Annotated in this window: 51 protein-coding genes and 1 pseudogene (1 of these 52 running past the window's edge); 14 read left to right on the top strand and 38 right to left on the bottom strand. The window is 73.8% G+C overall.

The window, feature by feature from the left end; translation table 11 throughout:
* From LG634_RS27295 to LG634_RS27285, 3 genes are all read left to right on the top strand, one after another.
* Window positions 1-880, top strand: partial view of an aminotransferase-like domain-containing protein gene (locus LG634_RS27295; RefSeq protein WP_226737344.1) — the 3' portion only. 314 nt of this gene lie to the left of the window's left edge; only the last 880 of its 1,194 coding nucleotides appear in the window; its start codon lies off the left edge, out of view; the stop codon is at window positions 878-880.
* Window positions 881-1,039: 159 nt separating this feature from the next.
* On the top strand, window positions 1,040-1,855 hold the full coding sequence (locus tag LG634_RS27290; RefSeq protein ID WP_226737342.1) for an alpha/beta fold hydrolase: 816 nt from the start codon (window positions 1,040-1,042) through the stop codon (window positions 1,853-1,855).
* Window positions 1,856-1,966: 111 nt separating this feature from the next.
* Window positions 1,967-2,209 (top strand): hypothetical protein, encoded by a 243-nt coding sequence (locus tag LG634_RS27285; protein WP_226737340.1) that lies wholly within the window; start codon window positions 1,967-1,969, stop codon window positions 2,207-2,209.
* Window positions 2,210-2,240: 31 nt separating this feature from the next.
* Here the strand turns inward: LG634_RS27285 and LG634_RS27280 are convergent, their stop codons facing one another.
* From LG634_RS27280 to LG634_RS27260, 5 genes are all read right to left on the bottom strand, one after another.
* Complete coding sequence (locus LG634_RS27280) at window positions 2,241-2,597, bottom strand: helix-turn-helix domain-containing protein (RefSeq protein WP_226737338.1); 357 nt, start codon at window positions 2,595-2,597, stop codon at window positions 2,241-2,243.
* Window positions 2,594-2,950: a type II toxin-antitoxin system RelE/ParE family toxin gene (locus LG634_RS27275; protein ID WP_226737356.1), complete on the bottom strand. Its 357-nt coding sequence runs from the start codon at window positions 2,948-2,950 to the stop codon at window positions 2,594-2,596. The genes LG634_RS27280 and LG634_RS27275 overlap by 4 nt, the downstream gene beginning before the upstream one ends.
* Before the next feature lie 58 nt (window positions 2,951-3,008).
* Window positions 3,009-3,890 (bottom strand): helix-turn-helix domain-containing protein, encoded by an 882-nt coding sequence (locus LG634_RS27270; RefSeq protein ID WP_226737336.1) that lies wholly within the window; start codon window positions 3,888-3,890, stop codon window positions 3,009-3,011.
* Window positions 3,891-4,140: 250 nt separating this feature from the next.
* On the bottom strand, window positions 4,141-4,554 hold the full coding sequence (locus LG634_RS27265) for a hypothetical protein (protein ID WP_226737334.1): 414 nt from the start codon (window positions 4,552-4,554) through the stop codon (window positions 4,141-4,143).
* Window positions 4,555-4,574: 20 nt separating this feature from the next.
* Window positions 4,575-4,952: an ATP-binding protein gene (locus LG634_RS27260; protein ID WP_226737354.1), complete on the bottom strand. Its 378-nt coding sequence runs from the start codon at window positions 4,950-4,952 to the stop codon at window positions 4,575-4,577.
* A 182-nt stretch (window positions 4,953-5,134) separates the two neighbouring features.
* Here LG634_RS27260 and LG634_RS27255 point away from each other — a divergent pair, with 182 nt between their 5' ends.
* Entirely contained in the window at window positions 5,135-6,004 is an 870-nt protein-coding gene (locus LG634_RS27255; RefSeq protein ID WP_226737332.1) for a helix-turn-helix domain-containing protein, read from the top strand.
* The gene (locus LG634_RS27250) at window positions 6,001-6,246 is read left to right on the top strand and encodes a DUF397 domain-containing protein (RefSeq protein ID WP_226737331.1); all 246 of its coding nucleotides are present in this window, start codon (window positions 6,001-6,003) and stop codon (window positions 6,244-6,246) included. The genes LG634_RS27255 and LG634_RS27250 overlap by 4 nt, the downstream gene beginning before the upstream one ends.
* 88 nt (window positions 6,247-6,334) lie before the next feature.
* On the opposite strand, the gene LG634_RS27245 is transcribed toward LG634_RS27250, so the two are convergent.
* Window positions 6,335-7,087: a sporulation protein gene (locus LG634_RS27245; RefSeq protein ID WP_226737329.1), complete on the bottom strand. Its 753-nt coding sequence runs from the start codon at window positions 7,085-7,087 to the stop codon at window positions 6,335-6,337.
* 148 nt (window positions 7,088-7,235) lie between these two features.
* On the opposite strand from LG634_RS27245, the gene LG634_RS27240 reads away from it, so the two are divergent.
* From LG634_RS27240 to LG634_RS27225, 4 genes are all read left to right on the top strand, one after another.
* Entirely contained in the window at window positions 7,236-8,018 is a 783-nt protein-coding gene (locus LG634_RS27240; RefSeq protein WP_226737327.1) for an SDR family oxidoreductase, read from the top strand.
* Between the two features lie 70 nt (window positions 8,019-8,088).
* The gene (locus LG634_RS27235; RefSeq protein ID WP_226737325.1) at window positions 8,089-10,674 is read left to right on the top strand and encodes a bifunctional FO biosynthesis protein CofGH; all 2,586 of its coding nucleotides are present in this window, start codon (window positions 8,089-8,091) and stop codon (window positions 10,672-10,674) included.
* A gap of 198 nt (window positions 10,675-10,872) precedes the next feature.
* On the top strand, window positions 10,873-12,021 hold the full coding sequence (locus tag LG634_RS27230; protein WP_226737323.1) for an ADP-ribosylglycohydrolase family protein: 1,149 nt from the start codon (window positions 10,873-10,875) through the stop codon (window positions 12,019-12,021).
* A gap of 550 nt (window positions 12,022-12,571) precedes the next feature.
* Window positions 12,572-13,426, top strand: coding sequence for a discoidin domain-containing protein (locus LG634_RS27225; protein WP_226737321.1), 855 nt, complete (start codon window positions 12,572-12,574; stop codon window positions 13,424-13,426).
* A gap of 373 nt (window positions 13,427-13,799) precedes the next feature.
* On the opposite strand, the gene LG634_RS27220 is transcribed toward LG634_RS27225, so the two are convergent.
* On the bottom strand, window positions 13,800-15,455 hold the full coding sequence (locus LG634_RS27220; RefSeq protein ID WP_226737320.1) for an AfsR/SARP family transcriptional regulator: 1,656 nt from the start codon (window positions 15,453-15,455) through the stop codon (window positions 13,800-13,802).
* A 199-nt stretch (window positions 15,456-15,654) separates the two neighbouring features.
* On the opposite strand from LG634_RS27220, the gene LG634_RS27215 reads away from it, so the two are divergent.
* On the top strand, window positions 15,655-16,515 hold the full coding sequence (locus LG634_RS27215; RefSeq protein WP_226737318.1) for a TIGR03619 family F420-dependent LLM class oxidoreductase: 861 nt from the start codon (window positions 15,655-15,657) through the stop codon (window positions 16,513-16,515).
* A gap of 112 nt (window positions 16,516-16,627) precedes the next feature.
* Here LG634_RS27215 and LG634_RS27210 read toward each other — a convergent pair whose 3' ends face one another.
* The 20 genes from LG634_RS27210 to LG634_RS38330 form a co-directional block, all read right to left on the bottom strand.
* Entirely contained in the window at window positions 16,628-17,164 is a 537-nt protein-coding gene (locus tag LG634_RS27210; RefSeq protein ID WP_226737316.1) for a phage tail protein, read from the bottom strand.
* Window positions 17,161-19,143 (bottom strand): putative baseplate assembly protein, encoded by a 1,983-nt coding sequence (locus LG634_RS27205; RefSeq protein WP_226737314.1) that lies wholly within the window; start codon window positions 19,141-19,143, stop codon window positions 17,161-17,163. The genes LG634_RS27210 and LG634_RS27205 overlap by 4 nt, the downstream gene beginning before the upstream one ends.
* Window positions 19,143-19,565, bottom strand: coding sequence for a GPW/gp25 family protein (locus tag LG634_RS27200; protein ID WP_226737352.1), 423 nt, complete (start codon window positions 19,563-19,565; stop codon window positions 19,143-19,145). Before LG634_RS27200 ends, LG634_RS27205 begins: the two co-directional genes overlap by 1 nt.
* Before the next feature lie 5 nt (window positions 19,566-19,570).
* A complete protein-coding gene (locus LG634_RS27195) occupies window positions 19,571-19,852 on the bottom strand; it encodes a PAAR domain-containing protein (RefSeq protein ID WP_226737312.1) in 282 nt (93 codons plus the stop codon).
* A gap of 75 nt (window positions 19,853-19,927) precedes the next feature.
* Complete coding sequence (locus tag LG634_RS27190) at window positions 19,928-21,790, bottom strand: VgrG-related protein (protein ID WP_226737310.1); 1,863 nt, start codon at window positions 21,788-21,790, stop codon at window positions 19,928-19,930.
* Entirely contained in the window at window positions 21,780-22,559 is a 780-nt protein-coding gene (locus LG634_RS27185; RefSeq protein ID WP_226737308.1) for a CIS tube protein, read from the bottom strand. Before LG634_RS27185 ends, LG634_RS27190 begins: the two co-directional genes overlap by 11 nt.
* A 3-nt stretch (window positions 22,560-22,562) precedes the next feature.
* On the bottom strand, window positions 22,563-23,006 hold the full coding sequence (locus tag LG634_RS27180; RefSeq protein WP_226737350.1) for a phage tail protein: 444 nt from the start codon (window positions 23,004-23,006) through the stop codon (window positions 22,563-22,565).
* Window positions 23,007-23,035: 29 nt separating this feature from the next.
* On the bottom strand, window positions 23,036-23,581 hold the full coding sequence (locus LG634_RS27175) for a hypothetical protein (protein WP_226737358.1): 546 nt from the start codon (window positions 23,579-23,581) through the stop codon (window positions 23,036-23,038).
* Window positions 23,582-26,651: 3,070 nt separating this feature from the next.
* Window positions 26,652-26,819: a DUF6760 family protein gene (locus LG634_RS27165; RefSeq protein WP_226737307.1), complete on the bottom strand. Its 168-nt coding sequence runs from the start codon at window positions 26,817-26,819 to the stop codon at window positions 26,652-26,654.
* Window positions 26,816-27,292 (bottom strand): hypothetical protein, encoded by a 477-nt coding sequence (locus LG634_RS27160; protein WP_226737305.1) that lies wholly within the window; start codon window positions 27,290-27,292, stop codon window positions 26,816-26,818. Before LG634_RS27160 ends, LG634_RS27165 begins: the two co-directional genes overlap by 4 nt.
* 16 nt (window positions 27,293-27,308) lie before the next feature.
* On the bottom strand, window positions 27,309-27,752 hold the full coding sequence (locus tag LG634_RS27155) for a phage tail protein (RefSeq protein ID WP_226737304.1): 444 nt from the start codon (window positions 27,750-27,752) through the stop codon (window positions 27,309-27,311).
* A gap of 48 nt (window positions 27,753-27,800) precedes the next feature.
* The gene (locus LG634_RS27150; RefSeq protein ID WP_226737302.1) at window positions 27,801-29,378 is read right to left on the bottom strand and encodes a phage tail sheath family protein; all 1,578 of its coding nucleotides are present in this window, start codon (window positions 29,376-29,378) and stop codon (window positions 27,801-27,803) included.
* Window positions 29,379-29,529: 151 nt separating this feature from the next.
* The gene (locus tag LG634_RS27145; RefSeq protein WP_226737300.1) at window positions 29,530-29,967 is read right to left on the bottom strand and encodes a type II toxin-antitoxin system VapC family toxin; all 438 of its coding nucleotides are present in this window, start codon (window positions 29,965-29,967) and stop codon (window positions 29,530-29,532) included.
* Entirely contained in the window at window positions 29,964-30,233 is a 270-nt protein-coding gene (locus tag LG634_RS27140) for a hypothetical protein (RefSeq protein ID WP_226737299.1), read from the bottom strand. Before LG634_RS27140 ends, LG634_RS27145 begins: the two co-directional genes overlap by 4 nt.
* 113 nt (window positions 30,234-30,346) lie before the next feature.
* A complete protein-coding gene (locus LG634_RS27135) occupies window positions 30,347-31,240 on the bottom strand; it encodes a squalene/phytoene synthase family protein (RefSeq protein ID WP_226737297.1) in 894 nt (297 codons plus the stop codon).
* Between the two features lie 200 nt (window positions 31,241-31,440).
* On the bottom strand, window positions 31,441-34,833 hold the full coding sequence (locus tag LG634_RS27130) for a phage tail protein (RefSeq protein ID WP_226737295.1): 3,393 nt from the start codon (window positions 34,831-34,833) through the stop codon (window positions 31,441-31,443).
* Window positions 34,834-35,364: 531 nt separating this feature from the next.
* Window positions 35,365-36,063, bottom strand: a complete 699-nt coding sequence (locus LG634_RS27125) for an eCIS core domain-containing protein (RefSeq protein ID WP_226737293.1) — start codon at window positions 36,061-36,063, stop codon at window positions 35,365-35,367.
* Window positions 36,064-36,580: 517 nt separating this feature from the next.
* Complete coding sequence (locus tag LG634_RS27120; RefSeq protein ID WP_226737291.1) at window positions 36,581-38,605, bottom strand: ATP-binding protein; 2,025 nt, start codon at window positions 38,603-38,605, stop codon at window positions 36,581-36,583.
* The gene (locus LG634_RS27115; RefSeq protein WP_226737289.1) at window positions 38,605-39,261 is read right to left on the bottom strand and encodes a Pvc16 family protein; all 657 of its coding nucleotides are present in this window, start codon (window positions 39,259-39,261) and stop codon (window positions 38,605-38,607) included. The genes LG634_RS27120 and LG634_RS27115 overlap by 1 nt, the downstream gene beginning before the upstream one ends.
* A 6-nt stretch (window positions 39,262-39,267) precedes the next feature.
* A complete protein-coding gene (locus tag LG634_RS38330; protein ID WP_226737287.1) occupies window positions 39,268-43,215 on the bottom strand; it encodes a CARDB domain-containing protein in 3,948 nt (1,315 codons plus the stop codon).
* A 362-nt stretch (window positions 43,216-43,577) separates the two neighbouring features.
* Here LG634_RS38330 and LG634_RS27105 point away from each other — a divergent pair, with 362 nt between their 5' ends.
* Window positions 43,578-44,246, top strand: a complete 669-nt coding sequence (locus LG634_RS27105) for a DUF4097 family beta strand repeat-containing protein (RefSeq protein ID WP_226737284.1) — start codon at window positions 43,578-43,580, stop codon at window positions 44,244-44,246.
* Window positions 44,247-44,295: 49 nt separating this feature from the next.
* Here the strand turns inward: LG634_RS27105 and LG634_RS27100 are convergent, their stop codons facing one another.
* Window positions 44,296-44,955 (bottom strand): response regulator transcription factor, encoded by a 660-nt coding sequence (locus LG634_RS27100; protein ID WP_226737283.1) that lies wholly within the window; start codon window positions 44,953-44,955, stop codon window positions 44,296-44,298.
* 172 nt (window positions 44,956-45,127) lie between these two features.
* On the opposite strand from LG634_RS27100, the gene LG634_RS27095 reads away from it, so the two are divergent.
* A complete protein-coding gene (locus LG634_RS27095) occupies window positions 45,128-46,435 on the top strand; it encodes a COG1470 family protein (protein ID WP_226737281.1) in 1,308 nt (435 codons plus the stop codon).
* Here LG634_RS27095 and LG634_RS27090 read toward each other — a convergent pair.
* Entirely contained in the window at window positions 46,416-46,868 is a 453-nt protein-coding gene (locus tag LG634_RS27090) for an ATP-binding protein (protein WP_226737280.1), read from the bottom strand. The genes LG634_RS27095 and LG634_RS27090 overlap by 20 nt on opposite strands.
* A gap of 129 nt (window positions 46,869-46,997) precedes the next feature.
* Between LG634_RS27090 and LG634_RS27085 the strand changes: the two genes are divergently transcribed.
* Both LG634_RS27085 and LG634_RS27080 read left to right on the top strand, forming a co-directional pair.
* Window positions 46,998-47,834 carry a helix-turn-helix domain-containing protein gene (locus LG634_RS27085; RefSeq protein WP_226737278.1) on the top strand — a complete coding sequence of 279 codons (837 nt, stop codon included), beginning with the start codon at window positions 46,998-47,000 and terminating at the stop codon, window positions 47,832-47,834.
* On the top strand, window positions 47,831-48,076 hold the full coding sequence (locus LG634_RS27080) for a DUF397 domain-containing protein (RefSeq protein ID WP_226737276.1): 246 nt from the start codon (window positions 47,831-47,833) through the stop codon (window positions 48,074-48,076). Before LG634_RS27085 ends, LG634_RS27080 begins: the two co-directional genes overlap by 4 nt.
* 27 nt (window positions 48,077-48,103) lie before the next feature.
* Here LG634_RS27080 and LG634_RS27075 read toward each other — a convergent pair whose 3' ends face one another.
* The 9 genes and pseudogenes from LG634_RS27075 to LG634_RS27035 all read right to left on the bottom strand — a co-directional run bounded on the left by LG634_RS27075 (window position 48,104) and on the right by LG634_RS27035 (window position 56,846).
* On the bottom strand, window positions 48,104-48,559 hold the full coding sequence (locus tag LG634_RS27075) for a hypothetical protein (RefSeq protein WP_226737274.1): 456 nt from the start codon (window positions 48,557-48,559) through the stop codon (window positions 48,104-48,106).
* 114 nt (window positions 48,560-48,673) lie between these two features.
* Complete coding sequence (locus LG634_RS27070; protein WP_226737272.1) at window positions 48,674-48,952, bottom strand: type II toxin-antitoxin system RelE family toxin; 279 nt, start codon at window positions 48,950-48,952, stop codon at window positions 48,674-48,676.
* Between the two features lie 5 nt (window positions 48,953-48,957).
* A pseudogene (locus LG634_RS27065) lies at window positions 48,958-49,080 on the bottom strand (prevent-host-death family protein); the annotation flags it as partial.
* A 319-nt stretch (window positions 49,081-49,399) separates the two neighbouring features.
* Window positions 49,400-50,311 (bottom strand): FG-GAP repeat domain-containing protein, encoded by a 912-nt coding sequence (locus LG634_RS27060; RefSeq protein WP_226737270.1) that lies wholly within the window; start codon window positions 50,309-50,311, stop codon window positions 49,400-49,402.
* 133 nt (window positions 50,312-50,444) lie between these two features.
* Window positions 50,445-51,248 (bottom strand): bestrophin-like domain, encoded by an 804-nt coding sequence (locus LG634_RS27055; protein WP_226737268.1) that lies wholly within the window; start codon window positions 51,246-51,248, stop codon window positions 50,445-50,447.
* A 39-nt stretch (window positions 51,249-51,287) separates the two neighbouring features.
* On the bottom strand, window positions 51,288-51,581 hold the full coding sequence (locus LG634_RS27050) for a hypothetical protein (protein WP_226737266.1): 294 nt from the start codon (window positions 51,579-51,581) through the stop codon (window positions 51,288-51,290).
* Between the two features lie 175 nt (window positions 51,582-51,756).
* A complete protein-coding gene (locus LG634_RS27045) occupies window positions 51,757-53,319 on the bottom strand; it encodes an APC family permease (RefSeq protein ID WP_226737264.1) in 1,563 nt (520 codons plus the stop codon).
* A 309-nt stretch (window positions 53,320-53,628) separates the two neighbouring features.
* Window positions 53,629-55,107 (bottom strand): aldehyde dehydrogenase family protein, encoded by a 1,479-nt coding sequence (locus tag LG634_RS27040; RefSeq protein ID WP_226737262.1) that lies wholly within the window; start codon window positions 55,105-55,107, stop codon window positions 53,629-53,631.
* Complete coding sequence (locus LG634_RS27035; RefSeq protein ID WP_226737260.1) at window positions 55,104-56,846, bottom strand: N-acyl-D-amino-acid deacylase family protein; 1,743 nt, start codon at window positions 56,844-56,846, stop codon at window positions 55,104-55,106. The genes LG634_RS27040 and LG634_RS27035 overlap by 4 nt, the downstream gene beginning before the upstream one ends.
* Window positions 56,847-56,996 lie beyond the last annotated feature (150 nt).

Below are 56,996 nucleotides of genomic sequence, written 5' to 3'. Positions count from 1 at the left end.
GCAGCAGGCCCTGACGCTGATCACCGCCACCCTGGTCGAGCCCGGTGACGTGGTCCTCGTCGAGAACCCGACCTATCTGGCCGCCCTCCAGTGCTTCGGGCTGGCCGGGGCGCGGGTGGTCGCCGTGCCCTGCGACGAGGACGGGCTGATACCGGAGGCGTTGGAGGAGCTGGTGCGGCGGGAGCGGCCCAAGATGCTCTACACCGTCCCCACCTTCCAGAACCCGACCGGCCGCACCCTGCCGGCCGCCCGCCGGGCCGCCGTCGCGGAGATCGCCGGCCGGCTCGGGCTGTGGCTGGTCGAGGACGACCCGTACGGCGAACTCCGGTACGAGGGCGCCGAGGTGCCGTGGCTGGCCGCGCACCCGGGGGCGGCGGACCGTACGGCGCTGCTCGGGAGCTTCTCCAAGATCATGGCGCCGGGGCTGCGGCTGGGCTGGCTGCGCGCCCCGGCGGCGCTGCGGCGGGCCGCGGTGGTGGCCAAGCAGGCCGCGGACCTGCACACGTCGACGGTGGACCAGCTGGCGGCGGCCCGCTACCTCGCGGCGAACGACCTGGACGTGCACGTGGACCGGATCCGCACGGCCTACCGGGACCGGCGGGACGCCCTGCTGGCCGGGCTCGGTGACGCGCTGCCGGCCGGTTCGGCATGGAACCGGCCCGAGGGTGGCATGTTCGTGTGGGCCCGGCTGCCGGCCGGCCACGACGCCACCGCGCTGCTGAAGGAGGCCATCGCGCAGGACGTCGCGTTCGTGCCGGGCACCCCGTTCTTCACGGGCGAACCGGACCCGCGCACGCTGCGCCTGTCGTTCACCACGCACACCCCGGAGGAGATCACGGAGGGGCTGCGACGCCTGTCCGTCGGTCTTTCTTCCGCCTGATTTCGGTCCGGCCGCCGTCCGGCCGATGAATTCCGCGCCCGCCGCACGTCCACCTCCGGGATGGTTCCCGGAGGTCCGGGGGTTCCGGCAGGCACGTGCGGCGCGGTGGAACGGCCACGGCGGCGACGGCAGCAACGGCAGAAGGCGAGGCGCACGGCGATGGCGACGGCGAGAGCGGGTTACGCCCGGGTCCCGGGGACGGGGCTGTCGGTCTACTACGAGGAGCACGGCGCAGGCGCCCCGCTGGTGCTGCTGCACGGCGGGTTCGGCTCGGGCGCGTCGTATGCCGCGCTGCTGCCGGCGCTGACCGTGCACCGCCGGGTGATCCTCGTGGATCTGATGGGCCACGGCCGGACCGCGGACGTGCCGGACCGGCCGCTGCGGGCGGAGCTGCTGGCGGACGACGTGGCGGCGCTGCTGCGGCATCTGGATGCGGGGCCGGCGGATCTGCTGGGGTATTCGACGGGTGCGTGGGTGGCGCTGCGGACCGCGATCCAGCATCCGGAGCTGGTGCGGAGGCTGGTGCTGGTGTCGGGGCTGTTCAGCCGGGACGGGCTGCACGCGGGGACCCGTACCCGGATGGACGGGATGTCGGAGCGGGACGCGGACGCGATGCGGGGGACGCCGGAGCACGCGGTGTACGAGCGGCTGGCGCCGCGGCCGGAGGACTGGCCGGTGCTGGTGCGGAAGACGACGGAGCTGGTGCAGCGGGACTTCGACTGGGCGTCGGAGGTCCCGTCGGTGACGGCGCCGACGCTGCTGGTGTTCGGGGACGCGGACTGTGTGCGGCCGGGGCACGCCGTGGACTTCTTCGCCCTGCTGGGCGGTGGGCTGCTCGACCCCGGACCGGGTCCGGCGCCGGCCGCGCCGGAGGGCCCGCGGAGCCGGCTGGCGATCCTTCCGGGGGCGACCCACTACGACATCCTGACCTCGGCTTCGCTACCGCCGGCGGTCATTCCGTTCCTGTATTTCTGACGCCCTGATCCTTTTGCGGTGGTGTGCGCTCCGGTCGTACGCCACCGGTTCTCCAGCGCGGCGCGTGAGCCTCCCCGTACCCGAGCACCACGACCAGCGGAGGGGAACGCCATGCGTACGCGTCATGCACTGATCGGTCTGGCCCTGGGGGGCGCACTCGTCCTGGCAGGTACCACCGCGACGGCCCACGCGGCGGTCGCACAGGAGTCCGCGCCGGAGGCCGCGGCCGAGCGGCGGCCCGTCGGCATGTACGCCACCGAGCAGGCTTGCCGTGCGGCCGGTGACGCCTGGGGCGTCCCGTACGCGTGCGCCTTCTGGTGGCCGAGCTACGCGTGGGTCCTGATGGTCGACTGACGGGCGGCCGATCGGGGCGCTGCGGACCGGGTCACGCGGCCGACGTGTGGCCGCCGTCGGGGTGGCGATCGCCGTGCGGGGTGAAAACGAAGGCCGAGGTGTCGCCGTGCAGGTCGATGGTGAGCGCAGCCTCCAGGGCTTTGGCAAGGCGGGTGAGCACGGCGAGCGTCGGGGTTGAGTCCCCGCCTTCGATCTGCGAGATCTGCGGCTGTGTCATGCCGGCGCGCCGCGCGAGCTCGGACTGCGAGAGCCGCAACGCGGTACGCCGGTCGTACACGGCCTGCCCGAGCACGAATGCGTGTCCGGCCTCCACGTAGGCCTGCGACTCCACCACCGATTCCCCGGCCAGCTTCCTGGCCTGGCGGGTCTTCCACTGCGTGTGGTTCACGGCGCCTCCTGATCGATCCGGTCGTAGCTGTGCTCAGCGAGCCCATGCGTCTCTTCACAAGCCGCCTGGGCTCGCCGCGCCCGCTCCACCTCGGCCTGTTCGTGCTGCCTGGTCTTGCGGAACACGGTCAGCAGCACGATCCGCCGCCCGGGCGCCAGCCAGTAGGCGATCCGGACGGCGCTTCCGTCCAGGATGAAGCGAAGCTCACGAACCTTGCCGCCGAGGTGGCGGCTGTAGGGCTCCGCCAGCGTCGTCGGTTGGGCCGCCAGCATGTCGGCAGCCCGCTCCACTTTGTCGTACTGCCGGTCCGGCAGTTGCTCCAGCCATTGCCGGACCTCTGGTTCGATCTCGATCGGCCAAGGTCGACCACATCAGGATTATACAGAAATCCATATGGATCGATCGGGTGGTTCATGCGGCTGCCGGGGTCTTGGAGCGGGCGCAGGCCGGGCAGAGGCCGCGGGTGGGGGCCCGGTGGGCGTGGTCGCAGCGGTCGCAGTTCTGGAGCGGGTGGACGACCTGGTCGGGGGCGGGGACCGGGGAGGGCAGGTGGTGGACGGGGATCGGGGCGGGGAGGAGGGCCTTCAGGCGGTGGGCGAGGAAGGCGGCCGGGTACCAGACGTCGTCCGGGAGGTCGGCGGAGAGGGTTCGGAGGATCGCTTCGGGCTGGGCGCCGCGGACGAGCCATTCCTCCATCAGCGGGGCGAGGCGTCTGACGTCGCGCTCGGCGAGGAGCAGGCGGGGGTTGCGCTGCCGGAGGGACGCGAGGAGGCGGTGTGCTTCGCGGGTGAGCCAGGCGGTGGGCTCGGCGGGGGTGGAGGGCGGCTCTGCGGGTGGGGTGGGCTCCGCGGGCGGGGGCGGGCCGGGCGCCGGGGCCGGGGCGTCGGCCGGAGGGTCCGGCGGCGGCTCGACCGGATACGCGTCCGGGTCCCGGGGGTCCGGCGGCGGGGGTGGGGGGTCGGTGGGGTCCGGGTCGGGATCGGGGTCCGGGCGCGGGTCCGGTGGGGGTGGGTCCGGTGGGGGTGGGTGGTGCGGGGTGCTGCCCGGGTGGTTGTACGAGTACGTGCGGGTGACCACGTGGCCGTTGGGGAGGCGTTCGCGGGTGCGGGCGAGGTAGCCGTGGGCTTCCAGTTCGCGCAGGCAGCCGGCGATGCGGTGTTCGCCTTCCGGGAAGCGGGTGTTGAGGTCCTTGATGCCGATCGGGGTGCCGGTCGGGAGGGACTGGATGTACAGCGCCAGACCGCGGGCGGTGAGCGACAGCTCGGCGTGCTGGGCGAGGTGGTTGCCCACCACGGTGAAGTGGCTGTCGTGGCGCCGGTTGACGTGGATGACGCCGGATCGGGGAGTCCGCGCGGGAAGCCGGATCCCTTCGCGCGCGGGAGCGCTAGGGTGCGAGGAGGCCATCGGAAGTCGGGTGCTTCTTCCTGTGTGGTCAGGCCCTCGCCCGGGGTGTCAACCCGGCGGGGGCCGTCTCATGTCTGAGGTTTGCCGCGGCGAGCATATGCCCGATGCCGACCCCAATTTCCAGTTCCGCCAGGAGAGTTCACCCGTGCGAGCGATGGTCCGGCTGCGGGAGGAAGGAGGGGATTGGTGGGGTTCCTTTCCCCCGGTTCTTTGGTCTTTGGATATCGGGCCCCCTGACCCCGCGAGCCACCGGATCGCGGGTGTCCGCGCCCCGGTCACGGCCCGTCGGACCGCACCTGCTCCTGGTCCCCTCGTCGGAGGCCGCGTCGACCTCGTCGATCTGCCAGGTGACCTCGTTGAAGGCGTGCGCGCGGTCCATCATCTCGCGGTAGGTGGACCGGCGCCGGTCGCGCTGCTCGCGCAGGGCCTCCGCCCTCGTGGTCGTACGGGCCTGGGCCAGCGCCGCGCGGGAGGTGGCCCGCGCGGTGAGGTAACTGGCTCCGAGCGCGGTCAGTGCAGTGAGAACGCCGACCCACAGTCCGCCATTCGCCATGCCGAGGAGTCTGTCATCGCTCAGTCTCCGCCGTCATGGGCGCCGGGAGGGAGGGCGAGTTCGGCCCAGACGGTCTTGCGGGGGGCGGGGCCGGGGGTGACGCCCCAGCGCGTGGAGAGGGCGTTGACGATGGCGAGGCCGCGGCCGCTGGTGGCGGTCGGTTCGCGGAGGGCCGGGAGGTCGGTGCCGCGGGGGTCGGAGACCTCGATGCGGAGGGTCGCGCCGTGCACGGACACGGCGAGGTGGAAGTCGCGGCCCGGCACGCGGCCGTGGGTGACCGCGTTCGCGGTGAGTTCGGCGATGACGTGTTCGCCGGCCGTCTGCGGCAGCCCCCACGAGCGGATCTCCTCGACGGCGAAGAGCCGCGCGAGGCGGGCGCTGCGCGGCGTGGCCGACATCCGGAGGGTGAACTGACGTACGGGCGCCTGGGTTTGTTCAATCACCTGACCGAGCCTGACCGCCGCTCCCTACGCTGCACAGCGACAACGCCGGTGCGTACGGACACTGTCCGGAGCTTGTCCACTGCTGTCCGGGCTGTCCGGACCGGGCCTCGGGTACCCGGCGGGTTGGAGGTGGGCAGATGAGCATGGACCCCAACAGGAACGACGACAGCACGGACGAGCCGGGCTGGGAGGTGGATCCGGAAGACGAACAGGGCGCGGCGGTGGTGGCCGCGGTGGGGCGGCAGTTGAAGGCGTGGCGGGAGGGCGCGGGCCTGCGGGCGGCCGATTTCGCCAAGGCGATCGGGTACGGGGAAGACCTGGTCTACAAGGTCGAGGCGGGCAAGCGGATCCCGCGGCCGGAGTACCTGGACAGGGCGGACGGCGTCCTGAACGCGGGCGGGAAGATCCGGGCGATGCAGGAGGACGTGGGGCAGGTCCGGTATCCGAAGCAGGTCCGCAACTTGGCGAAGCTTGAGTCCCAGGCAGTGGAGTTGCTGGCGTACGGAAACCACAACATCCACGGCTTGCTCCAAACAGAGACGTACGCGCGCGCCCTGCTGGAGACCTGGCGACCCGCCTATGGGGAGAGCGAAATCGAGCGCTTGCTCGCTGCACGGATGGCCCGCCAGACCATCTTCAACCGCGCACCATTGCCGACCCTCAGTTTCGTCCTTGAAGAGGCGATTCTCCGGCGGCCGATCGGGGGCAAAATGGTGTTGCGCCGACAGCTCGAACACATCCTGGAGGTCGCGCGCCTTCGTGGCGTGGATGTGCAGGTGATGCTGACCAACACGGAAGACCACGCCGGAATGGGAGGCCTGATCCAGGTGCTGAAGTTCGGAGACGGCTCGGGCGTCGGGCGTACGGACGGCAGGTTCGGCGGCCGTCCCGTATCCGACCCCAGGCAACTGCGGGTTCTTGAGCTGCGGTATGGCATCATCCGGGCCCAGGCTCTCCCGCCACGGGAGTCGCTGGCCTTCATCGAGCAAGTGCTGGGAGAGACATGATCCACACACCCGAGCTGGAGTGGTTCAAGAGCAGCTACAGCGACAGCAGCGACGGCCACGACTGCGTAGAAGTGGCCTGGCGCAAGAGCAGCCACAGCGACGGCAGCGAGGGCGACTCCTGCGTAGAGGTAGCCACCACCCCCGCCACCATCCACGTCCGCGACTCCAAGGTGCAGGCCGGCGCGCAGCTGACCTTCGGGCCGGCCGCATGGGCCGGTTTCATCGCGCACACCTCCGCGTGAAGCTGCCGGTGACGGCGGCGCGTTGCCCCCTGTTGCTGCCGACCGGCAGGACAGGGGGCTCTCGGCACCGACGTCGGCGGTCCGGGCGCTAGACCCGCCAGAAGGACCGGACGTGCTCGTCCAGGGCCTTCGTCAGGTCGGCCTGGGAGAGGTCCGCGTACGCGACGGCGAGGGGCGGGTAGCCGCCGGGGTGGGTGTCGAGGGAGTCCGCGCGGGCGACGCAGACCGTTTCGAGTTCGCCGAGGCCGCGCTGCCAGGACTCCGGGAAGTGGAAGTCGATCTCCTGCCAGTACGGCTCGGTCTGGCGGGACTCCATGCGCGGGGCGCGGCTGAGCAGGCCGAGCTTGATCTCCGACTCGTGGAGGCGGAAGCCGAGGTCCCGGTACGCCCGGAAGACGGCGTCCTGGGCGGGCAGCGGGTGGACCTCGACCGGGTCGAAGTCGCCGCGGTCCACGGAGTTGTCGATGGCCAGTTCGGTGCGGACGGCGGCCTTGGAGCCCTTGAGGGGGCTGCCGAGGGCGTGCGTGACCGGCATCTCCCAGGGGAGGGCGATCGCGACCTCGCGGGTGACGGTCTCGCCCGCGGCCAGCCGGAAGCCGTCGACGTCGACCGTGACCACCGGGTACGGGTTGTTCCACGCGGTGGAGCCGTCGACCTCGCGGTCCTCGGCGCGGACGACCACGTCCAGCCGCAGCCGCTCGACGGTGACGTCGGCCCCGCCGCCCCGCACGGTGACGGTGCAGCGCAGGGTCTCGCCGGGGCGGACCACCGGGGTGTCGACCACGGTCTCCACGGACGGTGCGCCGACGCCGATCGCGCTGAGGAACTTCCGGAACGCCATGTTGTGCCCCCTACCCCTCTCGGCCGGCTCCCCCGCCGGCCGCACTGCCCGCCACCCTAGATCCTCCGCACGCCTCTTCCCCTCCCTCCTCCACCCCTTTAATCTGACGCACCGTCAGCCATCAGGGGAGACACGGAAGGCGAGCCGCATGATGCTGCAAGGGAAGACCGTCGTCGTGTCCGGGGTCGGGGCCGGGCTCGGGCACCAGGTGGCCGCCGCCGTCGTACGGGAGGGCGGGAACGCCGTCCTGGGGGCGCGGACCGAGGCGAACCTCGCCAAGACCGCCGCCGAGATCGACCCCGACGGCCGGCACACCGCCTACCGGACCACCGACATCGCCGACGAGGAGCAGTGCGCGGCGCTGGCCGCGCTCGCCGTGGAACGGTTCGGCGCGCTGGACGCCGTCGTGCACGTGGCGGCCTGGGACTCGTACTTCGGCGGGCTTGAGGACGCCGACTTCGGGACCTGGGCGCAGATCCTCGACGTGAACCTGCTGGGCACGCTGCGGATGACCCGCGCCTGCCTGCCCGCGCTCAAACGGCAGGGCGGCGCCGTCGTGATCATCGGCACGCAGTCCGCGATCGCCGCTCCGAACGAGGTGCAGCAGGCCGCGTACGCCGCCTCCAAGGGGGCGCTGACCTCCGCCATGTACTCGATGGCGCGGGAGCTGGGCCCGCACCGGATCCGGGTGAACACGGTGCTGCCCGGCTGGATGTGGGGGCCGCCCGTGCAGGCCTTCGTCACCTTCACCGCGCACGCCGAGGGGGTGCCGGAGGACGAGGTGCGGGCCCGGCTGTCGGCCCGGATGGCGCTGCCGGACCTGGCGACCGACGGCGACGTGGCGAACGCCGCCGCGTTCTTCGCCTCGGACCGGGCGCGGGCCGTCACCGGGCAGCAGCTGCTCGTGAACGCGGGCGAGCTGATGCGGTGACCGGCCAGAGAGCCGAAGAGGTGACCGGTAATCCTCTCGTGGCCATTTCAGCTGATCGTATGCTCCAGGCATGACCACGACCCCTGTGCAGCCGCCCACCGCCAATGCCATGCGACGGGCGCTGAAAAGGGCCCGCGACGGTGTCGCCCTCGACGTGACCGAGGCCGCGGTCCTCCTCCAGGCGCGCGGCGAGGACCTGACGGACCTCGCCGCCTCCGCCGCCCGGATCCGCGACGCCGGCCTCGCCGCCGCCGGGCGGCCCGGCGTCATCACGTACTCGAAGAGCGTCTTCATCCCGCTCACCCGGCTGTGCCGGGACAAGTGCCACTACTGCACCTTCGTGACCGTGCCGGGGAAGCTGCGGCGCGCCGGACACGGCATGTTCATGTCTCCGGACGAGGTCCTCGACGTGGCCCGCCGGGGCGCGGCCCTCGGCTGCAAGGAAGCGCTGATCACACTCGGGGACAAGCCCGAGGACCGCTGGCCGGAGGCCCGCGAGTGGCTGGACGCGCACGGCTACGACGACACCCTCGCGTACGTGCGGGCGATGGCAATCCGGATCCTGGAGGAGACCGGGCTCCTCCCCCACCTGAATCCGGGCGTGCTGTCCTGGTCGGACTTCCAGCGGCTGAAGCCGGTCGCGCCGAGCATGGGCATGATGCTGGAGACCACCGCGACCCGGCTGTGGTCCGAGCCGGGCGGCCCGCACCACGGGTCCCCCGACAAGGAGCCGGCCGTACGGCTGCGGGTGCTGGAGGACGCCGGGCGGTCGTCGGTGCCGTTCACGTCGGGGCTGCTGATCGGGATCGGCGAGACGTACGAGGAGCGGGCCGAGTCGCTGTTCGCGCTGCGCCGGATATCGCGGTCGTACCACGGCATCCAGGAGCTGATCATCCAGAACTTCCGCGCCAAGCCGGACACGGCGATGCGCGGGATGCCGGACGCGGAGATCGACGACCTGGTCGCGACGGTCGCGGTGGCCCGGCACATCATGGGCCCGGCCGCCTGCCTCCAGGCGCCGCCGAACCTGGTCGACGGCGAGTACGGGCGGCTGCTCGGCGCCGGCATCGACGACTGGGGCGGGGTGTCGCCCCTGACCCCCGACCACGTGAACCCGGAGCGGCCGTGGCCGCAGATCGACCTGCTGGCCGAGCGGTCCGCCGAGGCCGGCTTCGCGCTGCGCGAGCGGCTGTGCGTGTACCCGGAGTTCGTGCAGCGCGGCGAACCGTGGCTGGACCCGCGGCTGCTGCCGCACGTACGGGCGCTCGCCGACCCGGACACCGGGCTGGCGCTGGCGGACGCACCGGTGGTGGGGCGGCCGTGGCAGGAGCCGGACGAGGCCTTCACGGCGAGCGCGTCGGGCCGTACCGACCTGCACCGGACCATCGACACCGAGGGCCGCACGGGCGACCGGCGGGCCGACTACGACGAGGTGTACGGCGACTGGGAGGCGCTGCGCGAGGCGGCCGCGCCCGGGATGGTGCCGGAGCGGATCGACGGGGACGTGCGGGAGGCGCTGGCGCAGGCCGCGGACGACCCAGAGCGGCTGACGGACGGGCAGGCGCTGGCGCTGCTGCACGCGGACGGGCCGGCGCTGGACGCCCTGTGCCGGGTCGCGGACGACCTGCGGAAGTCGGCGGTCGGCGAGGACGTCACGTACGTCGTCACGCGGAACATCAACTTCACGAACGTCTGCTACACCGGCTGCCGGTTCTGCGCCTTCGCGCAGCGCCGTACCGACGCGGACGCGTACACGCTGTCGCTGGACCAGGTCGCCGAGCGGGCCGCGCAGGCGTGGGAGGTCGGCGCCGTCGAGGTCTGCATGCAGGGCGGGATCCACCCGGACCTGCCGGGGACGGCGTACTTCGACATCGCGCGGGCGGTGAAGGAGCGGGTGCCGGGGATCCACGTGCACGCCTTCTCGCCGATGGAGGTCGTCAACGGGGCCACCCGGACCGGGATGTCCGTACGGGAGTGGCTGACGGCGGCGAAGGAGGCCGGGCTGGACTCGATCCCGGGGACGGCCGCGGAGATCCTCGACGACGAGGTGCGCTGGGTGCTCACCAAGGGGAAGCTGCCGGCGGCCGACTGGATCGACGTCGTGAGCACTGCTCACGAGGTGGGGCTGCGCTCTTCCTCCACGATGATGTACGGGCACGTGGACCAGCCGCGGCACTGGCTGGGGCACTTCCGCACCCTGGTGGACATCCAGCGGCGGACCGGCGGCTTCACGGAGTTCGTGACGCTGCCGTTCATCCACACCAACGCGCCGGTCTACCTGGCGGGCATCGCCCGGCCCGGCCCGACGCTGCGGGACAACCGGGCGGTCACCGCGATGGCCCGGATCCTGCTCTACCCGCACATCACCAACATCCAGACCAGCTGGGTGAAGCTGGGCGCGGAGGGCGCGGCGGAGATGCTGCGGTCCGGGGCGAACGACCTGGGCGGCACCCTCATGGAGGAGACCATCTCCCGCATGGCCGGGTCGAGTTACGGCTCGTACAAGGCGGTCCGCGACCTGGTCGCCATCGCCGAGGCGGCGGGCCGGCCGGCCCGGCCGCGCACCACCCTGTACGGGCCGGTGCCGGAGGAGCGGCAGCGGGCCGCGGCGGCATCGGACGGGCACCTGCCGGAGCTGCTGCCCGTGCTGGACTGAGGGACGGCCGGTCCCGGGCGGTCGTCGGCCGCCCCGGGACCGGCCGGGCCGCATTCCCCGAGGCCGGGGGCCCGACACCTGGATGGCTGGCGCATTCCAGCCGTTCTCCGGTCACTCCCGGTCCACGTGGCCGACATCGTCCGGTTCCGACCGAAGGTGTCCATTACAGTTCTGCGCCAGGGGAATTGGGGGTTCCAGGTGAGCTCGGCAACAGCAGTGGGTACGGCCGTCGCGGGTGCGGCGGTGTGGGGACGTACCGAGCAGCAGGACTTCCGCAGCCGGGTCCGGGGGGCCCTGCTGGGCAGCGCCATCGGCGACGCGCTCGGCGCGCCGGTCGCGGGGCTCTCGCTCGCGGGCATCCGTGAGAAACACGGTCTGGAAGGGCTCACCGAGCCGGCGCCGGTCTACGGCCGCCGGGGTGCGGTGACCGCCTCCACGCAGCTCGCGCTGTTCACCGTGGACGGGCTGATACGGGCACACGTGCGCCGCGACACCGGGGCCTGGCACCCGCCGACCGACGTGCACCGCGCGTACCTGCGGTGGGCCGCCACCCAGCACGACTGGGGGCCGGACGAGCGGCGCAAGGACAACGGCTGGCTGGCACAGGAGGAATGGCTGTACGCGCGGCGCGGGCCGGACCGGGCGTGCATGACCGGGTTCGGCGACGAGATCCTCGGGACGCTCGACAAGCCGAAGAACCCGACGGCGCGGGACGCCGGGGCCACCGTGCGGTCGGCGCCGTTCGGGCTGCTCGTCGGCTGGGAGCCGACGCTGGTGCTCCAGCTGGCGGTGGAATGCGCGGCGCAGAGCCACGGGCACCCGACCGCGTACCTGTCGGCGGGCGCGTTCGCCGTGATCGTGCACGGGCTGGCGCGCGGGGACTCGCTGGAGGACGCGGTCCGGCGGGCGCTGGAACTGCTGGAGCCGCGGCCTGGGCAGGTGGCGGTGAGCGAGGCGCTCCAGCGGGCGCTGAGCGCCGCCGCCGGGCCGGGCGGAGCGTCGCCCGCGCGCGTCGAGTCGCTGTCCCCCGGGGACGGACGGGACGCGGAGGACGCGCTCGCGGTCGCCGTGTACTGCGCGCTGGTCGCGGAGGACCTGCGGCACGGGCTGCGGCTGTCCGTCAACCACGGCGGCGACTCCACGGCCACCGGTGCGCTGTGCGGAGCGCTGCTGGGCGCCCTCAACGGCGAGACGGCCCTGCCGGCCGCCTGGCTGGCCGAGCTGGAGGGCCGGGCGACGATCCTCGAACTGGCCGACGACTTCGCCATGGAAATGACGCAGGGCCCCTCCCTCCACGGCCCCGCCGTGTCCTCCCCGGGCTGGCTGACGCGGTATCCCCGGGCCTGAGGGGGCGACGGAGCTCAAGGATTCGGGGCTCCGCCCCGGACCCCGCGCCTCAAACGCCGGCGGGGCTGGATATTGCCCCGTAGCCCCCAGCCTGCAGGCAGAGTCCGGGCAGGGGAAATCCAGCCCGTCCGGCGTTTGAGGACCGGGGTACGGGGCGGAGCCCCGAAAACCAGCCCCGCCGGCGATTGAGGCGCGGGGTGCGGGGCGGAGCCCCGGAAGCGGGTGCCCGAAGGGGCAGGGGTGGGCCCGGTGCGTGCCCGGGAGGGCATGGCCCAGTGCGGGTGGTGCGCGGAGCATGGGGCGCATGGTCACCTGCGGCGTGTGCGGCACCCGGGGCGGGTCCGGCGAGGAGTTCTGCGGGTCCTGCGGGGCGTTCCTGGAGGACGACGGGAGCGGGGCTGTGGCGGGGGCGGGCGGGGCCGGGGCGGCCGGAGCGCGGCCCGGCGATCCCGCTGCCGGGGCGCGGCCTCCGGCCCCTGCCGTCCGTCCTGCCGAGCGCCCTGGCGCGGCCGGAGCGCAGCCCGAGGGGGGAGCGCCTGCGCCGCGGAACGTGCCGCCTCGGCCCGAGCGGCCGCCCGCCGACGTCGTACAGCCGCAGATCGGAGCCGGCCGGCCGGGGGTGCAGCCGCCGCAGCCGGTCGTGGAGCCGGTGTTCGAGGCGCCGCGGCCCGGTGAGCTGGTGTGCGGGCAGTGCGGGGTGGGGAACCAGGCGGTCCGGCGGTACTGCCGGCGGTGCGGGGAACTGCTCGCCGATGCGGTGGTCGTGCCGCAACCGCCGTGGTGGCGGCGGGTGTTCGCGCGCAAGCCGAAGGTGCAGGCGCGGGCCGGGGAGCGGCCGGTGCGGCGGCAGTGGCGGCGGCCGCGGTTCGTGCTGCCGGTGCTGGTGCTGCTCGCGCTGGTTGCGGTGGGGTACGCGCTGCGCGGGGAGGCGGGGCGGGCGGTGGAGGCCGTACGGGACCGGACCGGGAAGACGGAGCAGGTGCACGCGGTGCGGGTGACGGCGTCCAGTGCGCTGGCCGGGCATCCCGGGGGGCTGGCCGTGGACGGGACGACGGACCGGTACTGGGCGCCGGCAGGGGTCTCCTCGGGGGAGGGGCAGTTCCTCGATGCGGTGCTGGGCGGGCCGGTGCGGTTGACCGACCTCGTCGTGTACGGCGGGGCTTCGCCGGTGGCCGAGAAGTATCTGACGCAGGCGCGGCCGGCGGCGTTGCGGGTGACGGTGACGTCTGCCGATGGGGGGCTGACCGTGAAGGACTTGCGGCTGGCCGATGCGGCGGGGAAGCAGACGTTTCACGTGCCGGTCAGTGACGCGGTCCGCGTCCGGGTGGCGGTCCTCGCCGCGTACGGGGCCGGGCCGGGGCGCCACCTCGCGCTCGCGGAGCTGGAGTTCTTCAAGCGCCGCTGACTTCGGGACTCCGCCCCGGACCCCGGTCCTCAAACGCCGGACGGGCTGGATTTTGCCCCCCTGCCCGGACACTGCGGGCACTTCCAGCCCCTGTCCGGACTTTGCCTGCGGGCCGGATGGGGCAATTTCAGCCTCGCCAGGGGGCACCTCCCAGCCCCCTGGGGCTGGGGGAGTTTGAGGCGCGGGGTTTGGGGCGGAGCCCCGAATCCAGCCCCTCCGGCGATTGAGGAGCGGGGTTTGGGGCGGAGCCCCAAGGCAACCCGGCTGGCGCCGGGCACCGGGCTCTGCCCGGACCCGCTCCTCAAACGCCGGAGGGGCTGGGATGCGGCGCCGGGTCCGGGGCGGAGCCTCAACGGGCGGGGGCGGGGACGCGTCAGGTGTCGTGGAGGACGCCGAGGGTGTCGAGCATGCGGGCGTGGCGGCGTTCCGCGTGGCGGGCGGCGACCGGGTCGCCGGCCCGGCGGTGGGCGGCGATCAGGAGGCGCCAGACGGCGTCCTGGAAGGGGTCGAGGGAAAGGGCGTGGGAGGCCGCGGTGACCGCGGACTCCGCCTGGCCTCGGGACAGTTCGACCACGGCGAGCGTATGGGCCGCCTGGACCGCCTGCGTGCGGTACCGCTCGCGGATGGGGACGACCCACTCCGCCGGCCCGTCCTCGGGAAGCAGCTCGCCCGTGTACAGGCGAAGCGCCCGTTCCAGCGCGGCCACCGCACGGACCGCGTCGCCCTGGGCGGCCGCCCGCTGCCCCTCCTCCGCCGCCGCCTCGAACCGCTGCACGTCGCAGCTGCCACCCGCCGCCAGCACCAGCATGTACGCCTCCCCGGAGCGGACGAGGACCTGCGCCCGCCCCCGGTCGAGCCCCGGTTCGAGGAAGGTCCGCAGCGCCGAGACGGCGACCTGCAGACCGCGCCCCGCCGAATGCGGCGGGCTCTCCGGCCACAGCGCGGCCATCAGCTCCTCCCGGTGCACGGGCCGCCCCGCGTGCACGGACAGCAGCCGGGCCAGCGCCCGTACCCGCGGCCGGGTCCGGCTCCAGTCCAGCGGCCGCCCCGCCACGGTGGCCTCGTACCGCCGGAAGCAGCGCAGCGACAGCGGCGCGGCCACCGGCGGCGGCCCGGCCACGGCGGCAGCCGGAGCAGCGGACGGGACCGGCGCGGGCGGCGCGGCCGGACCGGCCCGCCTCAGGTGGCCGCGCAGCAGCGGGACGTCCGCCGCGAGCCCGAACTCCGCGCAGTCCTCGACGAGCTCCGGCGAAGGCGGCCCGGGCCGGGCCAGCTGCCGGACCAGCCGCTCCGGCAGCCCGGCCAGCACCTCGCGGTCCAGGTACGTCCGCAGCGCGGCCACGTCCAGCGGGTCCCGCCCGGCCAGCACGGCCGGCCCGGCCAGCCGCAGCACACCCGGCCAGCCGTCGGTGAGGCGGCCCAGCTCGGCCGGCGCGTCGGGGAACACCTCGGCGATCTCGGCCCCGTCCAGGCGGAGTTCCGGGGCGGCGAGGACGCGGGTCTGGGCGAGTTCGGCCCGGTTCAGGTTGAGGGCCGGCATCCGGCGGCCGGCGAGCACCAGCCGCAGCTGCGGCGGCGCCAGCAGGGCCAGCTCCGCCAGGACGGCCTCGGCGGGGCTGCCGTGCACGAGGTGGACGTCGTCGACGAGCAGCAGCACCGGCCGCTCCGGACGCCGCTCCACCGCCAGCAGCAGGGATTCCACGGTGGTCGGTTCGGGCAGCCCCAGCCGGCGGGCCAGCAGGCCCAGCAGGACGGGCGCGCCCCGGGTGTCCCGGCTCGGGTGCCAGTACAGCAGCAGCCGCCCGCCGGGCACCGGGCCGCGCTCCGGGGCCGAGAACGCCGCGGCCGTCTGCGAGAGCACGGTGGTCTTGCCGTAGCCGGCGGGCGCGATCAGCAGGGTGAGCGGGGCCGTACCAGCGGCCAGACCCGGCACCAGGCGTTCGTGCACGGTGGGGGGCCGGACCGCTGCGGACGTCGAGGCTTCCTCGCCCACCGCCGGACGGGCAGGGGGCCGGCGCTCACTCTCCATCCGGATACAGACGGTAGTCGTAGCGGAGCTGCACGCGCACGAAGGTACTAGGGCGGACGGGCCGAATCCAGAGAACGAACACAGACGTGGCAGCGCACTGCCATCACCGTGCGCCCCCCTTGAACTCCCTCCGGCGCACTCGGTTTTCGCGCGCGTACCCCGTACGTTGGGCGCACCCACGCGATGGAGGTGCCAGCACATGCGGATCGCCACGACCATCTTCCTGACGGACCTCACCCTCACGCCCGTACGGCTCGCGCGCGAGCTGGAGGAACGCGGTTTCCACGGGCTCTACCTCCCCGAACACACGCACATCCCGGTGACCCGGGACACCGCCGCGCCGATGGGCGGCGAGCTGCCCGAGCAGTACGGGCGGACCCTCGACCCGTTCGTGGCGCTCGGCCAGGCCGCGGCCGTGACCGCGCGGATCGCCCTCGGCACCGGCATCACGCTGCTCGGGCAGCACGATCCGATCGCCCTGGCCAAGCAGATCGCCACGCTCGACCACGTCAGCGGCGGGCGGTTCACGCTGGGCCTGGGGTACGGCTGGAACGTGGAGGAGGCCGCCGACCACGGCGTCGACTGGGCGACCCGGCGGGACCTGGTCGAGGACCGGGCGGCGCTGATGCGGGCGCTGTGGGCGCCGGAACCCACCGCGTACGAGGGGCCGTTCGGCTCGGTGCAGGCGTCGACGGCGTACCCGAAGCCGGTGCAGGCGCCGCGGCTCCTCGGCGACGGCAGCCCGCTGCACGGGCCGCGGACACTGCTCGGCGGGGCGGCCGGGCCCAAGCTGTTCGCCCAGATCGCGCGCTACACGGACGGGTGGATGCCGATCGGGGGGCGCGGTCTGACGGAGTCCCTGCCGGTGCTGCGCACGGCCTGGGAGCGGGCGGGCCGCGACCCGAAGGGGCTTCAGGTCGTGCCGTATGCGATCCACCCGAGCGCGGGGAAGCTCGCGCACTACGCGGATCTGGGGGTCGAGGAGGTCGTGGCGCAGCTCCCCTCCGGGGGTGAGGCGGAGGTGCTGCGCGCGCTGGACGCCTTGGCAGAGTTCCTCTGACCGGGGCTCCGCCCCGGACCCCGCGCCTCAAACTCCCCCAGCCCCAGGGGGCTGGGAGGTACCCCCTGGCGGGGCTGGAATTTGCCCCGCCGGGTCGGTCTGCCGAGCAGGGTCACCCCTCAGGGCTCCGCCCCGGGTCCCGGGCCAGTTCGACCGTGTACGGGAGGTGGGCCGGGCGGTGGCGGGAGATGAAGGCGTCGAGGGCCGGGAGGTCGACGGCGGCGGGGTCCGGGACGTGGAGGCGGACGGTCAGGGAGGGGTCGGGGCTGCCGGGCAGGGGAGCGCCGGCGGTCGCGGACCAGGCGCTGCCACCGCTCTCGTACACCTCCGCCAGCACCCCGAAGGCCTGCCCGACCGCCGCCGCCAGCCCGGCCGCGGTGCCGCGGGCCGCATGCCCGGCCACCGCACCCGGCACGGCCGCCGGAGACTCCGCGCCCACCCAGGCGGCGAGCAGGGCCGCGAAGTCCGCGGGCGCGAGCCGCGGATCGAAGTAGGCGGCCAGACTGTCCAGCACCCCGAGCACCGGCGCCAGCACTTCGTCCAGCCCCTCCGTGATCCGCTGGGCGTTGTCGTCCTCGGCGTACACGGCCGGCAGCTGCCCGCCCAGCGGGTACCGGCCGGCCAGCCCGGGAACCAGCCGGCGGCTCACGCGCCCGCCTCCGGGAAGCGGATCTGGTGGTCGTACGAGAAGGCCAGCGAGCCGGGGGCCAGCGGGATGCGGTCGGTCTGCTCGCTGCGGCGCCCGGAGTCCGGGTTGGCGGGGAAGAGGCGGAGGCGGAGCACCGTGTCGACCTCCGGGACGCGCTGGAGGAGGGCGAAGACCTCACCGCTGTGGACGTCGCGGCCGAACGGCCAGCCGGTGCCGTCGGCGCCGCCCGTCAGCGGGTTGAGGTAGCCGTACAGGGCGGCCAGCGCGGCGCGTTCCGCCCTGGCCCGGGCGATCCCGGCGGCGGGCCGCAGGTCGGCGACGACCGTCACGCCCTGGTAGTACGGGGGTTCCACGAGCAGCCGGACGCCCAGCATCCGGCGGGCCTCCAGGTGCGCCGTCACGCCGGCCAGCAGGTCCGCCGGGCAGGCCAGCTGCCCGAACTCCAGCCGGCCCTCGCCGTCGTCCGCGGCCGCCGGCACCAGCAGCACCCGCACCCCGCCCGCCCCGGCGTCCACGCACCGCACCCGCGCCACCTCGGGCGCCGCCTGCCGGGTCAGGTACTCGTAGTCGTCCGCGGTGACCGCCCGCTCCCGGGTGCGCAGCGCGAGGGCCCCGCGCAGCCGGGCGTTGGCCACGTCCTCGCCGTCGACGCCGCCGCCGGCCGCCCGCCGGTTCTCGACCCGGGCAACGTACGGGATGGAGCTGCGCAGGACGGCCAGCGCCCGCCGGGCCACGTTGCCGCCCCGGCCGCCGCCCGCGAGGTACGTGCGGACCCGCACCGGGACGCCCTTGCCGGGCACCGCCCCGTACTGCCGGAGACTGCCGTCGGCCTCCCGCACCGCCGGGCCGAACGCCACCTCGCCGGTGCTGCGGTCGAGGTGGACGTGCCGGTCCAGCGGGCCGGACTCGGCGAAGTGCGGGACCTCCCGCCACGGCAGCCACGTACCGTCCGGCCGGGCCGTCTCCACCGTGAAGGGGCTGCCGGCCACCACCGGCGCCCGGTCCAGCCGGAACGTCTGCGCGGGCACGCCCTCCGAGACGCCGAGCAGCTCCTCGCCGGCCCGCTCGGCGTGCACGGCGGGGGCGGTGCCGCCGACGGTGAAGGCCTCCGCGGCGAGCAGTTCGGGCGTCGCCGAGTACGGCCGCTGCCCGCGGCGCGGGGCGGTGACCGCACAGCGCAGCCAGCCGGCCCGCTGCCGGGCCTCCACCGAGGCCAGGTGCCCGGCGGGGAGCTGGACGAGGACGTCGCCGGGCCGGTTGAAGCCGCCGGTGCCGTCCCGGTCCACCTCGCACGGCGTCCAGCCCTCCGCGGTCCACGCCTCCCAGGCCAGCGGCGGGTCCTCGGGGTCGATGCCGTGCCCGGCGACGGGAAAGTCGAGGCGGAGCGCGACCACGCACCGCGGGGCGGCCCGCGAGAGGCCGAACAGCAGCGCGTCGCCGGGGCGGGGCACGGCCGCGAAGCAGGGCACGCGGCGGCCGTCGGCCAGCTCGGGGCGGCGGTCGGTACCGGCGGACGCCGGTCCCCCGGCCCGCGGGTCGCCCTCCCCGCCGCCGCCCGCGGTCTGCACCAGCACCGAAGCCAACTCGACCGGCACGACCGCGAGTTCCTCGACGGTCGAGAAGACCACCGCCTCCTCCGTGCCGGTCCGGTGGGTCGCCACCTCGGTGCCCGCGCGCACCTGCACCGTCTGCTGCTGCGGCGCCGACAGCCAGAACGTGACGTCCGTACGGGCGGCCGTCGGCGGGTTCAGGTGCAGCCCGATCAGGTCGAGGAACGCGATGTGGTTCTTCTCCGGCACCCGGTTCAGCCGGTAGATCAGCTGGTCCGTCATGTGCGCGAACGCCTCGATCAGCGTGATCCCCGGGTCGGAGACGTTGTGGTCGCTCCACTCCGGGCAGCGCTGCTGGACCATCCGCTTGGCCTCGTCGACGAGGTCCTGGAAGCGGCGGTCGTCCAGGTTCGGTTCGGGCAGGGCCACTACTCCCCGCCTCCCTGCCCGGCGCCGTCGTGCGCGGGGATCACGTAGAACGGGAAGACCAGGTTGCGCGGGTCGTTGGTGCCGCGCAGGGTGTACCGGATGTCGATGTACAGCGTGCCCTCGTCCTGCGCGTCGAAGGTGACGGCGACGTCGACCAGCTCGATCCGCGGCTCCCACCGCTCCAGCGACCACCGCACCTCGTACGCGATCTGCGCCGCCGTCGCCGCGTCCGCCGGGGCGAACACGTGGTCGTGGATGGCACAGCCGAACTGCGGGCGCATCGGCCGCTCCCCGGGCGCGGTGCCGAGGATCAGCCGCATGCTCTGCTCGATCTCCCGGTCCCCGCCGACCAGGGCCATCCCGCCGGTCGGGTCCGTCCGTACGGGGAACGCCCAGCCCGCCCCGATGAACTGCTCGGCCACCGCGCTCACCCGCCGATCAGCACGGTCGGCGCGCCGATGATGATCGGCGCCCCGCACGCGGCGAGGTCGCCCATCCGGGCGGCCGGCATCCCGCCGATCAGCACGGTCGGGCAGCCGGGCGGCGCGATCACCGACGGCGGGTGGACGGCCGGCGGCGGGAACGAGCAGATGTGCGGGGTGCCGACCACGGCCGCCGGCAGCCCGGCGATGAGCACGGTGGGCACCCCGGGCGGCCCGATCACCCCCGGGTGCCCGGTCTGGTCGGTGACCCGTGCGGCAGGCGGCATGCGGTGGTCCTCCTTTTCGGTGCGGCGATGTCCGGCTGATCGCGGCGATGACCGGCTGGTGGCGGCAGCGTCCGGCTAGTTGATGCGGACCAGCGCCGCGCTGATCGAGCAGCTGGCGCCGCCCTTGATCTCGGTGCTCGCCTGCCCGTTCACGGCGACCGTGGTGCCCTTCACGGTGACCTGGCCGTTCGTCTGGAGGCCGACCGCGCCGGCGCCGCCGTCCACCTCCACCCCCGTCTGCGCCTTGACCTGCACGGACTGCCCGGCCAGCTCCAGCTTCCCGGTGCCGGCGTCCATGCTGATCCCGCGGTCCGCCTTCACGGTCACCTTCTCCTTGGCGGTGATCTCCACCGAGCCGTCGCTGTGCACGGTGATGCTGGTGGCCTTCTGGTCCAGGTGCAGGGTGAGCTTTCCGTCGCCGGTGGCGAGCCGGACGCCCTGCGGGCCGCCGCGCGCGTCCAGCAGCTCCAGCCGGTTGCCGGTACGGGTCACCAGGGAGCGCCGGTTGGTCGCCCCGCTGGTCCCGTCGACGAGCGGGCCCTCGTGCGCGGACGGCTTGTCCTGCCCGTTGTAGAGCCCGCCGAGCACGTACGGATGGTCCACCCGGCCCTGTTCGAAGCCGACGAGCACCTCGTCGCCGACCTCCGGGCCGAAGATCCCGCCGCCGCCCTTGCCGCCCGCCTGCACGGTGCGCGCCCAGTCGCTGACGTACTCGGCGTCCAGCCACGGGAACGCCAGCTTCACCCGGCCGCGGCCCTCCGGGTCCCGGGTGTCGGTGACCGTCGCGTTGACCAGGCCGCCGATCCGGTCCGCGGCGCCCGCACCGGTGCCGGTGCCGCCGCCCGAGGCCAGCCCGTACAGCGAGCGGTCGGAGCGGCCGCCGACGGTCAGCCAGGTCTGGTACCCGGTGTCCGGGTCGAAGACGTGCCGGCTCGCGGAGATCGTGTACTTGCCCTCGAAGGGCTGCCCGACGTTCGCCAGGGTCACCGGGGTGCCGGCCCGCAGCTGCGGGATGCCCATGGCGACGGCGTCCACCTCCGCGAAGGCCGCCGCCAGGTCCGACGCCAGCGCCTTCGCCGCCTGGTCGGCCTCGGCCTGGGTGCCGTACGGGGTGTCCGTGGCCAGGAAGACGGCCCTGCCGAACGGCTGGGCCGCCTGGCCGGGGGTGAGGCCGATCCGGAGCCGGTCGCTGCGGTCGGCCGGGGCGCGTCCCACCACGGCCGCCTTCGCCTGCACGTCCCAGCCGCGGACCTCGACCTGCTGCACCTGGTCGGCGGCGGTCACGGACGCCTGGCAGCGCAGCAGGTTCCGGCCGAACTCCAGGACGTACGGGCTGGCTTGCGGGCGGGTCGCGGTGGCCGGGGCAGCGGCTGCCAGGGCCGGCTTGCGGAACACGAACTTTCCGTCGAGCACGGCGACTTCGGCACCGGCCAGGTCGGCGAGCCGGTGCAGGAACTCCCAGTCGGTGATGCCGGGCTGGGCCAGGTGCGCGTACACGGTGGTGGTGGCGTCGACCGTGCCGACCGGCAGGCCGGCCCGCTTGGCGACCTGGACGGCCACGTCGGAGGCGGTCATCTGGCGGTAGCCGGCGACGCGGCGGCCGCGGAAGAACCGGTGCGCGTGGTCGAGTCCGCGGACCACGGTGAACGTGCCGGTGCTGTCGAGGTCGATCTCTACGGCGGTGACCTCGGCGGACACCAGCAGTTCGCGCTGCGCGCTGTCGCCGGCCCGGGCGTACAGCTTGACCGGGGTGCCGATGGTCAGGCCGGCCTTCTGGAGGAGCTGGTGGTGCGGGTCCCGGAAGCGCAGGACGAACAGGTCGGGCAGCTGGGTGCTGTCGTCCACGTAGGCGGAGACGAGCAGTTCGGCGAGGGGGGCGGGCAGCGGCTGCCCGTTCACCTCGACGGTCAGGGTGTTGGCGAAGCTCTCACCGGCCACGGGTCGGTCCCCCCAGTTCCTCGGCGGCGGGCAGCAGCAGCTCCGTGCCGGGGAGCAGCCGCATCGGGTCGTCGATGCCGTTCGCGCGGGCGATCTCCCGCCAGGCGGCGGGGTCGCCGTACTCCCGCCAGGCGAGCAGGGCGAGGGTGTCGCCGGTGACCACGCGGTGCACGCGGCGGGCGGCGAGCGCGCCGGAGGTCGGGTTCTGGCCGGGCACCGGGCCGCTGATCTCCTCCAGGGTGACCTGGCAGGTGGCGCGGATCGGCAGGCCGCCGGGCGTGAACAGCGTGTACTTGGCCTGGACTTGGCTGACGTAGCCGACGAAGCCGGTGAGACCGCCCCAGTGGAAGATCACCCACGGGGGTACGCCCTGCTGGCGCTGGTGGGTCTGGTCGGTGGGGACGCAGCAGGCGAGCAGCGATTCGACGGCCTTCACGACGGCGTCGTCGTGCTTGGCACTGGCGTCGAAGAACATCTCCACGGTCAGCTTGGACGGGCCGGCGCCCTTGAACTCGGCGGGACCGGCCTTCTTCGCGCCCTTCGCCGTCTTCCGCTCCCACTTGGCGGTCTTGGCGAGGGTGAGTTCCTTCGGGTTGAACTGGAAGTCGATCTGGCCCATGCGGGGGCCGGGGGTGGTCGTACCGCCGTCGGCGGGCGGCTGGCGCAGCTCCAGGTAGGCGTGCTCCAGCTTGGGCCGGGAGCCGCCCTTGTCGCCGCCGGCGGGGGCCGGCGGGGCGGCGGCGATGAACGCGACGGGCTGGGCGGCCACGGCTCAGCTCCCGCCCTGGAGGAACCCGTGGTGGGCGATCTCCAGCGTCTCGGTGGCGACCTTGACGGTCTCGGGGTTGAGCGAGGGCCCGGTCCAGCGGACCGGCACCACGTCCATGAGGCTCCACCGGGCGACGACCGTGCCGTCCACGGTCATGGCGCTGATGTGCGCGGTCTTGCGCGGCACGCCGTTGATCATGCCGGCGAGCCAGGCGGTGACCTTCTCGGTGTCCTTGGTCACGGGCCGCGCGAGCTTGATGTTGGAGTACTTGATCCGCGACGGCAGCTGCCACACGTGCCCGTTGTTCCCCCCTTCCTCGCGCTGCTCCATCACCACCTCGCACCCCAGGCCCTCACAACTGTTGAACGCCCCGAGGCTGATGTCGTCGATCTCGACCATGAAGCAGACGCTGACGGCGGGGTCGGGGCTGGGCTGGGGCTGGGCCATGGGGGTCCTTCGGGTGGGTGGGGTGCTGGTCAGTGGCGCGGGTCGAGGCGGACGCCGGCCCGTTCGCGGTCGAGGCGGAGCTCGGCGCGGAGCAGCCGGCTGAGCGGGCCGATGAGGCGGCGGACGAGGGCGTCGGTGGACTCGGCGGGGGCCGGCGGGGCGGCGGCTTGGGCGGGGGGTGACGGCGGGTCGGGTTCCCGCTGGACCGGAGCCGTCCAGACGGCGGTGTCGGGGTCGGTCTGGCGCTGCGCGGACTCGGCGGGCGGGGCCGGCGGGAAGACGAAGGCGGCCGCCGCCGGCGGTACGAGCCCTCCGGGACGGGGGTCGGGCGGGACGTCCGCGAGGCGTACGGCCTGCACGGAGACCGGGGGCGGGTGGGCAGGGCCGGGCACCACGGGCCGCACGGGCAGCCCGGCCGCGGCCGAGGGGAAGGCGGGGGCGAACGGGGCGGGCCCGCCGAACGCGGGGGCGGGGCCGGAGCCGGCGCCCGCAGCGCCGGCGCCCCAGGCCGCGGACGGCGCGCGCTGCACGGACGCCGACAGCGGGTGGGCGGCCGTGGACGATCCCGGCTGCACGGCCGCTGCCTGCGGGACGGCGGGACCCGACGCGGCGAACGGGGCCGAGCCGGAACCGACCGCGTGACCGAGGCCGGAGGCCCCGGACGCTTCCCGCTGCACGGCCGCCGACAGCGGAACGGCAAGACCTGACGCCGTGAACGGGGCCGAGCCGGAACCGGGGCCGGAGGGCGGGGACTCTTCCCACGGGTGGGCGGGGCCGACGGCCGTGGACGAACCCGGCTGCACGGCCGCCACTTGCGGGGAGGCGAGACCTGACGCGGCGAACGGGGCGTGGCCGGGACCGGACGCTGTCGACGGCTGCCGCTGGACGGAAGCCGGCAGCGGGACCGCCGGGCCGGGCGCCGCGAAGAGGGCGGGCCCGGCGGTCTCGGCGCCGGAGCCCCGGGCCGACGGCGGGGAGGGGAGGTCGGGTGAGCCCGCGAGCCGGGAGGCGACCGGGGTTCCGGACGGGAAGTCGGATGGCCCGGACTGGACGGCGGGGCCGGGTGCCGTGGGGGGTCCGGGCGGGGAGCCCGGGCCGGTGGGCAGGGGCCGTGACGGCGAGTCCGGTGGTGCTGCGGACCGCTGCACGACGGGCGCGGGTCCGCCGTGAGCGGCTGTGGTGGACAGGGCGGCCGCTGTCGCCGCGGGGTCTGCCTGCCCGGCCGCTCGCCGCTGCACGGCGCGAACGCCTGCGGTGGGCGGGCCGGCCGCTGCCGGGCCGGAACCGCTGCCCCGGCGGGCGGCTCCCGCAGGGCCGGTCGCATCCCACTGCACGGAGGGGGCGGGCTCGACCGGTCCCCATGTGATCGGGACGGCGGCGAGGCCCGGCGCCGATCCGGCCACCTGCCCGAACGCGGGCCCCAGCGCCCGCTCCCCCACCAGCCCGACCGCCCGCCCCACCACGTCCCGCTGCACGGGAGCAACGACCGGCACCACGGGCAGTTCCCCACGCCCCGACCCGGCATCGGCTCCGGGCCCGGCGAGCGCGGCCCCGGTCCCGGTCCCGAGCCCGTCGCCGGAGTCGGATCCCGGGCCGGGGTCGAGGTCGAGCCCGGCCCCGAGGCCAATCCCCTCACCGGCGCCCTGGCCGGAGCCAGCCCCTTGGCCGTCGCCGATGTCGGCCCCGACACCCCGGCCGGGGTCGGAGCCGGGCCCGATCCCGTCGCCGGAGTCGCCGTCGGCCCCCGGGCCGAAGCCGGCCTCAAGGCCGAGACCGGGCCAGTGCCCGGCGCCCGAACCGGAGCTGCCGTCGGAGTCGGAACCCGGGTCGGATCCCGGGCCGGAGTCGACTTCGCGGCTGAGGCCGAGACCGAGCCCGGCACCCGAGCCGGCGTCGGACCCCAGGCCCGAACCGGACCCCGGGCCGAAGCCGGGACCGGACACGGGTAGCGAGCCGACGTCGGAGACGGAACCGGGGCCGGCCCCCGGGCCGAAGCCGGATTGCCTGCCGAGGCCGAGGCCGAGGCCGAGACCGGAACCAGAGCCCGAGCCCGAGCCGGGGCCGGGGCCGGGCACGGGCCACGGGGCGGGTTCGGGGCTCGGGCCCGGTTCGGGCGCCCGGCCGGAAGCGGGGGCGGGGGCGGGGACGGGGCCGGAGTTGTGGCCCGGGGTCGGCTGGGGGGCCGGTACCGACGGGAGGGGGGCGCCCAGGCCGAGTCGGCGGGGGCCGGTCCGGCGCTGGGTTACGACGGGCAGTGGCGCGCCCGTGTCTCCGGCGGAACGCTGCACGGGGGGCGGATCGTCGCCGCTTCCCGCGGCCGGACCACCCGGCTCCGCCGAGCCCGCGACCACGGACCGGTCGCCCGTCAACGGCCGCTGTCCGGGACTCCGTCGTGCGGATCCGTCCTTCCGGGCCCCCGTCGTCGCGCCATCCGGAAGCGACCGCTGCAGCGACCCGCCGTCCGGCGACCCCGCAGAGCCGGCCCCGCTGCCGGCGGGCGCACGCTCCGGCAGGCCGGGCAAGGGCGCCCCCAGCCCCGGGCGCCGCACGGCGGGCGGAAGCCCGGGTCCGGACCCCGGCAACGGCTGCCGGTCGACGACCTGTCGGACGGGATCGTCCCCGCGTCCGTCCGCCCGCTGGACGGGTACGCCCGTACCGGGCAGGCCGCCGGGGTCGGGCCCGCGCACCGCGGCACCAGGGACTCGGCCCGGGACGGCCGGTCGTCGTACGGGCGTCCCGGCGGCCGGGCCGGACGGATCGGGCGTCGCCGGGAGGGCGCGCAGGAGCGGGAGTTCCACGGCCGGGGCCACCGTCAGGGCCCGTTCCGGTGCGAGCGGGACCACGGGGCCGGTCGTCGACCGCTGTACGGGTAGCGGTCCGCCGTCCGGGGCGCCGGTCGGTGCCCGGCGGGCGGCCGCCGTCGGCGTGCCATCCGCCGCCGGAGACCCGCCGGGCGACTCATCCGGCGGCCCCGCAGCCGGCTCCCGCGCCGCAACCGCGTCCAGCGGCGGCGCGCCCGCCCACTGGAGCCCGACCACCGGCAGCGGCGCCGGCCCGGGCCGCAACTCCGACAGCCGGGGCAGCGAGGGGCCCGCCCCTCCGTCCGACTCCCGCTGCACGGACGCCCCGGCCCCACCGGACGCCGACCCATCCGCCACGGACCCGGCCCGGTCCACCCCGGCCCGGTCCACCCCGGCCCCATCCGTCCCGGACCCGGGCCCGTCCGTCCCGGCCCTTTCCGCCCCGGACCACGACCCGTCCACTCCGGCCCCGGCCCCGGCCCCGCCCGAAACCGCCCCCGCAGCCACCCCCGCAGCCGCCGGTGCCGCCGCCCCCGGCTCCCCCGGGCCCACCGGAACCGCCTCCAGCACCCCGTGCAGCACCCCCGCGGGCGCCTCGTCGCCCACCTCGTGTGCCAGCGGGCGCGTCAGCAGGGGGCTCTGCCAGGACGTCAGGGACGCCGCGAACGTCCTTGAATCCGTCAGGAGTTCCGGCACCGACGACACCGTGAGCCGTTGCACCGGCAGGTGCCGCCACTCGCCCGCCCCGGGCCGCGGCACAGCCGCCGCAGGATCCGGCGGACCGGGCGCGCGCACCGGCTCGCGTGCCGCCCCCCGCAGCCACCCCCGCACCCCCTCGAACACGTCACCGCCCCCCGGCTCCGGTCGCGGCCGCCCGGTTGAGGCGGGCGATCTGGTCGACGTACCGGCGGCGTTCCAGGTGTTCCAGGTCGAGGATGGCGTCCATCGGCCAGTGGAAGTGGTAGGCGATGTACGCGACTTCGCCGTACAGGTCGTCCGTCGCGTACGTCACGATTCCCCCAGGCGCCCACCGCCCGCCAGGTCCACCGCGAACGGCGTGGCGCACGCCGGGCACGTCACCTGGGCGCGGGTGTGGCCCTCGGCGTTGATGCGCCGGTAGAAGTCCTGCAGGAACGCCAGGTCCGACGCGAACAGGTCCTCGATCACGCCCGCGTGGACGTCGGTCACCGAGCCGATCCGCTCGACCACCCGCCCCAGCAGCACCACCGACAGGTACGCCGGGTTCTCCCGCACCCGGTCGTCCCGCAGCGGGACGAGTTCGTCGCGGGCCGTGGCCAGCCGCATCACCCCGGTCCGGTGGACCTGCCCGGCCCCGTCGACGTACCCGCGCGGCAGCTCGAACGCGAACTCGGTCCGCATCGACCCGCCGTCCCGCCCTTCCGCAGCGGCCGTCCCCACACCCGCTTCCGGGGCCGGAGCCGGGCTCTCCCCCACGGCCTCCCGGGCCGCATGCGTCCGACGCATCACGCCACCGCCACGCTCACTCGACGTCCATCTGCTCGTACGTGATGACGAGCTTCTCGGTCAGGACGCTCGTGTCGCCCGCCTTCAGCGAGCTGATCTCCAGGCTCTTGGGCCACGCGTTCACCAGCGTGTACCGCTTGATCGCGACGCCCTCGTAGTCGAAGACGATGATCGCGCCGCCCTTGCGCGCGGCGCCCATCTTCCCGAACCGGGCGTCCTTGATCCATTTCTCGAAGCTCTGGTCGGCGGTGAGGCCGCGGGTCAGCGTGACCTCGCCCGCCTTCTGCCGGCCCGGCAGCTTCTTGATGACGTACTTGCCGTCGGCCGTGTTCTGCTTCAGCTCGATGACGTCCTGCTCCATCTTCAGGCCCGTCACCTCGTTGATCTGTTTGATCACGACGCCGTCGATCTCCAGGCCGAAGGAATGGCCGACCGAGGTGTCCATGTCGGGAAGTGCCACCGCGGAATCTCCTCACGCTCGCTCAGTACGCTGGCTCGGTAAGCCGGTTCACTCGTTGACGAGGCTGGTGCCGCCCGAGAACTGGGCCAGCCGGAAGATCACGAACTCGGCCGGCTTCACGGGCGCGATGCCGATCTCGCAGACCACCTGCCCGGCGTCGATGCCCTCGGCCGGGTTGGTCTCGCGGTCGCACTTCACGTAGAACGCCTCGTCGGGCGTCAGGCCGAACAGGGCGCCCTTGCGCCACTCGTTGACGAGGAACGCCGAGATGGTGCGCCGGATCCGGGCCCACAGCGCGTCGTCGTTCGGCTCGAAGACCACCCACTGGGTGCCGAGCAGGATGGAGTCCTCGATGTAGTTGAAGAGCCGGCGTACGTTCAGGTAGCGCCAGGCCGGGTCGGAGGACAGGGTGCGGGCGCCCCAGACGCGGATGCCGCGGCCGGGGAAGGTGCGGATGCAGTTGACGCCGACCGGGTTGAGGAGCGTCTGCTCGGCCTTGGTGAGGTGCACTGCCAGGTCGACGGCGCCGCGGACCACCTCGTTGGCGGGCGCCTTGTGGACGCCGCGGGTCTCGTCGTTGCGGGCCCAGACGCCGGCCATCGCGCCGCTCGGGGGGACGAACCGGGTCTGGTTCGGGGCCGCCGGGTCGGCCACCTTGATCCAGGGGTAGTACAGGGCCGCGTACTTGGAGTCGTACCCGGCGCCGGTCATCCGCCAGGCGCGGACCTTCTGCGCCGACAGGCCGGGCAGCGGGTCGATGATCGCGACCCGGTTCCCCATCAGCTCGCAGTGGGCGATCATCGCGAGCTGCACGGCCTTGACGCCCTCCTCGTCCAGGGCGCCCTGCTCGTACGCGCCCATCAGGTCGGGCACGGCCAGCATGGTGACCTCGTCCACGGTCTCCAGCCCGGCGAAACCGGTCCGGTCGTCCGGGCTGCCGACGTAGTCCTGCGCGCCGATCCGCACCGCGGGGAGCGCGGCCGGGGCGGGGGCGGGGGCGAGGGCGACGGTCTGGTTCTCGGGGCGGGCGAGGGCCTGCGCGGGGCCGGCGTCCTCCAGGGTGATCAGGCGGGACTTGTCGCGGACCACGGTGACGGCGTACGTGCGCTGGCTGCGCTTGGCGGAGACCTCCCAGGTCTCCTCGGTGCGGTCGCCGCGCTTGACGGTCAGCGTGAAGGCGTCCTCGGCGGGCGACTCGCCGGCCGCGTCGGAGACCTCGACGCTCAGGCCCTCGCCGGTGCCCTCCAGGGCAGCGACCTGGAACCCGCCGAGTGCACCGCGGGGCCCGGCCGGGAGGACCGCCCGGCCCGCACGCTTGCCGCCGGCGGCGGGGCGCGCCTCCTCCCCGGCGGGTGCTTCCGGGTCGCCGCCGACGCGGACCACGTAGCAGGTGCCGCCGCCGTTGAGGAAGTACGCGTAGACGGCGTGGGCGAGGTAGGAGCCCGTCAGGAAGCCGCCGAAGGTGGACGTGAACTGGCTCCAGTTCGTCACCAGCGTCGGGGTGTCGCAGGGCCCGTCCGCCGCGATCCCCACGAAGGCGGCCACGGCCGTCCCGACCCCCTCGATGGGTCGCGACCCGGCCTCCACCTCTTCGACGTAGACGCCTGGCGACAGGTACTGAGGCATCCTGGCCCTCCCCTGGGACGTGACGGACGCCCCCACCCTCACCCCCGCCCCACCCAAAGGTCATGACCTCCCGCACGCCCCGGAGGGAACCCCGGTCTGCCCCTTGGGGCAGGTACCGCGGCCGGGAGGTACGGGGCCACGGGCGGCGGTCTCAGGCGTCTTCGGGCAGGATCCGGAAGTGGGTGTACACCCCGCCGAGCGGCCGGAGCACCCGGAAGTCGCGCAGGTCCCGCGTCAGCACCGCGTCCGTGCCGTACTCGGCGGCCACCGCGACGTTCACGGCGTCGACCAGGTCGAGGTCCAGCTCCGCATAGCGGGCCCGGACCGCGAGGGCGGCGTCGAGGACCTCGGGCGACAGCGGGGCGAGCACCAGGCGGGACTCCCGCACCCGGGCACTGAGCGACGCGAGCACGGCGTCCGCGGCGGCTCGCCCCGCCCGGCTGGTGGCGACCTGGTGCGCCTCGGTCAGTGCCAGGGGAGTGCTGACCAGCAGGCCGCAGGCATCGGCCACCTTGCGGGCAGCCTCGTGCGCGGGATCGGAACGGTTGTAGAGGGTGAGCAGTCCGGACGTGTCGGCGACGACGATCACGCGGCCGGGCTCTCGTCCCGGCGTGCCGACCTGCCGCTCCGGTCCGCCCGCACCGCACGGATGTCGTCGGCGGTGACCGGGCCGCCGAGGTCGAACGTCTCCGCGTCGGTCACGAACGGCTCATCCCACACGCGGTGCGCGAGCGCGATGCGGTGGATTCCCTCGCGGATTATCTCCGCCTCGGCCACGCCCAGGCGGGCAGCCGCAGCCTTGATGAGGGCGAGGTCGCCGTCATCCGCGTACACGTTGGTTCGCTTCAGGGCCATGCAGCGATGGTACAGGTCCTGTACCAGACCTGCGGCCGTGCGGAACCGCAGCCGCCGGGCCCGGACCGCCCACCCTCTCCCCGAGCGGTCCGGCGGGCGGAAGCGGAGGAACGTTACGCCGGCTTTCGGCGGGCCTGGTTCAGGATGCGGAGGGGGGCCAGGAGGCCGTAGCCGATGTCCTTGCGGAGGGCGGTGGGGCCGGCCTGTTCGACCTGGGTGAGCTGGTGGTTCATGAGGTCGATCATGGTGCGGCCGACCGGGCGGAGGCCGGGGTCGGCCAGGTCGACGATGTCGTCGGCCGCGGCGAGGGCGGTACGGGCGCGGGTGCACTCGTCGGCGATGAGGGCGCGTACGGGCTCGGTGTCGCGACCCTGTTCGAGGTCCTCGAGGGTCACGCCGAGGGCGTCGAGGCGCTCCCGGGGCAGGCAGAGCCGGCCGGCCGCGAGGTCGCCGGCCAGGTCGGCGAGGAAGTCCACCCGCTGGGCGGCGTCCACGAACCGCCGCCATCCGGCCGCCTGCTCCTCGTCCGGCCCGCCGCGGTACTGGAGGCCGGTGAAGACGACGATGCCGGGCCAGGCGTACGCGTCGAGGTAGTCCTGGAAGTCGGCCTCCGTGCCGAAGCCCGCGAACTCGGCCTCGGCGCTCGCCGCGCCCGCCAGGAAGTCGTACACCCAGTGCTCGGGCAGCCCGCGGGCGGCGACGGCGTGCGCGTAGGCCCGCAGCACCGGGTCGCCGCTGTCGCCCGACTCCAGGGCGTCGCCGACCCGTTCGGTGAGCAGCTTGAGCGCGGTCAGCGGCTCCTCGCCCTCGGCGGTGTCGTCGACGAGGTTCATGAACGCCAGCCCGGCCGTCAGGTACGGCACCAACGGCGGGGCCGCCAGCAGCCGCAGGGCCAGGTACGGGGCCTGTTCGCGGCGAAGTACCCGCCGGGCGGCAGCCGTGTAGTCCTCCCGTACGTCGGATTCGGTGATCTCGGCGGCGGTGAGGGTGGCGCGCCAGCTGGGCACTGTCGGCTCTCCTAGGGCGTTGGGCATGTCCCTGTCGGGTGACGGGTCGTGCCCACCGTACCCACCGTTTGCCGCAAGAACGCCCTTTGTCCACCGGTTTCCCTGCCGCGGGCCGACTCCGCCCCCTAACCTGAAAGGTTGCCCGACGCTCCGGGCTCCACCGGTGACGCTCCGTACCGGAAATCAGGCACGGGTGGGGCTCAGTTGGTGAAGCGGATGCTGACCGGGGTGCTGTCCTTCATGCCCGCGGGGGCGGCCGTGATGACCTCGTCCCACTCGCCGTGCGCCGCGGCCCGGTCCGTGTGCCCCTGGTGGCCGTCCTTCCAGCCGAGGATGTGCCCGACCTCCTCCTCCCGGTAGAGGCGCCGGACCTCGCTGAAGTCGAGGACGGCGCGGACCGTGCGGCCGTTGTCGCGGGCGGCCATCAGCATTCCCTTCATGGAGCCGGAACAGCCCTTGCACGGCTCGAAGGTGCCGGTGACCTTCAGGTGGATCTCCTTCATCACCGCGCCGTTGCGGCCCTCGGTGACCGCCGCCAGCCAGTCCGTGAGCTGCCGTTCGGCGTGCGTGGCGTGGTCGTTGGCGTTGCTGCCCTTGCCGATGTTCCAGGAGCGCAGCATGACCTCGTTCTTCTGGAACCCGCCGGCACCCAGGCCGACTTCGCCGCGGGCCACGTGCCCGCCCTGGGTGTCGCCGCGCCCGACGCGGAACGACTCGCCCTGGTGCTGGGGCGCGTCGATGCCGACGGTCGCGTTCTGGTGCGAGCCGGGCGTGTGCACGAACGGCTGGTCGAAGGTGATCTTCGCGCGGGCATTGACCACGGCCTTCTTGTCGCCGGGGTCCGTGGTCCGCTTCAGCCCGGGCGCATCGGCGGCGGCCTTGCCGGGCCCGGCGGTGCTGACGATGCACCGGAAGTCGAGGTTCTTCACGCTGGTGCCGAGCCGCAGCTCGACCCAGCGTTTCTCGCCCTCGCGCTGCACCACGACCGCCTCCAGGCCGTGCGTCTGCTTCACCGCCGGCATCCGGGCCTTCAGGTCCCCGACGGAGGTCGCCGTGCCGCCCTGGGCGCGTACGTCCTTGGCGGCCGCCTCGACCGTGGCCGCGTTGCTCTTCGTGCCCTTGCTGCTCTTCCGCCGGACGCCCGGGTTGACCTGGCCGTCGATGGCCCAGACCCCGCCGTCCGGCACGGCCTCCAGCTTCGTCATCCCGTACCGGACCCGGATGCCCGCCAGCACCGGCGTCATGGCGGCCTTGGCGATCCCGCGGCCGGGCATCGCGTTCACCGCGCGCAGGGCGGCCGCCATGCCCTTGTCGAGGCGGGCCTGTTTGCCCTCCGGGGAGTCGTCGCCGCCGCGGACCTTCGCCTTCAGCTTGGACAGGACGTTCTTCCCGGCGGCCACGATCTTGCCGATGACCCAGTCCACGACCTTCAGCACCGGGGCCTGGACCTTCTCCAGGATCGACTTGATCTTCGCGGAGATGCCACCGAGGCCCAGCAGACTGGCCAGGAAGTCGAGGACGACCGGGACGGCCTTCGCCAGACTCTGCTCGATCAGCCCGGTGACCGCGCCGCCCCCGCCGCCCGCGATCGACTCGACCGAGTCGAGTACGGAGTCCACGAAGCTCTTGATCTGGGCCGCGCGGTTCACGAAGAACATGACCAGGTCGTAGATCGCCTTGCAGGCCCGTACGAACGCGGAGGCCGGGTTGAGCAGCGAGACGATCCACGTGATGCCGGCCGTGACGATCTTCTCGATCACGAAGTCCTTGATCGCGCCGATCACCGTGTCCTTGAGGTCGGACAGCTTCTCGACGACCCACTTCCACAGCCCGCCGATGCCCTCGCTGACCAGGACCTGCACCATCTCGAAGCCGGTCTCCAGCGCGCCCATCGCCCGCTCGCCGATCCGGGCCACCACACGGGCGCGGATGTTCGCCCAGGTCAGGCCGAGGATGGAGAGGATCAGCTTGACGATGCCCCTCGCGTCGAAGGTCTCCGGGATCTCGATGCCGCCGGCCGACAGCTGGCCGAACAGCCACTGCTTGAGGCCGTTCTTGAGGTGTTCGCCGATGCGCGCGGCGAAGCCCATGACGCCGCCCTTGACTGCGTTCACGAGGTTGCCGAGGAAGCCGATCGGGTCCGCGATGATCTTGTCGATCGCGCCGGCCGCGCGGGCCAGTACGCCGAGCAGCATGTCCTTGAGCTTGAGGACGGTCTCGATCGTGCCGGCGACGGCGTCCTTGGCCTTGCCGAGCAGGCCCTTGTTCTCCTCCTGGAGCTTCTTGATCTCCTCGTCGAGTTCGCCGCGGGCCGCCACGTACTTCTCGGCGAGGCCGTCCACCAGGCCCTGGGACTTCTCCGACACCGCGGACTCCAGCGCCTGGAACTCGCCGCCGATGCCGTCGGCCGCCTGCTGGGCGGACTTCCGCAGGGACGCGGGCTGTTCGGCGACCTTCGCGGCGATCTTCGCCTTGCCGTCGGCGATCCGGGCGGTGGCCTCGCCGAGGCGTTTGCCGATGAGGTCGGCGATGTTCGAGATGCAGACCTGCATCTCGCGCTCGTAGACGACGCGGGCCTCGGCGAAGATCTGGCCGGCGCGGGGCGGCGGGTCGAGCAGGGCGTCGGCGACCCAGCGGGCGGCGCCCGTGACACCCGCGTACCGCTCGTCCTTCCAGGCCTTCATCTTGGTCTGGTGGTCGTGCTCGAACGCGGCCTTGGCCGCCTTCTGACCGTCGTCGAACGCCTTGTCCACCTCGGTGTCGAGACCGCCGAGGATGGCTTCGACGTCCTTCTTCGTGGTGTCGAAGAGCCCCTTGATCTCGGCGGCGATCCTGGCCCGCTCCTGCTCCTCCTTGGTCTTGGCCGCGCCCTGGCCGGCGGCGACCTGCCCGTTGGCACCGGTCCTGGCGGCGGTCATGGCCTGCAGGGCGGCCGGGCCGGCGGCCGCGGCGCCGCCCTGCTCGGCGGCGACCCGGGCGTCCTCCGCGGCCCGGTACTGCGCGGGGGCGGTCGCCGCGTGCGTGTCGGACTCCTGCTTGGCCTTCAGAGTCTCGTCGAACTGCTCCTCGTTGGACCGTGCCAGCTGCTGCGGGGTGACCTTCGCCTCCGCGAGCATGGCGTCGGTCTCCTTGGGGCCCGTACTGAGGTCGGTCTGCTCCGGGGGTGCCTTGGCGACCGACGCGGCCTTGGGGTCGGGCGGGGCGAGCGCGGGTACGGGCGGCCGGCCGGGCAGCGGAGTGACCGGCTTCGCGACGGCCTTCGACTCGTCCGGGGCCTGCGCGGTCTTCTCGGCGACGTCCTTGGCCGAGCCGTCCTTGCCGGCCTTGACCTGGCCGGAGACCGCGTCCTTGACCTCGTCGGCCTTGCCGGACTGAGCGAACTTGTCGGCCTCGTCGAGGGTCTTGGGCGCCTTGGCGGCGATGGCCGCCGACACCGCGGCGATGAACCCCGCCTTGTCGAACCCGCCCGGCCTGGCGCCGCCCATCTCCTGCACCTGCGCCGCCTTGGCCTGGGCCTCCTTGTCATCCCCCGGCCCCACCGCCGCGCCCTGCGCCGCCCTGACCTCGGCCCCCGCCGACGCGTGCTTCCCCAACACCCCCTTCTTCTGCCGCACGTCCAGGACGACCTTCCTGAACCGCGGATCCCCCGCCGGCGCCAACCCCACCGGCGCAACGGGCAACTCCCCCGCATCCAGCCGCTGCACGACAACGTCCCGCTGCGGGGCAACGTCCCGCTGCACGGCAACATCCTGCTGCGGGGCAACCTCCAGCCCCGCCGGCGTTTGAGGCGCGGGGTCCGGGGCGGAGCCCCGGGTGGCTCGACCGACAGCCCGCTCGGCCTGCCGCCCCGGCTCGGGGGCAACATCCAGCCCCGCCGGCGTTTGAGGCGCGGGGTCCGGGGCGGAGCCCCGGGGGCGGGCGGACAGGAGCGCCGCCACGGCCGCGTTGCCGGCCCGCCCCTGCAGCCGCTGCACCGCACCCGCATCAAGCGGCGCCCGCCCCCGCACGGCCGGCGCCGCATCCCGCCGGGCCGGTGCCTGCGCCTCGACCCGGCCCGCCCCGGAACGCCCTCGCTCAGCCCCCGCCTTCACCGCCCACCACCCCGCGCCTGAACCCCGTATGCCCTACTCCGCCGGCGCCTCTTCCTCCTCCGCCTCTGCGGCCCGCTGCACGGCCACCTCCCCGCCCGCGCCCACGCCCCCGGACTCCGCCTCCCGCTGCACGGCACCGGCGGGAGCGGGCGCGGGTGCGGGCGCGGGCGCGGACATCACCCGCTCCGCCGTGGCCACCGCCTCCCGTTCGAACCGGTCCCCGGGATCGCTCACCCGGATCCCACCCCCCGCATCCGTCCCGTCCACCGGCCCCGACCGCTGCTGCACGACGTGCGTCAGCTCGTGCGCGAGCGTGGTGCGGCCCTGCTGGGACCCGGGGTCGTACGCGTCACGCTGGAAGACGATGTGCGAGCCGACCGTGTACGCGTGGGCGTTCACGGACTTCGCCGAGTCGTGCGCCGCGGCGTCGGTGTGCACGCGCACGTCGCCGAAGTCGTGGCCGAGGCGGGACTCCATGTCGTCCCGGACCTCCGGGTCCAGAGCGGTGCCGCCGGTGGCCACGACGTCGTGTACGGAGCTCCGCTGGACGGAGGCGGTCCGTGCGTTGCCCAGCGTGCGCTGGAGGCGGAGCATGCCGGCGGGGCCGAGTACGTCGGTTCGGCCCGCGGCGGCGGCCTGCGCGAGGAGGTGGTCTTGAACGGGTGCACCCTCCGGGCGGCGGGTGGCCGCCGTCTCGGTGTCCTCGTCGTGGTCGTGCGTGTGTCCGTGCATGCTGGTCCCCCTGCGGTGGGCTGCCTGTACGGTGCCGGGTGGTGGGGCCGGGTGGGAGGGCCCCGCGGTGCCCCTGCGGGGCATGGCTCCTTGCCTGATCAGGCCAGCAGGCCTTCCCGACCCGGCCGGGCAAATCCTGCCCCCGCGCCGCCTCCAGCCCTGCGCGGGCGCATCCCGCCCCTCCGGCGCTCGAGCCCCGGCCAGGCAAATCCAGCCCCTCCGGCGTTCGAGCCCCGGCCGGGCAAACCCAGCCCCTCCGGCGCTTGAGACCCGGCCGGGCAAATGCAGCCCCTCCGGCGCTTGAGGAGCGGGTCCGGGCAGAGCCCGGTGCCCGGCGCCGGCCGGGTTGCCGTTCTTGGGGCCCCGCCCCAAACCCCGCTCCTCAAACGCCGGAGGGGCTGGATTTGCCCGGCGGGCAGCCGGCCCAAGGGGAGTGGGGCGGCTCACCCGCCGGCGTGGCTGGTCGCGCAGTTCCCCGCGCCCCTGGCGGGGTTGCGGGAGCGGCTGGTCCGGAGGGCTAGCGGGTCCAGGGGTGCCACGGGCCGAATTCCGAGGCCAGGCAGAGGCGGCCCAGTTTCCGGTATTCGCGGGAGATGGCGGTGACGAGGTCCGGCATCGTGAGGGGACGGGAGGCGGCGGCGGACAGGTAGGCGGCGGTGACGGCCGCGGAGCGGATGTCACCGCCGGCCAGGTCGAAGGCGCGCGCACAGAACGGCAGGTCGAGGTCGTCGCCCCGCGGCAGCACCCGCCCCAGCGCCCGGTCCCACAGCGCCAGCCGCTGCGCCTCGTCGGGCAACGGGAAGTCGACGACCAGGTCGAGCCGCCGGGTGAACGCCTCGTCCAGATTGGCCCGCAGGTTCGTCGCCAGCACCGCCAGCCCGTCGAACGTCTCCATCCGCTGGAGCAGGTACGCGCTCTCCACGTTCGCGTACCGGTCGTGCGCGTCCTTGACCTCCGACCGCTTCCCGAACACCGCGTCCGCCTCGTCGAAGAGCAGCACACCGTTCACCCCGGCTGCCTCGGTGAAGATCCGCTCCAGGTTCTTCTCGGTCTCCCCCACGTACTTGTCGACGACCGTCGCCAGGTCCACCGTGTAGAGGTCCAGCCCCAGCTCCCCCGCGATGACCTCGGCGGACATGGTCTTGCCGGTCCCCGAGTCGCCGGCGAACAGTGCCATCACTCCCCGCCCGCGCCCGCCTCCCGGCCGCATCCCCCAGTCGCCGAGCACCCGGTCCCGGTGCCGGGCCCGGGCCGCCAGCTCGTGCAGCTGCCCGAGCACCGCCGGCGGCAGCACCAGGTCGTCCCAGCCGACCGACGGCCGGATCCGCCGGGCCAGCCGTTCCAGCCCGGACGTGTTCTGGGCCCTGGCCCCGCGCAGCAGCTCCGGTTCGCCCACCGTGCCGCCGGCCAGCAGCGCCTGCTGCCGGGCGGCCTTCGCGGCTCGCCGCATCTGCCCGGGGGTGAGGACGAACGCCGCCACCGACGGCCCGACCCCGCCGCCGAGCACCGACCGCCACAGCTCGGCGCGGGCCGCCGCCCCGATCCGCCCGGTCTCGACGAGCAGCGGTGTACGGTCGGACCACTCGGGGTCCCAGCCCGCCTGACCGGTCAGCAGCACCGGCACCCGCAGCCCCGTCAACTCCCGCAGCACACCGAGGTGTTCGCGCAGCGCCTCGACCGGGCCCGCGACCAGCCCGGCCCCGCCCAGCGCCGCCTCCCGCCCGGCCGCCGCGACGAGCGCGGCCGCGTCCGTACGCCCGGCCAGCCGGCCCAGGTCGAGCAGGAGCGCGCCGCGCCCGGTGGCGGCCAGGGCGTCGGCGGCCAGCTCGCGCGCCGCGCCGCCGGCCGGTTCCCGCAGGTAGACCGGCGAGGAGGCATTGACCAGGGCCCGCCCGAGCCGCGCCGGCAGGTCTCCGGCGACGGCCTCGGGCAGCGGCTTGCCGTCCGCCCACCGCAGGACGTCCATGAGCGCCGGATCCGCCGCGTCGTCGCCGAGCAGGTGCCCGGCCACCCGGTCCGGCACTCGCAACGACCTCCCGAGGAACGGCCGTTCAGCCTCCTCCACGATCAGCAGCCCGCCCCGCAGCAGCGGCCCTTCCGGTGCCAGCCGGGCCCGGGCGGCGGCCGACACGGCCGGCACCCCGCACAGCCCGAGCGCCAGCCCGACGGTCGGCCGCCGCCGCGTCACGTCGTCGTTGAGGTAGCCGTAGAGCTGCTCGAACCGCCGGTCGAGGTCCGGCGCGAGCGCGATCAGCAGCAGTTCGGTGTCCAGCTCCAGCAGCCCGAAGCCCTGCTGTACGCCGTAGAGCCGCGACTCCTCCGCCTCCGCCCCGCCGTACGCGTCGGGACCCGGCAGGTCCACCGGCTCCGGCCACGGCACGCTGTCGGCGCCCGGCCCGTCGAGGATCCGCTGCACCGCCTCGTCGGACAGGTACAGCCCGCGGAACGGGTCGTCGGCCTCCGGGTCCACCGCCCGCCGGGCCGCGACCGCCCGCCGTACCCGCGCCTCGACCCGCGCCAGCCGCCCCAGCAGGTACTCCATCAGCCCCCGGCCCTCCGCCGCGCCGCCCGTGGCCGCGCCACCGCATTGGTCGGCGCCCCGGACGCGGACGGCGGCGGAGTCTTCCGGTCCGCCACCCCGACCGCCAGCCCGTCCCGCACCGGCTTCCCCGCCTTCCACACCGGGGCCGTCGCCACCGGCGCGCTGACCACCACGTCCAGCGAGGGCTTGAGTTCGCCGCCGAGCGCCGACCACACGTCCGCGAACGCCCGGTCCTCCGGCGGCGGCAGCGCGATCGACACCGGCACCGGCAGTCTGGTGGCGGCCAGCTCCGGCCCGAGCCGGTCCGACGGCAGCGCGTCGTGCCGCAGGAAGCAGGCCAGCAGCGAGGCCAGCAGCCGGTGTTCGTCCTCGGGCCGCTGCGTCCAGGCGCTGATCAGGTACGAGAGTTTGAAGTACCGCGGCGGCAGGGTCCGGTCGGTGATCCGGCCCGTCTCGTCGTAGATGTTCTGCCGGCCGCGCGAGCGGCGCCGCAGGTCCTCGCGGATGTCGTACAGGTACAGGTTGACCGTCGGTGTGTTGCGCCGGGCCGCCCAGTCCCGGGTCGGCGCGTCGAAGACCACGTCGATCTCCGCGCCCTCCCCGACCGCCTCGGCCCGGACCAGCTCCCGCAGCGCCTCGTCCACCTCGTGGATCACGTACCCCTACCTCCGCCACTGGAAGTCGGACGGCTGGAGCACCCCGGGCACCACCAGGTACGGGGCCCGCACAGGCCGGAACAGCGGGCGGCCGGCCCGTGCGTGCGAGGCGGTCAGCTCCCGGTCGCCGAGCGCGTCCTGCACCAGCACCAGCACCGGGGCCGAGAAGGTGCCGTCGGCACGCACCACCACCGGCGCGGCCGCCACGGTGACGCCCTTGCTCCACACCAGCCGTACGGTCACGCCCGGCGGGAAGGAGCTGCCGAGCGCCCGCGGCACCGAGCCGGGCGGCCCGAGCACCGGGTCGAGCACGAGCTTGGGGGCCCGCACGGTCACGGCCGCGCTCGCCGTGTTGTTCGCCGGGTTGGCATCGGAGCCGCCGGTGGTGACGGCGGCGGTGACCGTGCCGGTCCGGGCCGCGTCCGCCGCGAGCACCAGTCGTACGTAGGGCTGCCGGGCGCCCGGTCCGAGGTCGGGTACGGCGCATCCGGCGGGGGCCAGGCAGGCCGGGCGGGTCGTGGACAGCACCCGCATGCCGGCCGGCGCGGCGACCTTCAGCCGCAGCCCGGTGGCCTTGGCGGGCCCGCCGTTGCGGACGGTGACTTCGGCGGTGATCCGGCCGCCGGTGTACGCGGTCCGGGGGCCTGCGGTGACGGCGACGGCGGGGTCGGCGGGCCGGACGCCGGGCGGCGGGGGCTGCCGGTCGACGGTGAGGACGGCGGAGGCCACGTTGTTGGTGGGGTCGGCGTCGGCGTCCGCGGTGACCACGCCGACGACGGCTCCGCTGAGGGGTGCGGCGGCCGTGACCGACCGTTCGACCCGGACGGAGGCGCCGGGCGCGAGCTCGCCGAGGGTGCAGCCGGCCGGCGGGCAGGCCGGGTCGGCGGTCACGACGGTCACCCGGTCGGGCAGCAGCGGGGTGAGGACGACGCCCCTGGCGGTGGCGTCGCCGCGGTTGCGCACCGTCCACACCAGCGTGGACTGCTCGCCGGTGCGGATCCGGTCGGGGGTGGCGGTGACGGTGACGGCCGCGTCGGGCATCCGCGGGTCGACCACGGTCAGGTCCACGGCCGCGGTGTCGTTCGCGGAGTCCGGGTCGACGGTGGCGGTGGTGGCGGTGCCCTCGATGCTGCCGGTGAACGCACCGGGTGCGGTGACCCCGAGGGTGAGGGCCGCGGAGGCGCCGGGTGCCAGGGTGCCGAGCGGGCAGCCGGCGGGCGGGCAGGGCGTGCCGGTGACGACGGTCAGGCCGGGCGGCAGGGTGAGCTTGAGGACGGCTTCGGTGGCGGCCGCGGTGCCGGTGTTGCGGACGGTGAAGGTGATCTGCGAGGGCTCGTTGATGCGGACCACGGGTGGGGTGGCGGTGGCCGTGACGGCCAGGTCGGCGGCGACGACGATCACGACGAGCCGGGCCTCGTTGTCGGCGGGCGCGTGGTCGGGCAGCAGGGTCGTGGCGGTGGCGGAGACCGGCTGGTCGCCGAGGGCGGCGCCGGTCAGCGGGAGCACCCACTCGGCCTTCGTGCCGGTCTTCAGCACCCCTGCCGTGCAGACGAGTTCGCCCGGAGCGGGGTCGGGCGCGCAGCCCGCGGGCAGCGGGCTGCCCGGGGTGAGGCCGGCGGGCAGCCTGATCCGGACGGCGGTGCCGGGCGCGTCGGCGATGCCCTGGTTCCACAGGGTCACCGTGACCCGGGCGGTGGCGCCGAGCAGCAGCGGGGAGTCCTCGGTGGTGAGGGAGAGCCGCAGGTCTGCGCTGGGCTCCCAGGTGGGCTGGGACTGGTTGTTGCCGGTCTTGCCGACGAGTACGTCCTGGTTGGCGCCGGTGGGATCGAGGACCATGAGCCGGGTGACGCGCCCGCCGTCGCCGTAGGACTGGCGCACGTCGACGGCGAGCCGGCCGCCGGTGGGCGACCAGGCCGGGTTGTCGGGCCGGTCGTACCGCAGCAGTTCGGGCCAGTCGACGCGCAGCGGACAGCCCGCGGCGGGCGGTACGACGGACCGGCAGGAGGTGCCGTCGGCGGCCATGACGAGGACTTGGCGGTCGCCGTCGTAGCCGGAGCGCAGGCTGGTGAGGCGGGGCGGCCGGTAGGTGGTGGTCTGCCGGACGAAGGCGATCTCGGTGGTGTCGCCGGGCCGGTAGGCGGGCCGTACGTCGACGACCCGGCAGGGGTCGTTTGCGGCGCACTGCTTCTGGGTGAGGTCGGTCTGCACGCCGGAGGCGGCGGCGGGCGCGGTCCAGATGTGCCGGTCGCGCTCGTCCGGGACGGCGGTGGGAGTGAGGGCGGGCAGGACGCGCGGGGTCCGGCGGGCCGGTGCGGCGGAGTCGACCGATCCGGGGTCGATCGGCCCCGGGTTGCAGTAGTACCAGCGGGAGAACGCAAGGGTGCGCCCGTCAGGCGACCAGGCCGGGTCGCGGTCGTCGGTGTCGCAGGTGCCGGAGCCGCGCGGGGGCACGCCGGGCAGGGTGTGGAGCAGGGTGCCGCGGTCGGGTCCGGCGGCGATGTCGACCACGGCGATCTGGGCGTGGGGCCGTGGCCGGTCCGGGTCGGGTGCGGCCCAGCGGGCGAAGGCGAGCCGGGTGCCGTCGGGGGACCAGGCGGGCCGGCCCTGGTGTTCGCCGGGGAGCATGCCGGGGTACGTGAGCGGCACGGCGGCGGCCAGGGCGTCGGCGGCGCCGACGAGGATCCGCTCGGTGGCGGGCCGTTCGGGCTGTCCGGTGACGGAGACGAAGGCCAGGCGGCGGCCGTCGGGCGCGTACGCGGGGTCGGCGAGGTCGCTCTCCTCGCCCTGGGCGGCGCGCAGTTGGAGCCGGTCCAGGGGCACGTGCGGGCGGGAGCTCTCGATGTTGAACGACTCGGGGTCGGTGCCGGAGAGCATGATCCGCGGGGTGCCGCCGGCGGGTGTGTACCAGCCGACCTGTTCGGTGGAGAGCGGTTCGTCCTGCTCCTCGTCGAAGACGGGTTCGCCGCGGCACAGTCCGCAGGGGCGGGGCTCGGGCGGCACGAGGTAGGGCTCGAACGACAGGAACAGCAGCGTGGATCCGTCGGGCGCCCAGGCGACGCCGTGCCGGGCCCATTCGTACCGGCCGGAGGCCAGCAGGACGGGCGCGGTGCTGCCGCCGCCGGACGCGGGCACAGTGGCCAGCACCTGTTCGGTGACGGTGCCGTCGCCGGTGTCGCGGCTGACGAGGGTGACGTACGCGATGCGGTCCTTCGTACCGGGTGCGGACGGTTCCCACACGGGTTTGGCGGCGGGCGAGTTGGGCGGGGTGACGGGCTTCTCGGTGCCGCCGTCGGCGACGGTGCGGCGGAAGGCGCGGCCGCCGCGGGTGAAGACGAACTCGGTGCCGTCCGGAGACCAGTCCACCCAGTCGGCGTCCGCGACGGCGCGGCGCAGTCCGGTGCCGTCGGTACGGATCACCCACACGGCGGGGTCGCCGTCCCCGGCCTCGCCGGTTCCGGTGTCGTCGCACCGGTATCCGGAGCGCCGGTCGAGGTCGTCGCCGTCGCCGTCCTTGGCCACGAAGGCGATCCACCGGCGGTCGGGGGACAGGACGGGGTGGAGGATCCGGCGGCCCTTCTCGGCCCACACCTTGACGGCGGGTCCGTCGCCGGTCCGCCGGTAGAGGCCCTCGCCGGTGCCGTCGCGGTCGCTGACCCAGACCAGGTCGTCGCCGCGGGCCCGGGCCTGGCAGTCGTTGCCGGCCCGTCCGACGGGCAGCAGCGGGGTCACGCCGGCGCCGGGCCCGGCGAGGACCAGGCTGCGGTGCTCGCCGTCGCCGATGTACGCGATCCGGCCGGGGTCGGGCGGCGGCGGATCGCCGGGGGCGGCCGCGGCGGCCGGGACGGCCTGCACGGGTGCGGGTGCGACCGCGGGCACGGCGGCGACCAGCACCAGTGCCAGGGCCAGCCCCAGCCCGCGCCGCGCTTTCCGCCACACCCGTAGGACTTCTGCCACGGCGGCCCTCCCCTCGGGAGAACCCTTGCCCGCCCCGGAGCGCCGCAGCATCGCGGCGGGGGCAGCGGTCCGGGTGGCGCCCGGTGCCCCTAAGGGCAGCCCGGGGTGTCCCCAGTAGCGTTCACCTCCATTCCATTGCAATGAAGACGCAGCCGTGTGTTGCATTAGGCGAGAGAACCGTTGCAACGATTTCCCGCCATTCACCTGCAACGACAAGGGTTTTGCGCAACGATCACGTTGCCAGATCCTCGAATGCAACGTAGCGTTTCCAATGTCAGAAAGCAGCCGGGCCGCAGCGGTCCGGCGGCCGGTCCACCGCGGCCCGTGCCTCGCCGCGCCCCACGCAGAAGCAGGAGAGAACCATGCAGAAGTTCCCCGCCACCGCCCCGGTCTCCGCCCTCGTCGACGTCCCCGCCGGCCGCATCCGCTTCATCGCCTCCGACCGCGCCGACGCCACCGTCGAGGTCCGGCCCGCGAACGCCGGGAAGAGCGCCGACGTGGCCGCCGCCGAGGCCGTCGCCGTCGACTTCGCGGACGGCGTGCTGCGCATCGAGACCCCGGAGGCCAAGAACCGCTTCGTCGGCGACTCCGGCACGGTCGAGGTGACCGTGCAGCTGCCCGCCGGCTCCGGCGTCGAAGCGAAGGCGGCCGCAGGCGAGTTCCAGGCCGTCGGGCCGCTCGGCGACGTCACCTTCGACGGCGCCCAGGGCAGCATCACCCTCGACGAGGTCGCCGCCGCCCGCCTGACCCTGCTGGACGGCGACATCTCGGTGGTCCGCCTCGGCGGTTCCGCGGAGATCACCACCCAGCGCGGCGCCATCCGCATCGCCGAGGCCGTGCACGGTTCCGTCGTCCTGAGCACCCAGCAGGGCGAAATCTCGGTCGGCGCCGCCCGCGGGGTGTCCGCCGCACTGTTCGCCGGCACCAGCTACGGCCGGATCCACAACTCTCTCAACAACACCGAGGGCACCGCCGACCTGGCGATCCGCGCCACCACCTCGTTCGGCGACATCACCGCCCGCGGCCTGTGAAACCGCGGGCGGCACCCGCCCGGCCCGCCCGCCCGCCCGCCACGAGGACCTAGATGAACCCCTGCCGCATCGCGTACGCCACCGCGTGCGAGCGGTTGCGCAACTGGAGGCGGGTCGTGACGTCGTGGAGGATGTTCTTCACCGTCCGCTCGGAGAAGGCCAGCGTGCGGGCGATCTCCGCAGTGTCGCTGCCCTCCGCCACCAGCCGCAGCACGTCGACCTCCCGCGGCGCCAGCCCCGTGAACGCCAGCCCCCGCGGGTCCAGCACCTGCCGCTGGAGCCGCCCCACCTGATCCAGCAGCCGCCCCAGCAGGTCCGCCGGCACACTGCCCTCGCCGCGCGCCGCCGCCGCGATCACCTGCACCAGCCGCTGCGGCGTGGCCTCCGCCCGCCGGATCACGCCCACCACCCCGCACTCGACGGCCGCGACCAGCCCGGCGTCGTCGATGTCGGTCGCCACCAGCACGATCCGGCTGTCCCCGGACCGCTGGTAGCGGCGCAGCGTCTGCAGCTCCGCATCGCCCACCCGGTCCGCGGAGACGACCGCCACCAGCGGTCGCCCCTTGCCCTCGTAGTCCTCATCGTCCCCGAGCAGTTGCACCTCCGGACAGTTGCGCAGCTGCCCGGCCAGCCCGGCCTGTGAGACCGGGTCCTGGGCGGTCAGCCGCACCGGAATCCGCTCTGCTCCGCTTTCACCGTGGTAACGCATCGCGACACCCCCTGTTCGGCGGAGAGCCCCACCTCTCCGCACGTACCACGGCCAGTGAACACCCGGGCAGTCAGCAGGCACTCCACACGGACTCAACGGGCAACGCAGCATGCCCCGCCCCGTGTCCCTACGGGAGCGGCGGCCCTTCCGCCACGGTCCCTACCGTCGCTTCATGACCACTTCCGCTCATCTGGACGCCGCGCCGGTGTCGGTCCTGCCCGGCGAAGAGGCCCGGATTCCGCTCGACCTGCGCAACAGCGGCAACGTCGTCGAGCACTACACCTTCGAGGTGCTGGGCCCCGCCGCCCGCTGGACCGTGGTCGAACCCGCCACGCTGTCCGTCTATCCGGGCACGTCGGGCCAGGTCGAGCTGGTCGTCACGCCACCGCATGACACGACCGTCCCCCCTGGTGAACTGACGTACGGGGTACGGGTGCTGCCCCAGGAGGAGCCGCAGCACGCCACCGTCCCCGAGGGCACCCTCCACATCCGGCCGTACGCGGACTTCGGCGCCGAGCTGACCCCGCGGATGGGACAGGGCCGCCGGGGTGCCGCGTACCAGGTGGCGCTGGACAACCGGGGCAACTACCCGCTCACCGTTGCCCTTTCAGGCAAGGACGCGGGCGAGCTGCTGACCTTCGGCACGCCGGCCGCGGCCACGGTGGTGGAGCCCGGCCGGGCCGCGTTCGTGAAGCTGCCCGTGAAGCCGAAGCGGCTGCTGTGGCGCGGGGCCCCCGTCCCGCACGTCTTCCAGGTCACCGCCGCGCCGGCGCCCGGCCCGGACGGCGCGCCCGAGGTGGACCCGGTGCCGCTGGACGGCTCGCTGCTCCAGCGCCCGTTCGTCACCCCCGGCCTGGTCCGGGCCCTGCTCCTGCTGCTCGCACTGCTGGCGCTGCTGGCCGGGCTGTGGTTCGCGGTGCTGCGGCCGGTGGTGCGCAGTGCGGCCAAGGAGGCGGTGAAGGGGCCGGTGCAGGCGGCCGAGCAGAAGGCGGACGAGGCGAAGAAGGCCGCCGAGGAGGCGAAGAAGGCGGCCTCGGGCGGCAACGACGGCAAGAACGGCGGCAAGCCGGGCCCGAGCCCGTCGCCCGGTACGTCGGGCAAGCCGGGCGAAGGCCCGCAGCCGCAGCCGCAGGCGGCCCTGTTCTCGCACCGCCTGACGGCGGGCGCACCGGCGGGCGGCACCGAGTCCGCCACCTACCAGGTCCCCGACGACAAGGTCCTGCGGCTGACCGACCTGGTGCTGGAGAACCCCCAGGGCGACACCGGCACGGTCACCCTGTCCGTCGCCGGCAAGCCGCTGCTCGCGCCGGCCCTGGAGAACTTCCGCGAGCAGGACTTCCACTGGGCCTCGGCCATCCTGGTCGCCTCCAAGCAGGAGATCACCATCACGGTCACCTGCCGCACGGCCGGCCGCCCGCCGTCGGGCCCGGCCCCGACCAAGTGCTCCACGGCCGCGCTCTTCAGCGGCACCCTGGAGTGACGGGCCCGGCCCAGAGCCCCGCCCCGGCGCGCACGCCGAGTTCGGCCCAGACGGTCTTCCCGACCCGGCGTCCCGCAACGCCCCAGTCCCGCGCGTACGCCTGAACCAGCGTCAGGCCGTACCCGCGGGCCTCCGGCATGCGCTCCCCGCGGGCGTCCGACACCTCGACGCGGAGCGTGCGGGTGGCGGGCAGCAGCACCATCCGCAGCTCGAAGTCCCGCCCGGCGACCCGCCCGTGCGTGATGGCGTTCGCCGCCAGCTCCGCGATGACCACGGACGCCGCGTACGAGTCCTCCCCGTCGAGCGGAACCCCCCAGTCGTGCAGCTGCAACACGGCGAGATGCCGGGCCAGGCGGGCGCCGCGACGGATCGGACTGAAACGCTGCGTGAACATGCGTACGGGTGCGGCGAGGGTGGGGGCCAGTGCGTTCATGTTCCCAAGTTCCCCTGGTCACAGGGGATTCGGCAGCAACGGAACTCGTACAGATCGAGTTGTACGAGTTTCCGCTCTGGACAGGCGCAGTTACAGCCCGTGATGATTCCGCTCGGGGAGGTGACGGGCATGACGAACGTCGACCACGACGGTGAATCCGAGGTCCAGCCCAACAGCAGCCTGCTGGACTTCGGTGAGATGGCGAAGGCCTTTCGCAAGCGCGCGGGCCTGACACAGGAGCAGGCGGCGGATCGGCTTCGCTATTCCGTCCAGTACATCGGTTCGATCGAGCAGGGGCGACGGTATCCGTCGGACCGGTTCGTGGAGCGGGCCGAGGATGCGCTGGACGCTTTCGGGATCCTGCGGATGGCCGCCAAACAGCTGACACGGCAGCGGGGCATTGCGTCCTGGTTCCAGCCATGGGCAGAGCTGGAGGACATCGCGGTAGCTCTGAACACGTACGAGTGCCGGGTGGTACCTGGGCTGCTCCAGCCGGAGTCATACGCCAGGGCTTTGATTCGCAATGTGCCGCCCCCGCCGACGGCCGATCAGGTAGAGGCACGAGTCAAGATGCGACTTGAACGGCAGAAACTCCTGCACCGCGTACCGCTCACGAACTTCAGCTTCATCCTCGACCAAGTGGTGATCGAACGGCAGACGGGCGGGTCGGAGGTGACCAACCAGCTCATCGAGCACCTGCTGGAGATCTCCACGCTGACGAACGTCGAGCTCCAGATCATGCCTACCATCCAGCCTGAGCACGCAGGCACGGGCGGCCCCATCTGCCTCCTCGAAACCGAGGACAACAAGTGGGTGGGGTACAGCGAGGGGCAGAGGATGGGGCAGATGATTTCCCGGGCGAAAGACGTCAGCGCCCTCCACCAGCGTTATGCCAAACTGCGCTCACAGGCACTCAACCCGGCACAGTCCCGAGGCCTGTTGGAGCGAATGCGAGGAACGCTATGAGCAACTCGGAGTTGCGCTGGTTCAAGAGCAGCTACAGCAGCAGCGACGGCGACAACTGCATCGAGGTAGCCCTCTCCTGGCACAAGTCCACGTACAGCAGCGGCGATGGCGACGACTGCGTAGAGGTCGCCACCTGCCCCTGCGACACCGTCCACGTCCGTGACTCCAAGGTGCAGGACGGTCCACAGCTCGCCCTCACCCCCACCGCCTGGACCGCCTTCGTCGGCTACGCGACCGCGTAGCCGACGTACGGCCCGCCGGCCCGGGCGTCAGCCCGCTTCCGTGCCCACGCCCGGGTCGGCGATGCAGCTCGCCATGCCGAACTCGCCCTTCGCGGTGGCGCGCTTGGCTTCCTTGCCGTTGACGAGGATGACGCAGTCGGCCGTGCCGCCCTGCTCGCCGAGGATCACGGTGAGGGACGGGATCGAGGTGACGCCCTTCATGGTGAGCTTCTTCTCCCACGGGACGGTCTGGTCCTTGGCCGTCTTGGACGAGGTCTGGCCGCCGGAGCCCTCGAACCAGCCGATCTCGGAGACCTTGCCGGAGCCGGTGACCTTGTAGACGACCTCGAAGGTGCCGTTGACCATCTGGTCCGTCTCCTTCTCCAGCTGCTTGGTCTTCTCCTCCAGCTTCTTCGTCTCGTCCTTGATCTCCTTGACGTCCTCCTGCGCACCGCAGCCCGCCACGGAGGCGACGAGCAGCCCCGCACCCACGAGACCGGCCACTCCCCGACCAAAACGAACCGCACGCACGCCGCACACCACCACTAAAGAGAAGGTAAAGAACCCCCCATACGTACCCCATGACCGCATACCAGAGCAAAAGGATCATCAAGCGACCTACTGCGCCCGGTACACCTCGGGCCGGTGGCACGCGGCCAGGATCCAGACGATCAGGCGGCCACTCTCGACCGTGTAGAGGACGCGGTAGTCCCCGACCCGCAGGCGCCAGCGGGACGCGTGGCCTTGCAGCGCCTTGACGTCGAAGGCCGACGTGTCGCCGGAGTCGAGTGCCCGCTGGAGTTCGGTGAGCCGGTAGAGGATCCGGAGTGCGTCCGGGCGGGGGATCTTGAGCAGGTCCCGCTGTGCGTGCGCGGTGAAGCGCGTGACGAATCCCATCGCGCTCAGCCGTGGAGCTCTCGGAGAGCCGCGGCCATCTCCTCCAGGGAGACGGAGCCTTCGAGACCGTCCGCCTCCGCCTCGTCGGCCAGGCGGTTGAGCCACGCATCCTCGGCCTGCTCGGCCATGGACTCGATCACGGGCTCGCTCCCACCAGGAATGTACTGCTTGCCACAGATGTACATCCAGGACATGTCCCGATACGTGAGCGGAGCGTCAGCAGGACGTCAGCGGGGGGTCGGAGGATGAAGGCGGTTCCGGCCGCATGGGGTGGTCGGGGCCGTGGGGAACCACGTACAGGTGAGTGCGCCTCAGGCACTGTCGCCGCGACCGAGTCGGCCCCACCCCGAGCGGCTCGGGGCGGCAGGGCGCACCCGCCCGTACGTGCACGTGCGCCGGGCAGTCACCCCCGACTGCCCGGCGCTCGCGTGTGTCCCGGACCGGCCGTCAGAGCAGGTTCAGGTTCTTGAAGCCGAAGCCGATCTTGGCCGGCTTCTTGAACGGAGCGGCCGCCTTGCCGGTGCCCGAGTAGCGGTACACGTCGCCGCCCTTGGTGCGGGCCACCAGGTCCGAGACGCCGTCGGAGTCGAGGTCGCCGATGCTCAGGATGCGGTTGTAGCCGTTCCAGCCGGCGCCGACCTTCTTGCGGGCACCGAACGGGGCCTTGTAGTTGCCCGTGCCCGGGTACAGCCACAGCACGCCGGCCGAGTCGCGGGCCACGATGTCCGCACGGCCGTCACCGGTCAGGTCGCCCTGGCCGGCGATCTCGGTCATGGCACCCCAGCCGGCCCCGACCTTCACCCGCGCGGTGACCTTGCCGTCGGCGTAGGCGGTGTACAGCCACAGCACGCCCGCCTTGTCGACGGCGAGCAGGTCCGCCGCCTTGCCGCCGGCCAGGTCGCCGGGCGAGATCACCTTGCGGTAGATCTGCCAGCCCTTGCCGATCTCCTTGGCGCCGCCGCCGGCACGCGAGGAGTAGATCATGCGGCCGTCCTTGGCACGGTTCCAGGTGCCGTCGGAGATGCCGTCCTTGTCGTGGTCGGCCTGGGCCACGGAGACGGCCCAGCTGTAGTCGATCGCGGTGTCGCGGCGCGGCTGGAAGCCGCCCTTGCCGTCCGGGTCGAAGAAGGTCAGCCACATGCCGTCGGTGGCCCACATCGTGAAGGTCGGCGCGGTCACGTCACCCGGCGCCGGGGCGGCGAAGGACGCGCGCGGCGCGTCGGCGCGGACGGCCGCGGCAGCGGCGTCCGCCGGGTTCCCGGCCGCGGTGGCCGTACCGGCCGTGGCGGCCAGCGCGACGGCGGCGGCAGTGGTGACGAGCACGCGCTTGGCGGCGCGCCCGCGCAGGACGAAGGTCATGGAAAAGCCCCCCTGATACATGCGGAAAAACGGGTGCGGTTGGTCAGAAGCACACCGATAACGTGCCGGAATCCTCGCACAGGGGTACGACACGACCCCACGGACCCCCTTCACGCCCGCAACCACGGCCGGCTCAGCCGACCGCCCCCCGCACCCAGAACCGCACCAGCGCCCCCTCCTGGTACGCCGACGGATCCACGCTCAGCTCACCGGCGAACGGCCGGTCCAGTACGAGTACCAGCAGCAGGCTGAAGCCGATCAGCGCGGCCACCGAGGCCACGAACAGCAGTTGCATCCGCAGGCTGCGCAATCCGTACAGGAAGGTCAGCGGGATGATCACCAGCGCGCCGCCGAAGACGAGCACCTGCAGCAGCGTCGGCAGCTCGGTCGTCGCGAGGTCGATCCGCTCGCGCCGCTGCCCGGCCGCGTCGTTCAGGCTCGCGGCGGCCTGGTCGTAGAACGTCTGGGTGCGCCCGTCGGTGGGTTCGTACGCCTGGAGCGCCCGGTACATGCCCTCGACGTGCTGCGCGGTGGCCTCGTGGCTGGGCTCGCCCTCGCGCATCATCGGCCATTGGATCTCGACGACGGCGTGCACGTACGCCCCGACCGCCGCCTGTACCCGGTCCCGGTCGGCCGGCGGGAAGACGTCGGAGCTGCGGACGACGAGCGCCAGGTCGGTGGCCTCCTTGGAGACCACCGCCTGGGTGTGGTCGAGCTGGGTCCACAGGGTGACGACGACGAACGCGAGGATGATCCCGTAGATCGCGCCGAACATGCCGAGCACGACGCCGACCATCTCGTTGTGCTCGCCCTCGGCCAGCTGCGGGTGCGCCCTGCGGGCGGCCAGGCTGCCGGCCACCGCCGTCACCACGATCGCGCCCACGAGCAGCACGGACAGCGCGAACGTACCGAGGTGGTTCAGCAGCCAGAGCGACACCTGCGTACCCCTGCGCCCCCGCGCGTGCGGATCGTTGCGTCAGCCGGCCAGGTGCAGTGACTCGGCGACGGCGCCCAGCGGGCCGGCGACCGCCGGGAACGCGCCCTCGGCGGCGGTGCCGATGCTCTCGTCGGCGGCGACGAAGGCGGTCTGGGCCTCCGCGAGGGTCTGGTTCGGGTCGTCGGTCAGCTCCATGATCTGGCTGACGGCGTCGGCGCCGGGCACGGACTCCTCGGTGGTGCCGGCGGCGTGCGCGGCGGGGGCGAGGGCCAGGGCGGCACCGGCCAGGCCGAGGGCGGCCAGGGTGCGCTTCATGTGGGTCATCGGCTTCATGCCGGACTCAACGACCCGGATCGCCGCAGGTCACCCCCGGTCAACACCGGCGCGGCAACCCCCGTGCGCACACCTGCCCGAACGCACCGATGCCCGCCGCCGTCCGGAGGAACGGACGGGGCGGGCATCGTGCAGCTCAGCAGGACGGGCGGGCCGGGCCCGGTTCAGGTCCGGGTCAGTCGGCCACCACCAGCGACGGGGTCTCCTTGGTGAGCACCTCGCCGCGGAAGAACGCGGGGCTGCGGCGCTCGGTGACGATCATGATGACCACGCCCAGGAGCAGCAGGCCGACGCCGATGACGAAGACGGAGCCGACGCCGAGGACGGTGGAGCCGGATCCGTAGGCCGGGTCCCACATGTCGAAGAGGGTCTTGGCGAAGACGGCCGCCAGCAGGATGCCGCCGAGGACCGGGAAGACGCCCTTGAAGAGCAGGTCGCGGCCGGAGCGGGTGAGCTCCTTGCGGAAGTACCAGGCGCAGGCGAAGGCCGTCAGCGAGTAGTAGAAGCAGATCATCAGGCCGAGCGCGAAGATCGTGTCCGTGAGGACGTTCTCGCTGACCAGGGTCATGACCGTGTAGAACGCGCCGGTCGCGACGCCCGCCATGACGGTGGCGCGGCCGGGGGTCTTGAACTTCGGGTGGACCTTGGCGTACGCGGGCGGCAGCGCCTCGTACGTGGACATCGCGAGGACCGTGCGGGCCACCGGGATGAAGGTGGTCTGGAGCGAGGCGGCGGCGGAGGCCAGCACCGCGACGAAGAGCGCGATGCCCAGCAGCGGTCCCATGACCGGGCCGGCGAGCGCGGCGAAGACGTTGTCGGAGGTCTCCGGGTTGGCGAGGCCGAGGCCCTTGTCGCCGGAGCCGACGGCCATCTGGGCGGCGACGCCGGTGGCCAGGTAGGAGCCGACCAGGACGACCATGGCGATCAGCGAGGCGCGGCCCGGGGTCTTGGCGGAGCCGGTGGTCTCCTCGTTGGTGGCGAGACAGGCGTCCCAGCCCCAGTACATGAAGATCGAGAGGGAGAGGCCGGCGGTGAAGGCCGCCATCGACTCGACGGCGAACGGGTTCATCCACTGCCAGGAGAAGTCGAGCCCGGTGTCGAAGCTGCCGGCGGACGCCTTCTGGAAGGCCATGGCCACGAAGACGGCGAGCACGACGAGCTGGAGGCCTACCAGGGCGTACTGGACGCCCTTGGTGGCGGTCATGCCGCGGTAGCTGATGGCGGTGGCGACAGCGATCAGGGTGAGGCAGGTCGCGATGTGGACGAACTTGTTGTCGTCGAGGGCCGCGACCGAGGGGCTGCCGGTGATCTCACCGGCGAGCAGCCAGAAGTACGAGGTCGCCACGCCCGCCAGGTTCGACAGCACGATGATCGTGGCGATCACCAGGCCCCAGCCGCACATCCAGCCGATCCGGGGGCCGAAGGCCTTGACCGTCCAGGTGAAGGAGGTGCCGCAGTCCGGCATGGCCTTGTTGAGCTCGCGGTAGGCGAAGGCCACCAGGAGCATCGGGAGGAAGCCCGCGAGGAACACGGCGGGCATCTGGAGACCGACCTCTCCCGCGGTGGAGCCGAGGGTCGAGGTGAGGCAGTACACGGGGGCGACGGTCGAGATGCCGATGACGGCACTGCCGAGCAGACCGACGGAACCCTTGCCGAGTCCCTTGCCGCGGATGTCGCCGCCCTCGGCGACGCCGCTTACCGTGTCTCCGGCCTGGGGCCGCACGTCCAGCTGAGTCATGGAAGAGGACGTTAGATGCTGCGCATTCAGCATCCGGAGGCTTGAAGTCCGGATAACGGACAGCCAAATCCCCTTCGAATCCTGAGGCCCGAGACTTCACGAACCTGCAATGAAAGGTTCGCGGGCCCGCCGATCATCGTTTCGGTGAGCCTGGACCTCCGCTTCCGGATAACGGAAACCGCACGAGTGCCCGTTTTGCCCGGTTCAAAACTTTCCCGCGGAACTTTTCGAAGGCCACCGGGGAGCCGCCCGGCCCTTGTCCCGCACGGGTCCGGCGGGTTCGGGCGGCCCCGCCGGACCCGGCCGGAATCAGCCCGGCCAGACGATCGACTGGATTTCGCTGTACGCGTGCAGCGCGTACGAGCCGACGTCGCGGCCGACCCCGCTCCGCTTGAAGCCGCCGAACGGCGCCTCCATGTTCCGGCCGATGGTGTTCACGCCCACCCCGCCGGCCCGCAGCCGCCGCGCGACCCGGAACGCCCGGGCCACGTCCCCCGACCAGACGTAGCTCAGCAGCCCGTACTCGCTGTCGTTGGCGAGCCGTACCGCCTCCTCCTCGTCGTCGAACGGCACCACCGCCACCACCGGGCCGAAGATCTCCTCCCGGACCGCGCGCATGTCGTTGGTGCAGTCCGCGAGCAGGGTGGGGGCCACGTAGAAGCCGCGGCCGTCGCCGACCACCGGGCGGTCGCCGCCCGCCACCACCCGCGCGCCCTCCTTGCGGCCGAGTTCCACGTACGACTCGACGCGGTCGCGGTGCGCGGCGGAGATCACCGGGCCGACCACCGTGCCCTGCTCGCGCGGGTCGCCGACCTTCATGAAGCCGAGGTAGCCGGTGAGCTTGGCGAGCAGCTGCTCGTAGATCCCGCGCTGGGCGAGCACCCGGGTGGGGGCGGTGCAGATCTGGCCGCTGTAGAAGGAGAACGTGGTGCCGATGCCCATCATCGCCGCGTCCAGGTCGGCGTCGTCGAAGACGACCGCGGCGCCCTTGCCGCCCAGCTCCATCAGCTGCCGCTTCATCGAGCGGCCGCACACCTCGGCGATGGCCTGGCCGACGGCCGTGGAGCCGGTGAAGCTGACCATGTCCACGTCCGGGGAGTCCACCGCGGCCTCGCCGACGGCCGGGTCCCGGCCGGACACCACGTTCACCACCCCGGGCGGCGCCCCGGCCTCGTGCAGCGCCTGCGCCATCCGGTACACCGACAGCGGGTCCTGCGGGGCCGGCTTCACCACCACCGTGTTGCCCATGGCGAGGGCCGGGGCGACCTTGCCCGCCGGATTCGCCCACGGGTTGTTGTACGAGGTGATGCAGGTGACCACACCGACCGGCTGGCGCACCTCCAGCGCGCCGAGCACGCTCGCCTTCCCCATCGGGCCGGCCTCGGTGACCTGCGGGGGCAGCCCGCGTTCGACCGGCTCCAGGGCACCCTTCGCGTACCGCCGGAACCGGCTCACGCCCACCCCGACCTGCATGCCGCGGGCGATCCCGGCCGGGGCGCCGGTCTCGGCGCGGGCCAGCTCCGCCCAGGGCTCGTAGTGCCGCTGGATGATGTCGGCGGCCCGGTCCAGGATCGCGGCGCGCTCCTCGGGGCGGGTCCGCGACCAGCTGTCGAAGGCCTCGCGGGCGGCCGCGGCAGCCGCGTGCACCTGGGCGCGCGAGGCCTCGGGGGCCAGCCCGACCACGGATTCGTCGGCCGGGTCCACCACCTCGTAGTGGCCGTGGTCGGGGGCGGTCCAGGCGCCGCCGATGTACAGGTCCTGGGGTGCGGTGCGGTCGTAGCCGGTCATCGGGTGCTCACCGTCTTCGTGTCGCGGCCCGAGCGCAGCACCCGGCCGGGCACGGCGCCGGTGACCTGGTCGTCGCGGATCGTCTCGACGCCGTTGACGCGTACGGACACGATGCCGACGGCCCGGGAGTCGAGGCGGGGGCTGTCGCCGGGCAGGTCGTGGACCAGGGTGGCCGGTCCGGCCTCGATCCGCTCGGGGTCGAACAGCACCAGGTCGGCGTGCCAGCCCTCGGCGATCCGGCCGCGGTCGCGCAGGCCGAACAGGCGGGCCGGGTCGTCGGTCAGCATCTTCACCGCCTGCTCCAGCGGCACCAGGCGGCGGCCGCGCAGGCAGTCGCCGAGGAACCGCGTCGTGTACGGCGCCCCGCACATCCGGTCCAGGTGCGCGCCGGCGTCGGAGCCGCCGAGCATGACGTCCTCGTGCTGCCAGGTCCGGGCGCGCAGGGCCCAGCTGTCCGGGTCGTTGTCGGTGGGCATCGGCCACAGGACGGTGCGCAGGTCGTCGTTGGCGCAGATCTCCACCAGGCACTGGAACGGGTCCTGGCCGCGCTCGGCCGCGATGTCCCGGACGACGCGGCCGGACAGGCCCTCGTTCTCCTTGCTGTACGTGTCGCCGATGACGTAGCGGGCGAAGTCGGCGAGCCGCCGGAAGACGCCGGCCTCCTTGCTGTCGGCGCGGCGCAGCAGCTCGGCGCGGACGCCGGGGTCGCGCAGCCGGGCGATGCGCTCGGGCACGGGCAGGGCCAGGACCTCGCCCCAGCCGGGGATGAGGTTGAGGGCGCAGAACGTGCCGAGGGACATGTTCATGGGGGTGAGGATCGGCATGGTGAGGGCGACGATCCGGCCGCCGGCCTTGCGGGCGCGTTCGCTGGGGACGAGCTGGCGGGGCACGCGGTCGGGGACGGCGGCATCGATGGTGAGGACGTTCCAGTTCAGGGGCCGGCCGGCGGCGGCGGACATCTCCACGAACAGGTCGATCTCGTCGTCCGAGAACCGGTCCAGGCAGCCGGCGACGATCGCCTCCAGCTGGGTGCCCTCGTGTTCGCCGACGGCACGGGAGAGGGCGAGGAGTTCGTCGGGGGCGGCGTGCCGGGAGGCGACGGGGGCACCGGCGCCGTCGGAGTGGGTCGAGGACTGGGTGGTGGACAGGCCCCAGGCGCCGGCGGCCATGGCGTCGTGGAGCAGGCCGACCATCTCGGCGAGCTGGTCGGGGGTGGGACGGCCGCCGGTGGCGTCCTCGCCCATGACGTGGCGGCGGAGGGCGCAGTGGCCGACCATGAAGCCGGCGTTCACGGCGATCCGCCCTTCCAGGGCGTCGAGGTACTCGGCGAAGGTGTGCCAGGTCCAGTCCACGCCGTCTTCGAGCGCCTTGAGGGCCATGCCCTCGACCTTGCTCATCATGCGGCGGGTGTAGTCGGCGTCTTCGGGGCGGGCGGGGTTGAGGGGGGCGAGGGTGAAGCCGCAGTTGCCGCCGGCGATGGTGGTGACGCCGTGGTTCATGGACGGGGTGGCGTACGGGTCCCAGAACAGCTGGGCGTCGTAGTGGGTGTGGGGGTCCACGAAGCCGGGGCAGAGGACGAGGCCCTGCGCGTCCTCGCTGCTCCGGGTCTCCTCGCTCACCCGCTGTGGGTGCCGCGTGATCACGGCGATCCGGCCGGCCCGGATCCCCACGTCCGCCGCGTACCCCGGGCTTCCCGTCCCGTCCACGACGGTGGCCCCCCGGATCACGTGGTCGAGCATCGCGTCCCCTCCTCGTCTCGTTCTTGGGGCGGAGCCCCGAAATCCAGCCCCTCCGGCGCTTGAGGAGCGGGGTTTGGGGCGGAGCCCCGAAATCCAGCCCCTCCGGCGCTTGAGGAGCGGGGTTTGGGGCGGAGCCCCAACAACTGCAAC

This window comes from Streptomyces bambusae, from assembly GCF_020532645.1.
GTDB lineage: Bacteria > Actinomycetota > Actinomycetes > Streptomycetales > Streptomycetaceae > Streptomyces > Streptomyces bambusae.
The sequence above is the reverse complement of the archived record's forward strand: the minus strand, read 5'-3'. Positions and strand labels throughout refer to the sequence as shown.

Coding starts and splice junctions, on each gene's coding strand:
- LG634_RS27290 (WP_226737342.1), top strand. CDS start 1,040: ATGGCGACGGCGAGAGCGGGTTACGCCCGGGTCCCGGGGACGGGGCTG.
- LG634_RS27285 (WP_226737340.1), top strand. CDS start 1,967: ATGCGTACGCGTCATGCACTGATCGGTCTGGCCCTGGGGGGCGCACTC.
- LG634_RS27265 (WP_226737334.1), bottom strand. CDS start 4,554: ATGGCGAATGGCGGACTGTGGGTCGGCGTTCTCACTGCACTGACCGCG.
- LG634_RS27260 (WP_226737354.1), bottom strand. CDS start 4,952: ATGTCGGCCACGCCGCGCAGCGCCCGCCTCGCGCGGCTCTTCGCCGTC.
- LG634_RS27255 (WP_226737332.1), top strand. CDS start 5,135: ATGAGCATGGACCCCAACAGGAACGACGACAGCACGGACGAGCCGGGC.
- LG634_RS27250 (WP_226737331.1), top strand. CDS start 6,001: ATGATCCACACACCCGAGCTGGAGTGGTTCAAGAGCAGCTACAGCGAC.
- LG634_RS27245 (WP_226737329.1), bottom strand. CDS start 7,087: ATGGCGTTCCGGAAGTTCCTCAGCGCGATCGGCGTCGGCGCACCGTCC.
- LG634_RS27240 (WP_226737327.1), top strand. CDS start 7,236: ATGATGCTGCAAGGGAAGACCGTCGTCGTGTCCGGGGTCGGGGCCGGG.
- LG634_RS27235 (WP_226737325.1), top strand. CDS start 8,089: ATGACCACGACCCCTGTGCAGCCGCCCACCGCCAATGCCATGCGACGG.
- LG634_RS27220 (WP_226737320.1), bottom strand. CDS start 15,455: ATGGAGAGTGAGCGCCGGCCCCCTGCCCGTCCGGCGGTGGGCGAGGAA.
- LG634_RS27215 (WP_226737318.1), top strand. CDS start 15,655: ATGCGGATCGCCACGACCATCTTCCTGACGGACCTCACCCTCACGCCC.
- LG634_RS27195 (WP_226737312.1), bottom strand. CDS start 19,852: ATGCCGCCTGCCGCACGGGTCACCGACCAGACCGGGCACCCGGGGGTG.
- LG634_RS27180 (WP_226737350.1), bottom strand. CDS start 23,006: ATGGCCCAGCCCCAGCCCAGCCCCGACCCCGCCGTCAGCGTCTGCTTC.
- LG634_RS27160 (WP_226737305.1), bottom strand. CDS start 27,292: ATGCGTCGGACGCATGCGGCCCGGGAGGCCGTGGGGGAGAGCCCGGCT.
- LG634_RS27150 (WP_226737302.1), bottom strand. CDS start 29,378: ATGCCTCAGTACCTGTCGCCAGGCGTCTACGTCGAAGAGGTGGAGGCC.
- LG634_RS27140 (WP_226737299.1), bottom strand. CDS start 30,233: ATGGCCCTGAAGCGAACCAACGTGTACGCGGATGACGGCGACCTCGCC.
- LG634_RS27125 (WP_226737293.1), bottom strand. CDS start 36,063: ATGCACGGACACACGCACGACCACGACGAGGACACCGAGACGGCGGCC.
- LG634_RS27120 (WP_226737291.1), bottom strand. CDS start 38,605: ATGGAGTACCTGCTGGGGCGGCTGGCGCGGGTCGAGGCGCGGGTACGG.
- LG634_RS27105 (WP_226737284.1), top strand. CDS start 43,578: ATGCAGAAGTTCCCCGCCACCGCCCCGGTCTCCGCCCTCGTCGACGTC.
- LG634_RS27100 (WP_226737283.1), bottom strand. CDS start 44,955: ATGCGTTACCACGGTGAAAGCGGAGCAGAGCGGATTCCGGTGCGGCTG.
- LG634_RS27095 (WP_226737281.1), top strand. CDS start 45,128: ATGACCACTTCCGCTCATCTGGACGCCGCGCCGGTGTCGGTCCTGCCC.
- LG634_RS27090 (WP_226737280.1), bottom strand. CDS start 46,868: ATGAACGCACTGGCCCCCACCCTCGCCGCACCCGTACGCATGTTCACG.
- LG634_RS27085 (WP_226737278.1), top strand. CDS start 46,998: ATGACGAACGTCGACCACGACGGTGAATCCGAGGTCCAGCCCAACAGC.
- LG634_RS27080 (WP_226737276.1), top strand. CDS start 47,831: ATGAGCAACTCGGAGTTGCGCTGGTTCAAGAGCAGCTACAGCAGCAGC.
- LG634_RS27070 (WP_226737272.1), bottom strand. CDS start 48,952: ATGGGATTCGTCACGCGCTTCACCGCGCACGCACAGCGGGACCTGCTC.
- LG634_RS27060 (WP_226737270.1), bottom strand. CDS start 50,311: ATGACCTTCGTCCTGCGCGGGCGCGCCGCCAAGCGCGTGCTCGTCACC.
- LG634_RS27050 (WP_226737266.1), bottom strand. CDS start 51,581: ATGAAGCCGATGACCCACATGAAGCGCACCCTGGCCGCCCTCGGCCTG.
- LG634_RS27045 (WP_226737264.1), bottom strand. CDS start 53,319: ATGACTCAGCTGGACGTGCGGCCCCAGGCCGGAGACACGGTAAGCGGC.
- LG634_RS27040 (WP_226737262.1), bottom strand. CDS start 55,107: ATGACCGGCTACGACCGCACCGCACCCCAGGACCTGTACATCGGCGGC.
- LG634_RS27035 (WP_226737260.1), bottom strand. CDS start 56,846: ATGCTCGACCACGTGATCCGGGGGGCCACCGTCGTGGACGGGACGGGA.